The sequence below is a fragment of the Parasaccharibacter sp. TMW 2.1884 genome, assembly GCF_023337695.1.
Classification (GTDB): domain Bacteria; phylum Pseudomonadota; class Alphaproteobacteria; order Acetobacterales; family Acetobacteraceae; genus Bombella; species Bombella apis.
Genome location: NZ_QORR01000002.1, coordinates 112,891 through 170,561 on the forward strand (window position 1 = coordinate 112,891; position 57,671 = coordinate 170,561).

Annotated in this window: 50 protein-coding genes and 1 riboswitch (2 of these 51 only partly in view); of the genes, 28 read left to right on the top strand and 22 right to left on the bottom strand. The window is 59.4% G+C overall.

What is annotated here, in order from left to right; translation table 11 throughout:
* The 4 genes from DTI93_RS04800 to DTI93_RS04815 form a co-directional block, all read left to right on the top strand.
* Positions 1–662, top strand: the 3' portion of a protein-coding gene (locus DTI93_RS04800; protein ID WP_193599751.1) for a hypothetical protein. 358 nt of this gene lie to the left of the window's left edge; the window shows 662 of its 1,020 coding nt (coding positions 359–1,020); its start codon lies beyond the left edge, outside the window; its stop codon occupies positions 660–662.
* Positions 663–887: 225 nt separating this feature from the next.
* Positions 888–2,846, top strand: a complete 1,959-nt coding sequence (locus DTI93_RS04805) for a DnaJ domain-containing protein (RefSeq protein ID WP_249079821.1) — start codon at positions 888–890, stop codon at positions 2,844–2,846.
* 160 nt (positions 2,847–3,006) lie between these two features.
* Positions 3,007–3,942 (top strand): ribose-phosphate pyrophosphokinase, encoded by a 936-nt coding sequence (locus tag DTI93_RS04810; protein WP_043559073.1) that lies wholly within the window; start codon positions 3,007–3,009, stop codon positions 3,940–3,942.
* A gap of 89 nt (positions 3,943–4,031) precedes the next feature.
* On the top strand, positions 4,032–4,628 hold the full coding sequence (locus tag DTI93_RS04815) for a histidine phosphatase family protein (protein ID WP_043559071.1): 597 nt from the start codon (positions 4,032–4,034) through the stop codon (positions 4,626–4,628).
* An 85-nt stretch (positions 4,629–4,713) separates the two neighbouring features.
* On the opposite strand, the gene DTI93_RS04820 is transcribed toward DTI93_RS04815, so the two are convergent.
* The 4 genes from DTI93_RS04820 to DTI93_RS04835 all read right to left on the bottom strand — a co-directional run bounded on the left by DTI93_RS04820 (position 4,714) and on the right by DTI93_RS04835 (position 11,592).
* On the bottom strand, positions 4,714–6,273 hold the full coding sequence (locus DTI93_RS04820) for an efflux transporter outer membrane subunit (RefSeq protein WP_081562414.1): 1,560 nt from the start codon (positions 6,271–6,273) through the stop codon (positions 4,714–4,716).
* Between the two features lies 1 nt (position 6,274).
* Positions 6,275–9,367 (bottom strand): efflux RND transporter permease subunit, encoded by a 3,093-nt coding sequence (locus tag DTI93_RS04825; protein WP_249079824.1) that lies wholly within the window; start codon positions 9,365–9,367, stop codon positions 6,275–6,277.
* 16 nt (positions 9,368–9,383) lie between these two features.
* The gene (locus tag DTI93_RS04830) at positions 9,384–10,499 is read right to left on the bottom strand and encodes an efflux RND transporter periplasmic adaptor subunit (RefSeq protein ID WP_193599749.1); all 1,116 of its coding nucleotides are present in this window, start codon (positions 10,497–10,499) and stop codon (positions 9,384–9,386) included.
* A gap of 226 nt (positions 10,500–10,725) precedes the next feature.
* Entirely contained in the window at positions 10,726–11,592 is an 867-nt protein-coding gene (locus DTI93_RS04835) for an OmpW family protein (RefSeq protein WP_043559061.1), read from the bottom strand.
* A 264-nt stretch (positions 11,593–11,856) separates the two neighbouring features.
* Between DTI93_RS04835 and DTI93_RS04840 the strand changes: the two genes are divergently transcribed.
* The 8 genes from DTI93_RS04840 (at position 11,857) to DTI93_RS04875 (ending at position 19,660) form a co-directional block, all read left to right on the top strand.
* Positions 11,857–12,600 carry a Crp/Fnr family transcriptional regulator gene (locus tag DTI93_RS04840; RefSeq protein WP_227449734.1) on the top strand — a complete coding sequence of 248 codons (744 nt, stop codon included), beginning with the start codon at positions 11,857–11,859 and terminating at the stop codon, positions 12,598–12,600.
* Between the two features lie 98 nt (positions 12,601–12,698).
* The gene (locus DTI93_RS04845) at positions 12,699–13,223 is read left to right on the top strand and encodes a hypothetical protein (RefSeq protein ID WP_081562411.1); all 525 of its coding nucleotides are present in this window, start codon (positions 12,699–12,701) and stop codon (positions 13,221–13,223) included.
* Positions 13,224–13,333: 110 nt separating this feature from the next.
* Positions 13,334–13,485, top strand: a riboswitch (FMN riboswitch).
* Positions 13,486–13,577: 92 nt separating this feature from the next.
* On the top strand, positions 13,578–14,639 hold the full coding sequence (ribD, locus tag DTI93_RS04850; protein ID WP_249079826.1) for a bifunctional diaminohydroxyphosphoribosylaminopyrimidine deaminase/5-amino-6-(5-phosphoribosylamino)uracil reductase RibD: 1,062 nt from the start codon (positions 13,578–13,580) through the stop codon (positions 14,637–14,639).
* A gap of 4 nt (positions 14,640–14,643) precedes the next feature.
* Positions 14,644–15,294, top strand: a complete 651-nt coding sequence (locus DTI93_RS04855) for a riboflavin synthase (RefSeq protein ID WP_249079827.1) — start codon at positions 14,644–14,646, stop codon at positions 15,292–15,294.
* Between the two features lie 5 nt (positions 15,295–15,299).
* The gene (ribB, locus tag DTI93_RS04860; RefSeq protein ID WP_086431648.1) at positions 15,300–16,544 is read left to right on the top strand and encodes a 3,4-dihydroxy-2-butanone-4-phosphate synthase; all 1,245 of its coding nucleotides are present in this window, start codon (positions 15,300–15,302) and stop codon (positions 16,542–16,544) included.
* A gap of 3 nt (positions 16,545–16,547) precedes the next feature.
* Positions 16,548–17,018: a 6,7-dimethyl-8-ribityllumazine synthase gene (gene ribH, locus DTI93_RS04865; protein ID WP_043559053.1), complete on the top strand. Its 471-nt coding sequence runs from the start codon at positions 16,548–16,550 to the stop codon at positions 17,016–17,018.
* Positions 17,019–17,287: 269 nt separating this feature from the next.
* The gene (locus DTI93_RS04870) at positions 17,288–18,229 is read left to right on the top strand and encodes a glycosyltransferase family 2 protein (RefSeq protein WP_043559049.1); all 942 of its coding nucleotides are present in this window, start codon (positions 17,288–17,290) and stop codon (positions 18,227–18,229) included.
* Between the two features lie 18 nt (positions 18,230–18,247).
* A complete protein-coding gene (locus tag DTI93_RS04875; protein ID WP_248630740.1) occupies positions 18,248–19,660 on the top strand; it encodes a hypothetical protein in 1,413 nt (470 codons plus the stop codon).
* A 95-nt stretch (positions 19,661–19,755) separates the two neighbouring features.
* Here the strand turns inward: DTI93_RS04875 and DTI93_RS04880 are convergent, their stop codons facing one another.
* Positions 19,756–21,249, bottom strand: coding sequence for a glycosyltransferase family 39 protein (locus tag DTI93_RS04880; RefSeq protein ID WP_249079829.1), 1,494 nt, complete (start codon positions 21,247–21,249; stop codon positions 19,756–19,758).
* A gap of 285 nt (positions 21,250–21,534) precedes the next feature.
* Here DTI93_RS04880 and DTI93_RS04885 point away from each other — a divergent pair, with 285 nt between their 5' ends.
* The 6 genes from DTI93_RS04885 (at position 21,535) to rfbD (ending at position 28,173) form a co-directional block, all read left to right on the top strand.
* Positions 21,535–22,884 carry a glycosyltransferase family 39 protein gene (locus DTI93_RS04885; RefSeq protein ID WP_249079831.1) on the top strand — a complete coding sequence of 450 codons (1,350 nt, stop codon included), beginning with the start codon at positions 21,535–21,537 and terminating at the stop codon, positions 22,882–22,884.
* 136 nt (positions 22,885–23,020) lie between these two features.
* A complete protein-coding gene (locus DTI93_RS04890) occupies positions 23,021–24,433 on the top strand; it encodes a mannose-1-phosphate guanylyltransferase/mannose-6-phosphate isomerase (RefSeq protein WP_192848695.1) in 1,413 nt (470 codons plus the stop codon).
* A 190-nt stretch (positions 24,434–24,623) separates the two neighbouring features.
* Entirely contained in the window at positions 24,624–25,679 is a 1,056-nt protein-coding gene (gene rfbB, locus DTI93_RS04895) for a dTDP-glucose 4,6-dehydratase (protein ID WP_043559038.1), read from the top strand.
* Positions 25,676–26,599 (top strand): glucose-1-phosphate thymidylyltransferase RfbA, encoded by a 924-nt coding sequence (rfbA, locus tag DTI93_RS04900; RefSeq protein WP_227449732.1) that lies wholly within the window; start codon positions 25,676–25,678, stop codon positions 26,597–26,599. Before rfbB ends, rfbA begins: the two co-directional genes overlap by 4 nt.
* A 77-nt stretch (positions 26,600–26,676) precedes the next feature.
* Complete coding sequence (gene rfbC, locus DTI93_RS04905; RefSeq protein ID WP_081562405.1) at positions 26,677–27,237, top strand: dTDP-4-dehydrorhamnose 3,5-epimerase; 561 nt, start codon at positions 26,677–26,679, stop codon at positions 27,235–27,237.
* A gap of 45 nt (positions 27,238–27,282) precedes the next feature.
* Positions 27,283–28,173 (top strand): dTDP-4-dehydrorhamnose reductase, encoded by an 891-nt coding sequence (gene rfbD / locus DTI93_RS04910; protein ID WP_249079832.1) that lies wholly within the window; start codon positions 27,283–27,285, stop codon positions 28,171–28,173.
* Between the two features lie 79 nt (positions 28,174–28,252).
* On the opposite strand, the gene DTI93_RS04915 is transcribed toward rfbD, so the two are convergent.
* The 6 genes from DTI93_RS04915 to pqqA all read right to left on the bottom strand — a co-directional run bounded on the left by DTI93_RS04915 (position 28,253) and on the right by pqqA (position 32,570).
* The gene (locus DTI93_RS04915) at positions 28,253–29,050 is read right to left on the bottom strand and encodes a polyprenol monophosphomannose synthase (RefSeq protein ID WP_081563323.1); all 798 of its coding nucleotides are present in this window, start codon (positions 29,048–29,050) and stop codon (positions 28,253–28,255) included.
* A 167-nt stretch (positions 29,051–29,217) separates the two neighbouring features.
* Positions 29,218–30,324: a pyrroloquinoline quinone biosynthesis protein PqqE gene (gene pqqE, locus DTI93_RS04920; protein WP_249079898.1), complete on the bottom strand. Its 1,107-nt coding sequence runs from the start codon at positions 30,322–30,324 to the stop codon at positions 29,218–29,220.
* A gap of 20 nt (positions 30,325–30,344) precedes the next feature.
* On the bottom strand, positions 30,345–30,647 hold the full coding sequence (gene pqqD / locus DTI93_RS04925; protein WP_081562403.1) for a pyrroloquinoline quinone biosynthesis peptide chaperone PqqD: 303 nt from the start codon (positions 30,645–30,647) through the stop codon (positions 30,345–30,347).
* 29 nt (positions 30,648–30,676) lie between these two features.
* Positions 30,677–31,408: a pyrroloquinoline-quinone synthase PqqC gene (pqqC, locus tag DTI93_RS04930; protein ID WP_043559033.1), complete on the bottom strand. Its 732-nt coding sequence runs from the start codon at positions 31,406–31,408 to the stop codon at positions 30,677–30,679.
* Entirely contained in the window at positions 31,405–32,322 is a 918-nt protein-coding gene (gene pqqB / locus DTI93_RS04935; RefSeq protein ID WP_043559430.1) for a pyrroloquinoline quinone biosynthesis protein PqqB, read from the bottom strand. The genes pqqC and pqqB overlap by 4 nt, the downstream gene beginning before the upstream one ends.
* A 167-nt stretch (positions 32,323–32,489) precedes the next feature.
* Positions 32,490–32,570 carry a pyrroloquinoline quinone precursor peptide PqqA gene (gene pqqA / locus DTI93_RS04940; protein ID WP_043559425.1) on the bottom strand — a complete coding sequence of 27 codons (81 nt, stop codon included), beginning with the start codon at positions 32,568–32,570 and terminating at the stop codon, positions 32,490–32,492.
* 256 nt (positions 32,571–32,826) lie between these two features.
* Between pqqA and gmk the strand changes: the two genes are divergently transcribed.
* From gmk to hisD, 3 genes are read left to right on the top strand one after another with little or no spacing between them, the layout of a single operon-like run.
* On the top strand, positions 32,827–33,450 hold the full coding sequence (gene gmk, locus DTI93_RS04945; protein WP_043559423.1) for a guanylate kinase: 624 nt from the start codon (positions 32,827–32,829) through the stop codon (positions 33,448–33,450).
* 49 nt (positions 33,451–33,499) lie between these two features.
* On the top strand, positions 33,500–34,192 hold the full coding sequence (gene hisG, locus DTI93_RS04950; RefSeq protein WP_043559032.1) for an ATP phosphoribosyltransferase: 693 nt from the start codon (positions 33,500–33,502) through the stop codon (positions 34,190–34,192).
* On the top strand, positions 34,192–35,484 hold the full coding sequence (gene hisD / locus DTI93_RS04955; RefSeq protein ID WP_249079834.1) for a histidinol dehydrogenase: 1,293 nt from the start codon (positions 34,192–34,194) through the stop codon (positions 35,482–35,484). The genes hisG and hisD overlap by 1 nt, the downstream gene beginning before the upstream one ends.
* Before the next feature lie 82 nt (positions 35,485–35,566).
* Here the strand turns inward: hisD and DTI93_RS04960 are convergent, their stop codons facing one another.
* Positions 35,567–36,343 (bottom strand): alpha/beta fold hydrolase, encoded by a 777-nt coding sequence (locus DTI93_RS04960; RefSeq protein WP_249079836.1) that lies wholly within the window; start codon positions 36,341–36,343, stop codon positions 35,567–35,569.
* 235 nt (positions 36,344–36,578) lie between these two features.
* Here DTI93_RS04960 and DTI93_RS04965 point away from each other — a divergent pair, with 235 nt between their 5' ends.
* The 4 genes from DTI93_RS04965 (at position 36,579) to DTI93_RS04980 (ending at position 40,200) form a co-directional block, all read left to right on the top strand.
* Positions 36,579–37,868, top strand: a complete 1,290-nt coding sequence (locus tag DTI93_RS04965; protein WP_249079838.1) for an O-acetylhomoserine aminocarboxypropyltransferase/cysteine synthase family protein — start codon at positions 36,579–36,581, stop codon at positions 37,866–37,868.
* 97 nt (positions 37,869–37,965) lie between these two features.
* Positions 37,966–38,436: a RidA family protein gene (locus DTI93_RS04970; protein WP_086431576.1), complete on the top strand. Its 471-nt coding sequence runs from the start codon at positions 37,966–37,968 to the stop codon at positions 38,434–38,436.
* A 169-nt stretch (positions 38,437–38,605) separates the two neighbouring features.
* Entirely contained in the window at positions 38,606–38,854 is a 249-nt protein-coding gene (locus DTI93_RS04975; RefSeq protein ID WP_043559024.1) for a DUF3297 family protein, read from the top strand.
* A 56-nt stretch (positions 38,855–38,910) separates the two neighbouring features.
* Positions 38,911–40,200, top strand: a complete 1,290-nt coding sequence (locus tag DTI93_RS04980) for an Nramp family divalent metal transporter (protein ID WP_081563321.1) — start codon at positions 38,911–38,913, stop codon at positions 40,198–40,200.
* A 6-nt stretch (positions 40,201–40,206) separates the two neighbouring features.
* Here the strand turns inward: DTI93_RS04980 and DTI93_RS04985 are convergent, their stop codons facing one another.
* The 3 genes from DTI93_RS04985 to DTI93_RS04995 form a co-directional block, all read right to left on the bottom strand.
* A complete protein-coding gene (locus DTI93_RS04985) occupies positions 40,207–40,701 on the bottom strand; it encodes a flavin reductase (RefSeq protein WP_192848701.1) in 495 nt (164 codons plus the stop codon).
* A gap of 162 nt (positions 40,702–40,863) precedes the next feature.
* On the bottom strand, positions 40,864–42,582 hold the full coding sequence (locus DTI93_RS04990) for an alginate export family protein (RefSeq protein ID WP_081562396.1): 1,719 nt from the start codon (positions 42,580–42,582) through the stop codon (positions 40,864–40,866).
* A 418-nt stretch (positions 42,583–43,000) separates the two neighbouring features.
* The gene (locus tag DTI93_RS04995) at positions 43,001–45,589 is read right to left on the bottom strand and encodes an MMPL family transporter (protein ID WP_086431646.1); all 2,589 of its coding nucleotides are present in this window, start codon (positions 45,587–45,589) and stop codon (positions 43,001–43,003) included.
* A gap of 342 nt (positions 45,590–45,931) precedes the next feature.
* Between DTI93_RS04995 and DTI93_RS05000 the strand changes: the two genes are divergently transcribed.
* On the top strand, positions 45,932–46,543 hold the full coding sequence (locus DTI93_RS05000; protein WP_043559417.1) for a YigZ family protein: 612 nt from the start codon (positions 45,932–45,934) through the stop codon (positions 46,541–46,543).
* A 33-nt stretch (positions 46,544–46,576) separates the two neighbouring features.
* Here the strand turns inward: DTI93_RS05000 and DTI93_RS05005 are convergent, their stop codons facing one another.
* The 6 genes from DTI93_RS05005 to DTI93_RS05030 form a co-directional block, all read right to left on the bottom strand.
* Positions 46,577–47,569: an MIP/aquaporin family protein gene (locus DTI93_RS05005; protein WP_081562395.1), complete on the bottom strand. Its 993-nt coding sequence runs from the start codon at positions 47,567–47,569 to the stop codon at positions 46,577–46,579.
* Positions 47,570–47,652: 83 nt separating this feature from the next.
* On the bottom strand, positions 47,653–49,059 hold the full coding sequence (gene radA, locus DTI93_RS05010) for a DNA repair protein RadA (RefSeq protein ID WP_043559018.1): 1,407 nt from the start codon (positions 49,057–49,059) through the stop codon (positions 47,653–47,655).
* A gap of 1 nt (position 49,060) precedes the next feature.
* Positions 49,061–49,897 carry an ABC transporter ATP-binding protein gene (locus tag DTI93_RS05015; RefSeq protein ID WP_249079899.1) on the bottom strand — a complete coding sequence of 279 codons (837 nt, stop codon included), beginning with the start codon at positions 49,895–49,897 and terminating at the stop codon, positions 49,061–49,063.
* Complete coding sequence (locus DTI93_RS05020; RefSeq protein WP_408902099.1) at positions 49,897–50,682, bottom strand: MlaE family ABC transporter permease; 786 nt, start codon at positions 50,680–50,682, stop codon at positions 49,897–49,899. The genes DTI93_RS05015 and DTI93_RS05020 overlap by 1 nt, the downstream gene beginning before the upstream one ends.
* Positions 50,683–50,707: 25 nt before the next feature.
* Positions 50,708–51,844 (bottom strand): hypothetical protein, encoded by a 1,137-nt coding sequence (locus DTI93_RS05025; RefSeq protein ID WP_249079841.1) that lies wholly within the window; start codon positions 51,842–51,844, stop codon positions 50,708–50,710.
* A 147-nt stretch (positions 51,845–51,991) separates the two neighbouring features.
* Positions 51,992–53,338 (bottom strand): UDP-glucose/GDP-mannose dehydrogenase family protein, encoded by a 1,347-nt coding sequence (locus DTI93_RS05030; protein ID WP_193599748.1) that lies wholly within the window; start codon positions 53,336–53,338, stop codon positions 51,992–51,994.
* A gap of 127 nt (positions 53,339–53,465) precedes the next feature.
* Here DTI93_RS05030 and DTI93_RS05035 point away from each other — a divergent pair, with 127 nt between their 5' ends.
* Positions 53,466–55,259: a DUF262 domain-containing protein gene (locus DTI93_RS05035; RefSeq protein ID WP_249079844.1), complete on the top strand. Its 1,794-nt coding sequence runs from the start codon at positions 53,466–53,468 to the stop codon at positions 55,257–55,259.
* A gap of 9 nt (positions 55,260–55,268) precedes the next feature.
* Here the strand turns inward: DTI93_RS05035 and DTI93_RS05040 are convergent, their stop codons facing one another.
* A complete protein-coding gene (locus DTI93_RS05040; RefSeq protein ID WP_143539847.1) occupies positions 55,269–56,909 on the bottom strand; it encodes a hypothetical protein in 1,641 nt (546 codons plus the stop codon).
* A gap of 289 nt (positions 56,910–57,198) precedes the next feature.
* Between DTI93_RS05040 and pstS the strand changes: the two genes are divergently transcribed.
* A protein-coding gene (gene pstS / locus DTI93_RS05045) for a phosphate ABC transporter substrate-binding protein PstS (protein ID WP_408902101.1) crosses the window boundary here: on the top strand, positions 57,199–57,671 show its 5' end (the start). The gene runs 586 nt beyond the window's last position; the window shows 473 of its 1,059 coding nt (coding positions 1–473); the start codon lies at positions 57,199–57,201; the stop codon falls past the right edge of the window.

A 57,671-nucleotide genomic window follows, 5' to 3' on the forward strand; every position in this document is an offset into this window, starting at 1 on the left:
AGGTGAAGGCCCGTGGCTTTGGTGCCGTGATTGATGAGGAAGGCTGGCGCAGCGCCGACCCGGCGGCCCTGAACACGGTGGCCCTCCAGATGGCCCCGGAAATCGCCCGTGAGCTGACAGAGATACAGACCCGCATGATGATGGATGACCCGCAGAGTCTCATGCACCGTTCGGCCCGCATCTGTTTCGAGGGGGTACAGGGCGCCCCGGGTGATGGCAACAAGTCTCTGGCCGAGGCGTTCTACATGATGCTGCCGGACAGCCACAACAGTGTGCAGACCACACGCACTGGGGCGGATTACATCGTGAAAACCGTGGTCAGCATCAAGCCTTCACCGGATGCTCCTCCGCCGGGAGAGGGGCCGAAACAGCAGGTTACCATCGTCTGGCACGTGACAACCCCACAGGGCGTGGAGGCCGGGGCGGCCACGCAGGTTCATGATGTTCCCGCACATTCTCTGGATGGCCCATGGGCTGATGTGGCCGGCGCTGCGGCGCAGGAGGCTGCCGAAGCGGTGAAGACCATCGTTACCAACTATTCAGGCCGGTCTCGCAAGGCGGCGACGGCTCCGTCCGATATTGGCGGGGATGCGTCCCGTGAGAAGGATGGCATGAAAAAATTCGTTGCAGGGCCGGAGCCGGAGGGCAGTGCCCCCAGATGATGGCAGCCCGGCCTTTCTGGGAACAGACGGAACGGGGACATTCCCTGCCGCAGGGAGTGTCCCCGTTTCTCTGAAATCCCGCACAGGATAGACGTCTCCTCGAATGGACAGGGTGTATCAACCAACTTATACAGGTTGCAGATTGATATTTGCTGGCCTGTCATGCGTTCCATTTTTCTGAAATGTCTACTGGTTTCATGGGCCGTTGTGCATTGTCAGCCTGTATTGGCCGACGTTTATCATCCTGACTTTGACTGTAGCCGGATGGACAGGAACGAACCGGGACAGGTTCTTCTCTGTTCGGATTCTGATTCAGCCAGAAGTGAACTGGTTCTGGATCAGGCCTATTATGCCCTGCGCCATCAGAGTGCGGCCTACAGTCTTCCCCAGCTGAAGGCGGAGCTGATCCATGATCTTGCACCGTTGCAGGCGTGTTTTTCACCGGCGGGTGTGCAGGGGGAGAGCCAGGCCCAATGCTACCAGCGGGTTGTGGCGCAGGTTGCGGATAGATACCGCTCCCGCCTGACAGGTCGTGCGCATGAGGAAGCGACCCGTCCGATTGATGCCCATATTGCCCTGCAAAGAAAACTGCAGGCGCTCGGCTTTCTGCCGGCTGCCGTCGTGCCGGATGGCGTATATGGCGAGGCGACCCGGCGGGCCATCCTGCGCTGGCAGGAGCAGGCCGGGCAGTCCAGCCGGGACGGATTTCTGGGAGATGATGATGCCAGGGTGCTGATGCCGGACCTGGCTGTTGCTCCGGCCCCATCTGAGGCTTCTCCGTCCCCACCTGAACGTGCTGCACCCCGTCAGGCAGAGGCAGGCACAGTCGGCGGGGATGGACTGGTTGCGTCCGTCCTGCGGCAGAGTGGAACAGCCGGTGCGGCCGGGCCTCAGCCATCCCCGCCGTCTCCAGACAGTACGGCTCCCCAGCAGGAGGCTGCATCTCCCCAGACAGAGGATCATGAAACGGCAGGGGGACTTTTTTCCCTGCTGTCCGTGCCGTTCTGGTTGCTGGGGGCTGTCATTCATATGTGCGGGGCCGTTCTGGCGGGCGTCTGGCACGTGTTGATCTTCATCCTTCTTTTGCCCGTAAGGCTCGTCCGGTTGATCTGGAGCTTCATCACCTGGCTGTTCAGCTGGAAGGGGCTGCTTCTTTTGATTGTCGGTCTGATTGTGAATGGCCTCCGCTCTGCAGAAAAGAAGGATGATTCCGCCCAGTCGTCAGAGTTTCCGTCCAGGGAGGAAGAGGCGGCGCAGGAGCAGCAGGAGCGGGCACAGGCCTATCGCCGGGCCAGACAGTCCGGCTCCGCCCCACCGGAGGATGAGCCCTGGCATATCGTGCTGGAGGTTTCTGCAACGGCCTCTGCCGAGGAGATCACGGCCTCATACAGGCGGTTGATGAAGCAGCATCACCCGGACCGCTTTGCGCAGGAGGGAGGTGCTGCCTACGAGGCAGCCGTGGTAAAAAGCAAGAAGATCACCGAAGCCTACCGCTATGCCAAAACACTGAAACAGTTCTCGGAAAAGACAGGCCGGACGTCCCGGCAGAAACCGGAACCTGAGACGGATCCGCCACCTTCCGGCTTCGCCTCCAGCAGGGAGCAGGAAGCGTATCAGGCGGTCGGGATGATGTGGGCTGGCTGGATCAGTGAGCTGGCTCTTGCTGATGGTCAGCTTCTGCTGGACCATCTCGTGGCCCGGCGCCTGCGGGAGGCGTTCCGGTTTCTGTCTGCGCTGGTGCAGCCGATGGGTGGCGAGACCGCCCGGAACGTGCTGGAGGAGCTGGAGGCTGGCCGTTCATGGCAGGATTTCCGGCGTTGTTCGGTGCATGTGCACGGTCTGCTGCTTCAGGTGAACAGGGCAGAGACGGCCAGAAAGCGGCGGCGGCAGGAACAGCAGAGAGCCTGGGAGAGGGAAGAGGCAGAGCGGCGGCGTGAACAAGCCCGGCGGGACTGGCAGCGGGCCAGAAATGCGCCCCCCGCGGACAGGGCCTGGCATGTTGTGCTGGAGGTCTCCGAGGGGGCTTCCAATGAGGAGATCACCAGTGCCTACAGGCGGCTTGTCAAGCAGCACCATCCAGACCGTTTTGCCCATGTTGGTGGGGACGTCTATCAGGAGGCTGTCCGCCGGACGGCGGAAATCACACAGGCCTATCGTTATGTGCGGCAGTACCGGCGGTTCTGACCTGTGGGCGTGGACGGGAGAGCATACGGCATTTCATGGTAAACAGGTGGTAAATTAATCGTTCCGAAATAGGTCTGCTGGAAAATCATGACATTGATCGGGCGGGCTGATAGAAGGAGCTGAACCGCATCTTACCGTCCTTCTATGAAAAGTACCCGTCATGAAGATCGTTGCCTGCAACAGTAACCTGCCTCTGGCCCAGGCTGTGGCTGATGAGCTTGAAATCCCTTTGTGCAAGACATCCATTCGCCGCTTTGCGGATGGTGAGGTGTTTGTCGAGATTCAGGAAAACGTGCGTGGGGAGGACATGTTTGTCCTTCAGAGCACCTGCATGCCAACCAATGATCATCTGATGGAACTTCTTGTCGTGCTGGATGCCCTGCGGCGCGGCTCTGCACGCCGTGTCACGGCGGTGATGCCTTATTTTGGCTATGCCCGGCAGGACCGCAAGTCCGGTCCCCGCACGCCCATCAGTGCCAAGCTTGTCGCCAATCTGCTGACAGAAGCGGGTGCCAACCGCATCTTGACGATGGACCTGCATGCCATGCAGATTCAGGGTTTTTTCGATATTCCCACGGACAACCTCTACGCAGCACCGCTCTTTGTGCGGGACCTGATTTCCCGTCACCCGGACCCGGGAAAACTGATGATCGTTTCGCCGGATGTGGGTGGGGTGGTGCGGGCCCGTCAGCTGGCCCGCAGGCTGAATGTGGACCTGGCCATCATCGACAAGCGTCGTGAGCGCGCTGGTGTGTCTGAAGTGATGAATGTGATTGGCGATGTGTCCGGCCGTTTCTGCGTACTGGTGGATGACATCATCGATAGCGGCGGGTCTCTCTGCAATGCTGCTGAAGCCCTGATGAAGCACGGTGCTGCCGGGGTGGAGGCCTATGTGACGCATGGTGTGCTGACAGGCAATGCCTGCAAGCGGGTGCAGAGCAGCCCGCTTTCCATGCTGACCCTGACAGACAGCATCCCTGCGACGGATGAGCTGAAGGCAACGTCCAACATCCGGCAGATTCCTACGGCCAATCTGCTGGGCCGTGCCATCCGGGCCGTGGCGGATGAAAGCTCGGTCTCCACTCTTTTTGACTGAGATCTTTTTGATTGAGAGGTGCTTTGCGTGGCCAGGGGCATGAGACAGGTCCCGCCACGCTCTGACGGGATTTTGGGGAGGGTCAGGAAATGACACAGCTTCGGGCAGAACCGTACTGGTTTCTCCGTCATGGCGAAACGGACTGGAATGCACGCCATCTCTCCCAGGGGCGGACGGATATTCCCCTGAATGAGACCGGCCTGACACAGGCCCGCCTGGCAGGCCGCCAGCTGGCAGACCTGTTCGAGGCGGGGATGCGGCCCTTCACGCATATCGTAAGCTCTCCGCTCAAGCGGGCTTTCGTCACAGCCGAGCATGTGCGGGATGCGATCCGGGATCGGACGGGCCTTGATCTGCCGCTGATAAAGGATGCAGACCTTCAGGAGGTCAGCTTTGGTGTGCAGGAAGGCCAGCCGATGGGAGACTGGTACAATACATGGATCAACGGCACGTTTGTCCCGGAAAAGGGTGAGGATTTCCTCACGCTGAAGACCCGTGGTGTCCAGGCGCTCAACAGGGCGCAGGAGGCTGGAGAGGGAGCCCCCCTGATCGTGGCGCATGGGGCATTGTTCCGTGGGCTGCGGGCAGCCATGGGGCTGGAGATCAATGTCCGTCTGCCCAATGCCGTACCGCTGAAGGCCACGCCGGAGGAAGAAGGCTGGGTGCTGAAACTGCTTTCGGCCTGAGATTTCCCCCGCTGAAGAAAAGGCCGCTTCCGTCTCTGTCAGGAAGCGGCCTTTTTCATGTCTGGATGGTTTGGCGGCCGTCAGCTTACCACGGCACAAGCGTGGTGGAGAGGCGTTTGGCATCCTTCGGGCTGACACCGAGGTCATTGCGGTTCCACCATCCCCCGCCGAGAGCCTGGAACAGGCCGACCGTATCGGAAAGGCGGGTGACCTTGTCCTGTGCGACGGAAATCTGGTCCTGCGCCACGGCCATGCGGGCCTGTGCCACGTCAATCTGGCTGTTGTCCCCCAGCCTGTGCTGGGCTTCTGCAATGTGCAGGGCCTGTGTGGCGGCGTCCAACCCATTCTGGTCGGCCAGAAGTGTGCTGCCATCCAGCTCTACGGCATGGAGGCTGTCTGCCACATCGCTGACGGCAGACATGATGGCAGCCTTGTAATATTCCTTGGCCTGTTCGTAATTGGCTTTGGCCTCCCGCTGGGCATGAAGCAGTGACCCTCCCTGGAAAATGGGTTGGGTGACCGTGGCAGCCAGCATCCAGTTGCCCATTCCAGGCTTGAACATCTTGCTCATGCTGTCCACAGCCTCGCCCGGCAGGGCACTCAGCTGCACATTGGGGAGGCGGTTGGCAATGGCAATGCCGAGCTGCGCCCCGGCAGAGCGGATCTGCGCCTGTGCAGAGGCGATGTCAGGCCGTTGCAGGAGGAGCTGGGCCGGCAGGCTGACGGGCAGCTGATGCGGCAGGGTGAAGTCTTTCAGCTCGAAGATGGGCAGGTCCGCATTGGGGCTGAGGCCCACCAGAGTGGCCAGCTGGTCCCGGGTCTGGGCAAGCTGTGTCCGGAGAGGAGGTAGATCCGCCTGAAGTTGCGCCAGCGAATCCCGCAGCAGGAGCTGGCTCTGGCGGGACTGGTCCCCCAGGCCGACCTGATTCTGATTGATGCGGACCATGGCTGCCTGCTGGGCGATCAGAACTTCCTTGGCACGGATCTGCTCACGGAGACCCGCCTCGGTGATGGCCGTGTTGACGATGTTGGAGATCATCGTCAGCGTCGTGGCCTCCAGCTGGAAGCGCTGGATATCCGCCTGGGCTTTGGCGTTGCGAATGGCAAGGCGGGAGCCACCCCAGAGATCGGGCACATAGCCGATGTTCAGCTGGGCCGTGTGCAGGTTATAGAGCCATTCATTATTGTTCGGCACGGGCGAGAGTGCCTTGGAGGTCTTGTTGCGTGTCGGAATGAACTGGGCAGAAATGCTCGGATAGAGTGACGCACCCTCAACACGGCGCTGCTCCCATGCTGCCCGCAGGCCAGCCTGCATGGCTTTCAATGTCTGGTTGTTGGTCAGGGCCAGCTCCACCATCTGGTTCAGACGGGGATTCTGGAAGGCCTCCCACCATCTGCCGGGAACATCTGCCCCGGAGATGAACTGCTGGCGGTGGAGGAGGCTGTCGCTGCTTCTGTCCCGTCCAGCTTCAGACTGGGTGATGTTCTTCTGGCTGTATCCTGTCCTCTCTGGCAGGGGGGGAATGTCCTTGGAGGAAGGGCCGACAATGCAGCCCCCCAACCCGGCAGCCATGCCGCCAAGAAGAACACTGGCCAGCAATCGGGAGGAACGGCCCCTCATGCAGGGGGTGGAATGCTGTTTCATGTCAGGCCTCCTGCTCTTTCTGGCTGGTCCTGCGGCTGACCCATTCTTCCAGACGGCAGAAGCAGACTGGCAGGATGAAGAGGGTCAGCAGGGTGGCAATGCCCAGCCCACCGACAACGACCGTCGCCAGGCCACGCTGCACATCGGTTCCCACACCTGTGGCCAGAGCGGCGGGCAGCATCCCGACGCTGGCCACGGTTGCTGTCATCAGCACGGGGCGGAAGCGTTCGGTTGCTCCCAGCCGGGTGGCCTCCCGTATGTTGCCACCAGCACCAAGATGACGGTTGATGTTGGATACCATGATGATCCCGTTCTGGATGGCCACACCAAACAGGGCGATGAAGCCGACCGCCGTGGCAATGTTCAGTGTTTCGGCCCGTAGATGCAGGGCGATCAGCCCGCCCAGGGCGGCAAGTGGCACAATGCCGATGATGAGCAGCGCATGGCGGAACTTCTGGAACTCCGCATAGAGCAGCCCCAGCATGACGGCGAACATGACGCCCAGGGCTGCCACGAGGCGGACTTGGGCGTGCTGGGCCTCCTGGAAGGTTCCGGCCCATTCCAGACGGAACTTCTGGTGGTCGTAATGGACGTTCTGGTCGATGAGCTTCTGGGCATCGTCAAGGTAGAGGGACATGGGCCGGTTGCCATTATCCACCTGAAGGGTGATCTGCCGCTCGCCCATCTCATGGGCGATGCTGCTTTCACCCATCTGGAGACGGATATGGGCAATTTCAGCCAGAGGGATGGCACTGCCATCACCCGTAATCATGGGAATCTGGCCCAGCAGCTGGAGGTTGGAACGCTGCGTGTTGTCGATGCGCAGGGTCGCATTGTAGAAGCGGTCGCCCTCAATCACGCTGGTCAGCGGGGCATCGCCGATGGCGCTGTTGATGACATCCGTTACATCATTGATGCTGATGCCATAACGGGCGGCTTTCAGCCGGTCTGGTGTGATTGCAATCTGTGGAATCTTGGGTTCCTGGAAGATGTCGGCCTGCACGGTGCCGGGTACCTGCCAGAGCTGCTGGACGACCTGCTTGCCAAGGGTACGCAGGCCCGAGAGGTCGTCCCCATAGATGCGCATGACCAGCGGGCTGTGCGCTCCGCCAAGCTGATCGCTGAGATTGTCCTCGATCGGCTGGCTGATGGAGAAGGAAATGCCAGCGATCTTGTTCAGGCGGGCCCGGAGTTTCGTGATGAACTCGGCTTTGGTCTCGCCGTGGGCCCACTGGTTGTAGGGCGTCAGGCCAACGGGCATTTCGATGTGGGAGGGCGTCCATGGGTCCGTACCATCATCCGAGCGACCAAGCTGCGTTATGGCATAGGATGTCTCCGGGAACTCCCGTACCGCACGACGGATTTCCGAAGCCTTTTCCTGCCCTTTTTCCAGTGAGATGCCCGTTGGCATCTGCACCTGGAGCCACAGCGCCCCTTCATCAAGGTCAGGCAGGAACTCCCGGCCCGTCGTGACCCCAAGGGCAATGACGGTCACCAGTGCCAGTCCGGCACTGACGAAGGGGATGACAGGGTGATCAATCAGATGGCGGAGCAGGGCGTCATAATATTTGTGCAGCCAGTCCAGTGGCCTGTTGTGCCAGATGGGCCGTGGCTTGCGCAGGGCCAGGAAGGACATGGTGGGTGTCAGGGCCAGGGCGCAGAGCAGCGCTCCCAGCAGGGCGAAGCTGACTGTCCAGGCCATGGGGCGGAAGATTTTGGCCTCGCTGCCTTCAAAGGCGAAGAGGGGACTGTAGGCCACCACGATGATGATGGTGGAGGCGAAGATGGCCCGGCCCGCACGGCGGGTGATGGCAAGAATGTCCGGCTGGTTCAGCGGGAGGTTGGGGTGCTCCTCCCTGTGGCGGAGGATGACCTCGGTGATGACGATGGCTCCATCGACGATCACGCCAAAATCCACGGCTCCGAGGGAGAAAAGGTTGGCCGCCATGCCGCAGGCCCGCATGAGGATGAAGGCGAATGACAGCGCAAAGGGAATGGTCACCGCCGTGATGGCGGCACTGCGGGGCGAGCCCAGGAAGAAGGTCAGGATGACCAGCACGAGGCCGATCCCCTCAAGAATCGTTTCGCTGACCTTGTCCGTTGTGGATTTTACGAGGTTGTCACGGTCCAGATACGGAACAATGCGGATATGTTTGGGTTTGAGCTGTGTCTGGAGCTTGGCGACGGCAGAGTGCAGGTCATCCAGCACCTGTGAGGGATTGGCGCCCCGCAGCATGGTCACGACCCCTTCGATCGTATCCGGATTGCCGTTTTTCCCAAGCATCCCTTCCCGGACCTGATGGCCGAATTCGATCCGTCCCAGCTCGGAGAGGAAAATGGGAATACCATCATGATGGCCGATGACGGTGTTGCGCATGTCCTCCAGAGAGTGGATCTGCCCCACGCCACGGATAATGTAGGACTGCTCACCACGGGTGACGCGGCCACCACCAGCATTGGCATTGCTGTTGCGGATGGCGTTCATCACATCGCTGATGCTGATGCCAAAGCGGATGAGGGCGTTGGGGTCGAGGATCAGCTGATATTCCCGGGTGAAACCGCCGAAATTGTCGATGTTCACCACGCCGGGCACCCGCTGGAGGGCGGGAATGATCTCCCACCGCTGCACGTCGGAGATGGTCATGAGGTCCTGATCGTCGGACTCGACCGTGTAGCGGTAGATTTCTCCGCTGGCCCCGGAGATGGGGCCAAGGGAGGGCTGGGCACCGCCTGTCAGCTGGAGGCCGTCAAGCTGGCTCTGCACCAGCTGGCGGGCACGGTAGATGTCCTCTCCATCCTTGAAGATGAGCGTGATGAGCGAGAGGCCGAATGTCGTGCTGGAGCGGCTCTCCACAACACCGGGGACGGCTGCCAGTTCACGCTCGACAGGCGTGGTGACCTGATGTTCCATCTCCTCGGCAGCAAGACCGTTGACCTGCGTGGTGACCAGAACACTGGCCGGGCCGAGGTCCGGGTAGGCCTCCACGGGCAGCTGTTTCCACGCCAGCATTCCGGTGACGAACAGAGCTGCGGTAAGAAAAGCGACGGCCTTGCGGTGACCAAAGCACCATGTGATGAATTTCTCGATGAACATGACTGCTCAGCGGTCCTCAGTAATCATTGAGCAGGATGGCCCCATGCGTGATGATACGCTCACCAGCTTTCAGGCCGGAGAGAATGCGTACGGACTCTCCTTCCTCGTAGCTGATGGTGATGAAGCGGCGGCGGTAGGTGTTGGGGGCTGTCTCCACAAAGACGGAAACCTGGTCATTGTCCATCAGCAGGGCTGTTTTGGGCAGGAGGGGCTGGGCCTGCTGGGTGATGTTCAGCGTGGCGGTGGTGAACTGTCCGGGGCGCAGCGCCCCCTGGGTGTTGTTGCAGCGCAGATAGAGATTCAGGCGGCGGGTATCAGTATGGACGGTGCCGTCCAGCGAGGTGACGGGTCCATGGCATGTCTGGCCGGGGAAGGGGGCTTCCAGCGTCATGCTTGCACCGAGCATGGGCAGGAGGGATTCCGGCAGGCTGGCCTGGATCCAGACAGTGTCCAGATTGGCGACGTTCATCAGGGTTGCTGTCATGTCTGTCACATTCTGGCCGATGCCGGTGGATATGGCGGTGACGATGCCGGAGACAGGCGCTACCAGTGGTTGGTAGCCGGCATTGCCGTCTGTGCCGAGAGCCTGAAGGCGCAGATGGGCACGGGTGGCTTCGGCCTGGGCCTGTTCCAGATCATTTCTGGCAGACTGCATGTCTTTTACGGCATTGCCTCCCGCATTCAGTACGCCAACAGCACGGCGATAGGCCAGCCGGGTAAGGGTGAGGGTTGCCTGTGCTTTGCGGTCATCTGACCATGCCTGTGCCAGGTCACCGGAATACAGGATGGCAAGAACATCGCCTTTCTGTACATGCTGGCCTGTCTGCACATACAGGTTGGCCACCCGCCCGACGACCGGGGAATGGATGTCCACGCTCTGGCCGGGGGAGGCGATGATCTGTGCTGGAAGCTCTACCTGATGGGGGGAGAGGGTTTCCGCGACGGGCTCGACAGTCAGCTGGCCATCCAGCGGCCCTCCGGGCCTGATGCGCAGCAGGTCGCCGTTGTGAGTAACAGCGGGCGGTGGGGCAGTCTCTATGACCCGGTGGGGGACGAGAGACCACACACCCCAGAGAAGCAGAAGAACGATCAGGACGATGCCAGTAATAATCATGTTACGTGAGACACGCATTATTGGGATGTTCTCCGTTCTTCTGACTGCCAGGGCAAAATTCGTTCCCTTCTGACACATGCGCAGTGATTTGTCACGGTATTGTATCTGTACCGTAATATTCGAACTTTATGGATGATGGCTGTCGTGATGAGTAATTGCTGTCCAGTATTGCGACTATATGAAAAAGGGGCCGCAATTACTCTGCGGCCCCTTTCCCGAATGATCTGATGTTGTTGTGGAAAGATCAGAAGCGGTATTCGATACCGGCACCAACAACAGTTGGATGCACGTCATCATGAACACGGACCCGACCACCAGTAATGGGGTTGCCGCGCTGGCTCAGATGAACGCTCTGATTGAACAGAAGGATCTGTTTGATATCGAAGTTGAAGAACCAGTTGCCGACCAGCTGGTAATCAAACCCGAGGTTGAAGCTCGGCCCGACGTTGGTTTTCATGTGCATGGCATCAAACACGGCCCCGTTGAAGGCCCCACCCAGATTGGTGGCCTGATGCATGTTGTGGAAGATGGCCACCGTGATGCCAAGACCGGCATAGGGGTTGAAGCGCTTGTGCGGGCGGAAGTGGTAGGCGGCTGTCAGTGTCGGGGGGAGAATCCAGAAGCTGCCAGCATCCAGCTTGCCCAGGTTGCCGACATGGGCAGCGGCTTCATGACGGGTGGAAGAAGCAATGAGGTCCAGGGAGAGGTGGTCCGTCAGGAAATATTCAAGCGTCAGTTCCGGCATGACCTGGTTGGTCACGCTTACATTGTGGCGGAAGATGCTGCCACCAGCCAGAGCTGCCGCAGGTGAGCTGGCATTCAGCTTGACGCGGGAGCCGGTGTTGTTGGTGATTACGCCGAGAGCGGAGAGGCGGACAACGAAGTCCCCTTTGCCAAGGCCGATCTTGGTATTGGCACAGGTCTGGAAAATGCCGCAGCGATGGTCATCCGGAGCATGAAGATGCACGGAAGCATCCGGAGCAGCCTGCATGGTGCTGGATGCGGATACGGAGGTGTGGGCTCCTGGCGCTGCTGTCTGGGCAACGGCGAAGGAGACAGACCCAAGAGCAAACAGCGCAGCTGTGGCCATCCGGGTGAAGGTGCGGCTCATTTTTCCTAGAATCCTCGATGAGTTACAACGGCGTGGCGAAAATGGACAAAATGTAATTGTTCCTTCCCCGCCTATAAGAATGATCTGCCTCGAAAACAAGAAAAAATTTATAACTGTAATAGGGCATTAACTGAAAATATTCTAGAAATTGATCTATATCAAAAAATGGGGCTTTTCTTATCACTGTCATAAGGAAGGTTTCTTTTCCAAGGGGGGGGGTAACCCGCTAACTCTGACACCGGCTATAGTGAGACAGGAAAGATAATGGTGGAAACAGGTCGCAGCCTCATGGAGGCCGTTCGGGAACGGTGTGGTCGCTGCCCTGGCCGTTCGGTCAGTATCTGCAACGTCATTGAGGACCAGGACCTTCCTGCCCTTGTGGCGGAATCTTCCCGGGTGGTTGTTCAGGCGGGGCGCTGTTTCATACAGGAAGGCGCACCGGCGCACGATTTTTATGTGCTGACAGGCGGCCGGGCCAAGCTGTTCAGTCTCATGCCTGATGGGCGTCGGCAGATTGTCGGTTTTGCAGAAGTGGGAGATTTTCTGGGGCTGGCCTCCTCAGAGAGTTATGCCTTCACCGCAGAAGCTCTGGGAGAGGTGACACTCTGCCGGTTCCCCCATTCTGCCATCGACCGTCTCGTGGAGCGCTTCCCCCGTCTGCATGGTCGCCTCCAGCAGGAGGCTTCCAGCGAGCTGGTCAAGATGCAGGCGCGGCTCATGCTTCTGGGGCGCAAGACAGCCCGTGAGCGTCTGGCCAGTTTCCTTGTCGAACAGGCCAGCCCCTGCTGTGCCCATGCGCTGAAGGATGAGCACGGCCCGCTGACACTGCCCCTGCCCATGTCCCGGACAGACATTGCCGATTATCTGGGGTTGACGATCGAAACGGTGAGCCGGACGTTCAGCCTGTTCAGGAAAGAGGGGCTGATCAGCATCAGGGGGGCCAGTTCCGTCACGCTTCTGTCACCGGGGCTGCTGAGCGACATGGCTGGTGGCATAAAGCGGAGCTGAGCCTTCAGGAGTGTGGCATGGCCTTTTTTTAACTTTGGGGATGTAACCTCGTGGTGTAGTGAATGGACGCATCCGGTACTCATTCTAGGAGCTGCTTCATGAAGATCCGCACTCTGTTTACAGTTTCACTGCTTGCCTCGTCCTTTGCCCTGCTGCCGCAGGCTCATGCTTATGATCCGAATGATCCGCTGGCCATCCAGAGCAGCATGGACAGCGTGACGAAGTCCATCCAGAACGAAAACGCCAAGCTGCAGGCCCTGCAGGAGAAGTATGCTGGCGCTCCGGAGCGTGCCCGTGCCCGCATCCAGAAGCGCATGGATGCCCTCCAGTCCGACGTGAAGCAGCGTCAGGAGCGTCTGCAGAACCTTCAGGACAAGTACAAGAACCTTGCCGCTGACAAGAAGGCCGAGATCCAGAAGAACATTGATGATCGCAAGCAGCAGATCAAGGATGTGCGCGACAGGTACAGGAATGCGCCGGCTGAGGAGAAGCAGCGCCTCAAGGACCAGCTTGATGCCCAGAAGTCTCAGCTTGACGCCCAGAAGAAGAGCCTGAAGGAGATGCACGACAGCACGGTGCAGTCCGGCAAGGACTTCGTCCATTCCCTGAAGGGCGGTTTCTGATCTTCTACAGGATCGGTCCTGACAGGACAGGGTGATGAGAGAGGCCGCTCCCATTGGGGCGGCCTCTTGCTCTTTGGGGGGAGTACCTCCATATAGGGCGTGATTGAGATAGACGTTCTCGGGGCAGGGTGGAATTCCCTACCGGCGGTGTTGGTGGCTTTGGCTGCCTCAGCCCGCGAGCGCCCTGCATCCGTGCAGGGGACAAGCAGACCCGGTGTGAATCCGGGGCCGACGGTCAGAGTCCGGATGAGAGAGAACGTTCTTCCTGTCCATTGCGGGAGGGGGGATGCCGCCTTTCCGTGAGGGGGGAAGGCGTGACGTCGCCGCGAACGTCCCTGAGATGATTGGGGACTGATGATGACAGATGTGTCGAGTGGGACACGAAGAACGGACAGCCCGCCCCCGCCGCTGGAGAGCGTGCGGGCCGGTTTCCGGGAGGCCGTGAAGGCGGCCGTGCAGAAGATGGGGGCGACCGTTCCCAATCCGGCGGTGGGCTGCGCCCTGCTGGATGGTGAAGGGCACCTGCTCGCCGTGGGAGCACATCCCGCTGCGGGCCAGCCTCATGCCGAGGTCATGGCGCTGGAGCAGGCCCGGGAGAAAGGCGTGCTGGAGCAGGTCCGCACTGCCCTGGTGACGCTGGAACCCTGCAACCATCATGGCCGGACTCCTCCCTGTAGCGACCGGCTGAAGAACAGTCCCGTGCAGACCGTGTGGATCGGTGCCCGGGACCCCAACCCGCAGGCCAGAGGGGGAGCGGACCATCTGGCCGGGGGCCTCTCTCCGAAACAGGTGCATTTTCTGGCCGATGAACCCGGACTGCGCTCTCTGGCGCAGGACTGTGCCGCACTTCTCGCACCGTTTGCCTGCCGTGTGACGCAGGGCCGCCCGTGGCTGAGTGTGAAGCAGGCTCTGGACGGGCACGGCAGCATGATTCCTCCGGAAGGGCAGAAGACCTTCACCTCGTCCGCATCCCTGCGGCTGGCCCATCAGCTCCGGCGGGCCTGTGACGCCGTGGTGACGGGGATCGGGACCGTTCTGGCTGATGACCCGTCCTTTACCGTGCGGCATGTGTCCGATCACGCCGGGCGGGCACCCCGGCCCCTGATCGTGCTGGACCGGCAGGGCCGTCTTCCAGCCGCCTGGCGTCAGGCCCGGGAGGCGGACGGGTTCCATGTGGAACAGTGCCGTGACCTGTCATCCCTGCCTGCCCTTCTGGGGCAGATGGACATCAACTGGGCCCTGATCGAGGCCGGACCTGCCCTGCTGGCCAGCGTGCGGGAGGCGGGCTTGTGGGATGACTGGCTGACCATCCGTCATGAGGGGGCCGACAGGGACGACCAGCTTTCCATTACCCTGCGTGAAGAGAGTGCGGACAAGCGGAGCCCGATCCAGCTTCTGCGCCAATATGGGGACTAAGACCATGTTTTCAGGAATCATCGAACGTGTTGGCGACGTGCAGTCCGTGTCCCTGCGGGACAGGGCCATGGATGTACGGATCGCCACCCATTTTATCGATCTGACGGAAGGTGAAAGCATCGCCACCAATGGCGTGTGCCTGACCGTGACCCGTTTCACGCCCGAGGGTGTGGCGGATTTCCACCTGAGTGGCGAGACGCTGGCCCGGACGGCTCTGGGTGACCTCGTGGAGGGTGCCCGTGTGAATCTGGAACGGGCCGTCAGCCTCAATACACGGCTTTCCGGCCATATCGTGCAGGGGCATGTCGATGCGGTAGGCAGGCTGACCCATGTTGCCGAAGCTGGGGAATCACATCATCTGCGGATTTTCATGCCTGCTTCCCTGCGCCGCTATGTCATCGAGAAAGGGTCCATCACCATCAATGGTATCAGCCTGACGGTGAATGAGGTGCATGATGATGTGCGTCATGACGGGCAGGAAGGCTTTGAGATCAGCCTGATGATCATTCCCCATACATGGACCCATACGGACCTTTCCACGCTGGCCATCGGGGCGAAGGTGAATCTGGAAGTGGACATGATGGCCAAATATGTGGAGACGCTCCTGCGCCACACGCCGGAAGAGGAACTGCGTTACAGGGGAGATGCCCGGTGAGCAGCCTGTCTTCAAACCTGAAGGCCGCCATCGCCGCCGTGCGGGCTGGCCGTATGGTCGTGATGGTGGATGATGAGGATCGGGAGAATGAAGGTGATCTCATTCTGCCAGCCCAGTTTGCCACGCAGGAGACCATCAATTTCATGGCCCGTCAGGCCTGCGGGCTGATCTGCCTGTCCCTTGAGGCTGACCAGATAGACCGGCTTGGCCTGTCTCCCATGGTGGCGAAGAATCAGGACCCGCGGGGCACGGCCTTCACCGTGTCCATCGAGGCCGCCCACGGCGTGACGACGGGCATTTCCGCTGCCGAGCGTGCCCATACGATTCAGGTGGCATCTGCGCCGGATGCGACACCGGCGGACATCATCTCCCCCGGTCACATGTTCCCCCTGCGGGCCAACCCTGATGGCGTGATGGCCCGGGAGGGGCATACGGAAGGAGCTGTTGACCTCATGCGGCTGGCAGGTCTGCGTCCGGCTGGTGTGATCTGTGAGATCATGGCCGAGGATGGCACGATGATGCGTCTGCCGGAGCTGCGTCACTATGCCCGTCGGCACGGTCTGCCGCTCATCAGCATTGCCGAAATGCGCCGCTGGATTGCTGAACATGGGCGGGGTGATGTCGGAGCTCTGGACATGGCAGAAGCGCCATTGTCGGAGGAAGCCCAGCTTGCCGTGGCCGACCTGCCGACCGTGTGTGGTGGAGAGGATCTGCGTGTCCATGCCTTCCGTGGAGTTGATGGTGTGGAACATCTGGCCCTTGTGAAAGGGAAGCCTGACCAGACCGTGCCGCTGGTCCGCCTTCATTCGGAATGTGTGACGGGGGATGCGCTGGGGTCGCTGCGCTGCGACTGTGGCCCACAGCTGCGGGAAGCCCTGAAGCGGATTGCGGCGGCGGAATCAGGCGTGCTGCTCTATCTGCGGGGGCATGAGGGCCGGGGGATCGGTCTGGCCAACAAGATACGGGCCTATGAGCTTCAGGATCAGGGCATGGACACGGTTGATGCCAATGAGGCGCTTGGTCTGCCCGCTGATGCCCGCCGCTGGGATATGGCGGCCCATATGTTGGCCAGTCTCGGCGTGACCCGCCTGCGCCTGCTGACGAACAACCCGGAAAAAGAGCGTGGCCTGACGGAGGCCGGACTGGTGGTGGAAGCCGTGGAACGGCTTGTCGTGCCATCCAATCCGTTCAACCGCCATTATCTGGAAACGAAACGCACCCGTATGGGGCATATGCTGCAGGAGAGCTGAACCATGAGCAAACATATCGCTACGGCCCCGGAAGGCCTGAAACTCAATCCAGCGCCAAGACTGGCCCTGCTGGTCAGCCGCTTCAACCCTGATGTGACGGGCGGTCTGCGTGATGGTGCGCTGGAGTGGCTGAAGGAACGTGGCATTGATGAGACGGTGGATGTCTATGAGGCCCCCGGTGCGTTCGAGCTGCCCATCATGGCCCAGCACCTTGCCCGTAAGGGTATCTATGAGGGGGTGATCTGCCTCGGCTGTGTCATCAAGGGGGATACGGCTCATTTCGAGTTCATTTCCATGGGGGCCACTGTTGGCATCATGCAGGCCCAGCTGGCGAATGATGTGCCGATTTCTTTCGGTATTCTGACAACCTATACGGACGAACAGGCCATCGTGCGCTCCCGGGGGGATGAGCACAACAAGGGCCGTGAGGCCGCTGCGGCCTGCTTTGAGACGGTGGCCTTCCTGCGGAAGTGATCTGGCCCTCCTGTATGGCAAGAAACATTCCTGCCCTGTGGAGACAGGTCAGGAATGTTGCCGCCAGGTCATTGGTTGACGCGCTTCATGGGCCCGGAGGTGGCCTGATATTTGATGGAGAACAGCGAGGTATTTAACAATCGTGCAATAGAAGTCCCCATATAATGCTTCTGGCAGGATTGTTGCGTTTCTGTGCCCGACATCATAGACAGAGTGACTGATACCTGTATGGAATTTTATTGTCCTGAAATGTTCGGAAAGAGGTTTGCGTGGATTTTGAGACCATAAAGGTGGCCGTCCTCATCCCCTGTTACAATGAAGAAATGACAGTGGGGCATGTTGTGGAGAAATTCACGAGGCACATGCCGGGGGCGGAGATTTATGTCTATGACAACAATTCCACCGACCGGACAGTGGACGTTGCCCGGGCCGCAGGGGCAATTGTCCGGACAGAGCGGATGCAGGGGAAAGGGTACGTCGTCCGGCGGATGTTCTCCGACATTGATGCAGATTTCTACATCCTGATTGATGGTGATGAGACCTACGAGGCCGAGGCGGCCCCCAGGCTGCTGGAGCATGCGTATGAGCATGGTCTGGACATGGTCAATGGGGCTCGTGTCACGGACCGTCCGGCGGCGTATCGCATGGGTCATGTATTGGGCAACCGGATGCTGACGGGGCTGGTGACCATGATTTTCGGGCGCCGCCTTACGGACATGCTGTCCGGCTATCGGGTTTTCTCAAAGCGGTTCGTCAAGTCATTCCCGGCCTTGTCCCAGGGGTTCGAGACGGAAACCGAGTTTACCATTCATGCGCTGGAGCTGGGGTTGCCTGTCGGTGAGCTGAAGACGGCTTATGTCGAGCGGCCACCGGGCAGCGTGTCCAAACTGAGCACTTACAAGGACGGTATCAGGATACTCTGCACGATCGTCCAGATCGTGAAGCTGGAAAAGCCGTTTCTGCTGTTTTCCTCCATTGCGGCTGTCCTGTTTGTCCTGGGGCTTGGGTTGGGGATTCCTGTCGTTTCCTTCTATCTCCGGCAGGGTGTCGTCCCCCGCCTGCCAACAGCCCTGCTGGCCACGGCCCTGGTGCTGCTCTCTTTCCTGAGTTTTGTCTGTGGGTTGATCCTCGACACGATTGCCATTGCCCGGAAAGAGCAGAAGAGGCTGACCTATCTTTCCTATCCTGCCGTCTTTCCAGACAGGCGCTGAGCTGCCGGGAGCGCTGTGATGTTCTGCAAGAAAAATGTGACCACGGTCATATGGTGTGCCGCCATCGTGTGGAGCATCATGGGTATTCTGTCATGGTCCCATCTGCCGATAGAATACCGGCCCGGTGGGCTGCGGCTGACTTTCAACAGCATGATCGACCACATGCTGCATGGCCATTTTGATGTGGACCCGAAGACCGTGGAAGAGGAGGGCTTCCTCCGGAATGGGAAAGTGTATGCCTACTGGGGCATTTTCCCCTCCCTGCTGAGGTTGCCAGTCCTGCTGTTCCCCAATGGGCTGCATTGGGACATCACCCGCCTTTCATCCATCATGGCCCTGCTGATGATCCTGTTTTTCAATTACAGGACATGGCGTTTCGTGTCGGAGCGTTACCTTGGAGGTACGTCCTGGGTTTCGCTCTGTCTGGCCATTGCCCTTGCTTTTTCGGGTGAACAGGTCTGTTTTTTTGAACACAGCCTGTATCAGGAGGTCTGCTTCTGGGCTCTGGCCTTCGCTTCATGGTTTGTGTACTGCGCCATCCGTGTCCTCTGCGAGAAGGAGTACTGGCGATATGGTGGGGTCTGCATGGCCGTTGCGGCGGGCTGTGCGCTGTTGACCCGTGTTTCGATGGGGATCGGGCTGTATGTGGCGCTGCTCTGTTTTCTCATCATCCATTTTTACAGATGGTGCCGCAGCTTCAGGACGAAGGATGAGGGCGTCACGCTGCTGTCTCTCGTTGTGCCGACAGTCATCTCCGTTCTGGCCATCATCGTGACGGCATATGTGAATTACAGACGATGGGGCAATCCGCTTACCTTCGCCAATTATGACCTGTACCTCTACAATGTGGAGTTTCCCAGCCGCATCATGCGGACCAAAACTTATGGGCTGTTCAATCTTCAGAGGTTCTATCTGGGGATTGTCTATTTCTTTGTACCGGTGTGGATTTTCCAGAAGGCTGACGGGCATTACGTTCTTCAGGATAGTTTCACGCGGCTGATTGATGCGAATGAGCTGCCACCCAGCAGCTTCTTTCTGACAGATGGTTTCATGCTGCTCTGTGGTGCGCTGCTGATTGTCGGGCTGCTCCGCAAGGGCCGTGTGTTTCCCATCAATCGGGCAGCGCTTGCTTCTGTCGCCGTATCCTTGGCAATACCGGCTTTCCTGATGATGATTGCCATCAGCATGAATTACCGGTACCGGGCGGAATTCTACCCGGATATCGTTTTCCTCGGGACGCTTGGCTGTGTCTATCTGTACAACAACCTGAAGGATGTACGGGCTCTGAAAAAGATTCTGGTTGCCCTTCTGGTTGTCAGTGTTGTCTCATCCAATCTCAATATTTTCCTGTATGGGGAAAGTGAGCTCGGCCCTGCCTACCTGTACATCAAGGACGGCATTTTTTCTTATTATTACCATCGTGTTTTCTGAAAAGCAGGGAGTTCTCCTGCCTGAAGGTCAAAAAAAGGCGGCTTCTCCGGGAGAGGGAGAAGCCGCCTTTTGCAATCATGGCGCCTGCGGGAGGATCAACGGATCCTCCTGTAGATTATGAACCCGCTGAAGGCATAGCGTGGGGGATGTTCGTAGATCATCTCATAATGCTGTTTGAGCTCTCTTGTGAGAACAGCATAGGTATCCCGGTTGATGGACATGTCATGCTCGGTATCGTCGGCAGAGAGGAGAATGTAGAGGGGTTTCTGGGCCAGTATGGCTTCGGTCTCCTGCACAGGGTCGATGCCCAGAGCGTTCCGTTCCGTATCGGTGCTGAGATGGGCCGAAAAGGGGAAGCGTGTCAGATGGCAATAAGGGACACTGTCCAGCAGAATATCCGGCGTGTCGTAATTGAAGACACAGCCGACAGGGGATGAAAGACGGGAGACGGCCTGCCGCAGGGTGGAAAGATCGCTGGCACGGTTGATCTTCTTTTCCGTGTCGTAGGTGCGGATGCCCCCCCATACCAGCAGCAGCACGAGCCAGAGACGGCTGAAAGGGGAGGCCCAGAGTGGTGCTGCGGTTATGAAAAAGGCCGGATAAAGGGGCAGGGAATAGTGTTTGGTAAAGGTGTTGAAGAGGGCAAAACCGGCAAAGGCTGTCCACGCCCACCCGCCAAGGAAAAGGGAGAGAGGCTGGCAGTGGGCGGTCTGTTTTCTGAAGAGAAAGCGCAGGACTGTCGTGCCGAGCAGGATGCCCAGCATGACAAGGCACCAGTATACATTATGCAACCACTGGTGCAGAGAGGCAGCCGGGATGGTTTTTTTCAGGAAGATGGAGACGGTGTTGGCAAACCACCATTCCTGGAAGTGGCCGTCCAGCGCATAGAACAGCATGACAGCCAGTGTTGGCACGAGGGCAAGCCCACACCAGATGATGGCATGGCCCATGACCTGCTTCAGGGTACCGCCCTGCCGGTAGGTCAGTCCCATCAGGAACAGCCCGACATAGATGCCTTCAAAAACGACAGATGTTTTCAGCTGGAGAGCGATGCCAAACAGCAGCATGACTCCTGCTCCCGTCTGGAACAGGGTGAGGCGGGCCTGCCCGGCCATGAACCGTGCGACCAGCAGGATGGCCCAGACGACCAGCAGATTATAGAAGATGGGCGTCTGGCCGCCGCAGCCCTGTGAGTTGGCAATCCAGACCAGATAGAGACAGCCAGCACAGAGGGCCCCTCCGACCGGGGCGATGAGGCGGGCGACCTTCATGCACAGGATGGACGTCGCCCAGGCACTCAGCAGGGCAATGGCCTGATAGGCCCAGATGCGGTAAGGACCGAAAAGGTGGAAAAGTTCATAGAGCAGAAAGATGCCGATGGGTTTTCTGTCCCATATGTCGACATAGGGCAGTTCGCCATGCAGCATTCTGCCACCGACAAGCATATAGAATTCTTCATCAGCGAAGATGAAGGGATTCCCGAACACCATGAAACGGGTCAGGATTGCCATGACAAACAGTAGAGAGTACGCTACGTACTTGCTGTCCAGTGACCGGGCAAGGCGGTCCCGGAATGAATTATATGACATGCAGGTGGCCAGTTAAGTATAAGGACGATTTTCTTTAGAAGAAAACGAGAACGCATTCTATACGCAGGACGCATGGGGTCAAATATATTTGGCTGTTTCAGGCAGTAAATCGTTATATTTTTTTGTGCTACAGGGCCCTTTGTAAAGGAAGTGTTAGGAATAAGACGATGTTTTTTTCAGGGGTTGGATCCGTTCATGTCTAAAAAAGAGGACAGTTTTGTATGGCCCTGGTGTCTGGCCTGGGCAGTTCTGTTTCTTCTGACATGTCTCCGGACTGTACTTGTCATGTTCCATCATGTCCCGCTGGACGTCAATGAGGGGTGGAATGCCCAGCTGGCCAGCTGGACAGCCGGTGGAGATCACCAGCTTTATTCCTCGGACCGGGGTTTTGTTTTCAACAATTACCCGCCTCTTTCTTTTGTATTGATGGGCGGGCTGGTCCGGCTCGGGTTCGATGCCATCATTACAGGCCGCATCCTGTCCTGCCTGTCCGTTCTTGCATCGGCCGTGTTGATCGTCCGCATCATCCAGGTCGTGACAGGCAGACTTCCGGTGGCCCTGGCTACGGCATCCCTGTTCCTTGTCACGGCGAATACAGCCTTTCAGGGTTATTTCGGGATGAATGACCCACAATGGCTGGCCCAGGCCCTGATGTTGGGGGGGCTGTACGTGGCGGTCAGCCGGAATGTGGCTGACCTGACATGGCGGCGCCTGTTTCTCTGTGCTGTCCTGATCGTGCTGGGGGGCTTTACCAAGCATAATCTCGTGGCCTTGCCGCTGGCCCTGTCTGTCTGGCTGCTCTGCATCGACCTGAAAAAAGCCGTCCTCTGGGGCATGATGGCGGCCGGGCTGCTGCTGGTCGGGTTTGCCAGCTGCTACGAGGTTTACGGGGTCAGTTTTTTCCGGGATGTTTTTCTCCATCAGCGGGTCATCCGGTTGGGGCGGGTCATTCATGGCCTGCGGCAGCTGCCACTCATGGGGGGGATGCTTCTGGTCGGGCTTGGGCTCTTCTTCCGGCAATGGCGCTCCCTGAAATGGCAGGACCCGGCCTGTCTGGTGGGGTTGTTTCTGGCGTTCGGCTGTCTGTTCGGCTGTCTTGAATCGCTGGGCGAAGGTGTTGATTACAATTGCATGTTTGATGCCTTTGTGGCGGCGACCCTGTTGTGCGGGATCGGGCTGGCCCGTCTTCCAGAGGGGCCGGAGCAGAAGCAGCGCTTTGTCCGGGCCTGCTGCGTGATGAGCCTGCCCCTGCTGTTCCTGCTGCCGCTGTGGGGGGTGACTTCTTACAGGCAGGTCCAGACGGTCAGTCTGAAAGACCGTGAGTGGCAGACCTACATACAGGCGCTGAAGATGCACAGCACATCCCTGCTCTGTACGGATATGGCCCTGTGCTACTGGGCGAATAGCCGTGATGCCATTGATGGGTTCAATCTTTCACAGGCGCTGAAGAAAAATCAGGATATTGTGGCCCTGCGGAACGTGATCGCCCAGCACCGGTTTTCCCTTGTGCAGCTTTACGGTACCTCGGCCCATTACAGCAGCGGCAATCTCACTGTGGATGGCTGGCTGGCGAAGGCTGGCTATCGGCCAGTCATGGATAATGGTGAGCTGATTCTTCTCGGATACGTCCACTGAGGCAGGGAAGCTGCCAGAATTGTGACGGTAGCATGGCGGTGCTCTATCCGGTAGCCTCATGAACATGGTATCGTGGCGGCTCACATGATTTTTATGACCAGAGGCTGGATGACAGCCTGCGCTGGAAAGGTGTGCGATGATTGTTCCTGTTGTTCTCTCCGGTGGGTCCGGAACACGACTTTGGCCGGTCTCTCGCAAGAGCTATCCCAAGCAGTTCTGTGCTTTGCTGAGCGGGGACACGCCGTTTCAGGAAACTGTGCAGCGGACACGGGCGCTTGGGCTGGAGGCCGCCCCCATTGTGGTGGGGAATCGTGAGCATCGCTTCATCATGGCTGAGCAGCTGCGGCAGACAGGCATCGAGGCAGCGAGTATCATTCTTGAACCGGTTGCCCGCAATTCTGCTGCTGCCATGGCTGCTGCCGCTTTCTGGCAGGCCCGGCAGGACGAGGAGGCCATTCTCTGGTTCATGCCAGCCGATGCTGCCATAGAGGGGCAGGAAGCGCTGAAGCAGGCGCTGGAGCAGGCCTGTGAGGCCGCCCGGCAGGATTATATCGTGACCTTTGGCATCCGGCCGAACCGGGCAGAAACGGGCTATGGATACATCCAGCAGGGCCCCCTCCTGGATGGGCAGGAGAATGCCTATCACATTGCCCGTTTTCTGGAGAAGCCGGATGCCGAAAGGGCCAAGGTCCTTGCCAGTGATGGGCAGCATCTCTGGAACTCGGGAATGTTTGTGGCCCGTGCCCGTGTCTTCCTTGAGGAACTGAAAAAATACGAACCGGCCATTCATGAGGCCGTGTCCCGTGCAGTGCAGGAAACCAGCTGCGACCTTGGCTTTGTTCAGCTGGCCGGAGAAACTTTCTCCCGTGCCCCATCCATTTCCGTGGATTATGCCGTGGCGGAGCGGACGGATCGTGCCGCAGTCGTGCCGTCCAGTTTCTCCTGGATGGATGTCGGCAGCTGGGATGCCGTCTGGGAGCTGACCCCCAAAGATGAAAACGGTAATGCCGTACAGGGCAACGTGTTTCTGGACCGTGCCCGGAACTGTTACGTCAAGTCCGATGGCATCGTGGCGACCGTGACCGGTGTGGATGATCTCATCATCATCGTGACGGGGGATGCCGTCATGGTGTCACATCGGGAGCGGGCGCAGGACATCAAGCACATGGTGTCACGCCTGCGGGATGAGGGCCATACGGAGGCGGAACAGCATGTCCGCATGTACCGCCCATGGGGATTCTATGAGAGTCTCATCCAGGGGGACCGTTTCCAGGTGAAGAGGATCCATGTCAGTCCCGGGGAGAAATTGTCCCTCCAGAAGCACTTCCACCGTTCGGAGCACTGGGTTGTCGTGGCGGGTACGGCCCTCGTGACACGGGATGACGAGCAGATCACGGTGCGGGAGAATGAGAGCATCTATCTGCCGCTTGGCTGCGTACACAGGCTGGAGAATCCGGGTCGCATCCCTGTCACGCTGATCGAGGTGCAGTCCGGCCCTTATCTGGGAGAGGATGACATCGTCCGTCTGGATGACGTGTATCAGCGGTAGGTGCCATCATCGTTACTATTACTGGCAGGAGCCCGGACATGTGGCCCATGTATCGGGTGGACTTTCAGGAATGGAAACCGTTTTTTTGCCTGATATGTTTATTATGAACAGAGGGTAGCGGGAAAATTGTCGGCAGTGGGGGGGCTTTTGGGTAAAGTTCCCCCGACAGATTGATGGATGAGGAGGCATGATGAGGGTTGCGGTAACAGGTGGATGCGGCTTCATAGGGTCCGCTGTCGTGCGGCACCTCATGGAGGGGACCAGCCATCAGGTTCTCAATGTGGACTGCATGACCTATGCAGCCTCCGAGGAGACGGTGGCTGCCGTGGCGTCCGATCCACGCTACCGTCATGTGCGTATTTCCATCAATGACCAGCCAGCCGTGGAGAAGGCTCTGGCAGAGTTCCAGCCGGATGCCATCATGCATCTGGCAGCAGAGAGCCATGTTGACCGCTCCATCGAGGGGCCGGGTGCCTTCATTCAGACCAACATCGTGGGGACGTACTGTCTGCTGGATGTAGCCCGCCGGTACTGGATGGGGCTGGATGGGGCGAAGAAGGCTGGATTCCGGTTTCTTCACATCTCGACGGACGAGGTTTTCGGTCATCTGTCACCGGAGGATCCTCCTTTTACGGAGGAGACGGCCTACGATCCCCGCAGCCCGTATTCGGCCAGCAAGGCGGCTTCCGACCATTTGGTGCGGGCCTGGTACCATACCTATGGTTTTCCGGCCTTCGTGACGAACACGACCAACAATTACGGGCCCTGGCATTTCCCGGAAAAACTGATCCCGCTCATGATCATCAATGCGCTGGAGGGCAAGCCCCTGCCTGTTTACGGCAAGGGCGAGAATCTGCGGGACTGGCTCTTTGTGGAGGATCACGCCAGGGCACTGGTCCGGGCTGTGGAGCATGGCAGACCGGGTGAGACTTACGCCATCGGGGCCAGGCAGCCCCGTAGCAATCTGGAGGTTGTGCGCAGGATATGCGCCCTGCTGGATGAGCTGGAGCCGGACCCGGCCGGCCCGAGGGAGCGGCTGATCACTTTTGTCAGTGACAGGCCGGGGCATGACTTCCGGTATGAGATTGATCCCAGCCATGCCGAGCGCTGTCTCGACTGGGAGGCGGAGCACGATTTCGAGACAGGCCTGCGCAGGACTGTCCAGTGGTATCTGGATAACAGGGCATGGTGGCAGCGCCTGCGCCGCCAGCGGTACGATGGCCGGAGACTGGGAGCTGAGGCATGACGGGTATGCTGAAAGAAACGACTGACCAACCGCCAACAAAGGGTATCCTGCTGTCCGGTGGGTCCGGGACGCGCCTGTACCCGATGACGCTGGCTGTCTCCAAGCAGCTTCTGCCTGTCTATGACAAGCCGATGATCTATTATCCGCTGACGACCCTGATCCTGGCAGGGATACGGGATATCATGATCATCACCACGCCGGATGATCAGGCGCAGTTCCAGCGTCTGCTGGGCACGGGTGAGCAGTTTGGCGTGACTTTCACCTATCGTGTCCAGCCGAAGCCGGAGGGGATTGCACAGGCTTTTCATATTGCCGAAGACTGGATCAATGGTGCGCCTTGTGCCCTGATTCTGGGGGACAACCTCATTTTTGCTGATGGGCTGCGACATATGTTGCGGGATGCCACACAGCGGTCTCATGGTGCGACGGTATTCGCCTATCAGGTGCGGGACCCGGAGCGTTATGGCGTTGTGGCATTTGATGAGGCTGGGCGGGCGCTTGATATTATTGAAAAACCGGTCACACCTCCCTCCCAGTGGGCGGTGACAGGGCTGTATTTCTATGATGGGCGGGTGTGCGACTTTGCCCGTCGGGTGCGTCCCAGTGATCGTGGTGAACTGGAGATCACGGATCTGAACCGCATCTATCTGGAGGAAGGAACGCTGGAGGTGGACCGGCTGGCCCGTGGGTGTGCGTGGCTGGATGCTGGAACACCGGACAGCCTGATGCAGGCCGGTACGTTCGTGCAGGCCATCCAGTCCCGGCAGGGGCTGCTGGTTGGTTCACCAACGGAGGCAGCCTATCGCATGGGATTCATCTCCCATGCGCAGCTTCTGGAGACAGGCACCAGGATGAAGAAAACGCCGCTTGGGCAGATGCTGCTTTATGTGGCAGCAGAGAGTGGGCCGGTAGTGGTGTGAGGCTGCCTGCCCCGGTTCTGCCCGTCCGGGAGGCTCCTGTATCGGGCCATGAAACAGAGAGATGAGGAGATGACGAGATGAAGGTTGAGGCACTGTCCCTGCCCGGCATCGTGAAGGTGACGCCGGCCCGTTTTGGGGATAATCGAGGGTTCTTCTCCGAGACATACAATCAGAAGAGCATGGCTGCGGCTGGCATTCCTGATACGTTCGTGCAGGACAACCAGAGTCTGTCCCGTCAGAAGGGTGTGGTGCGTGGGCTGCACTGCCAGCTGGCCCCTCATGGGCAAGGCAAGCTGGTGCGGGTGACACGGGGGGCCATCTGGGACGTGGCGGTAGATGCACGCACTGGCTCACCGACTTACGGCCAGTGGGTCGGTGTTGAACTGTCGGCTGAAAACTGGTCCCAGCTCTGGCTGCCTGTCGGGTTCCTGCATGGTTTTGTCACGTTGGAGGAAAATACCGAGGTGCAGTACAAATGCACCGGTTTTTATGACAAGGCATCCGAGCGTTCCGTGCGCTGGGATTGCAGCCAGATCGGGATCGACTGGCCGGTGGCCCCGGGGGAGGCTGTTCTCTCGGAGAAAGACCTGGAAGCCCCTTCCTTCGAGGCTGCCAAGGGGTGGTTCGAGTACCGGTGAGTCCCGTGCGGGCTACGTGTTTTCTGGCATGAAAGGGTCTTCATCATGACGAAGCCTTCCATTCTTGTGATCGGCCGGACAGGCCAGCTTGCCACATCCTTGAGAGATCAGGGTGGGGAGCATGTCGTGACCGTTGGCCGCCCGGAGGTGGATTTTGCAGCCCCGGAGACATTGGCTGCGGCCATTGAGACATACCAGCCTGATATTATTGTCAATGCGGCGGCCTGGACGGCGGTCGATCTGGCTGAAACGGAACAGGAAGGGGCCCGGCAGGGCAACCATGCTGGCCCGGCCCGTCTGGCTGAGGAGGCTGCCCGCCGGGGGATTCCGTTCATTCACGTCTCGACGGATTATGTTTTTGATGGCCGGAAGGGAACGCCCTATCTGGAGAGTGATCCGATCAATCCTGTCACGGTTTATGGGCGGACCAAGGCTGATGGGGAGACGGCTGTTCTGAAAGCGCAGCCCCAGAGCATCATCCTGCGGACGGCATGGGTCTACTCCGCTCATGGCAAGAATTTCGTCAAGACGATGCTGAATGCGGGGGCAAAGAATCCCCACTTGCGTGTGGTGGGGGATCAGCGGGGAAACCCGACCTCGTCCGATGATCTGGCCGCTGTGATTCTGGGCATCATCGGGACGATCAGACAGACAGGCTGGCAGGATTCCTATGCTGGTATTTATCATGCCGCGGGCGCTGGTGAGGCCACATGGCATGAGCTTGCCTGCCACGCTCTGGAGGAAGCCGCCCGTCATGGCCAGCCCATGCCGAAGGTAGAGGCCATTACTACGGCAGACTGGCCCACACCGGCGGCCCGCCCGGCGGATTCCCGCCTGGACAATGGCAGGCTGGAGCGTGTTTTCGGGCAGAAAATGCCAGACTGGCGTGACAGTGTGGCCCGGACAGTCAGAACCCTGCTGAAGCCTGAGGCCTGAAGAGGCCCTGCCGAAGGGGATGAAAAAAGGCCGTTCCCAATGGGGCGGCCTTTTTTCATATCAGCGGTGGCGCTGTGAATCAGGCTGATCGTTTGCGGGACAGCAGGCGCCATCCAGCCCAGAAGAGCCCGGCACCCGCAAGAGCTGTCGTGCCATAGGTCAGCCGGGGGCGACGGCGGAAGCTGTGTTTGGTCAGCATCCGTGCAAAGGAGAGCATGACGCCAGAATCCAGCTTGCTTTCCCCATGGGCCCTGTCCCGGAAATTCATGGGAATTTCCTGAACCCGCAGAGGTTCAGGCCGGGCGATCATGATGTCCAGAAGGATTTTGAAGCCCGTGCCATCCAGCCGGGGGGCACGGTCCATGAAGACGGAACGCCGCATGGCAAAAAAGCCGCTCATCGGGTCTGTCAGGGGGACATTGAGAAGCTGGCGGGCTGTCCAGATGCCGGTATTGGAGAGAAAGCGGCGCCAGACGCTGGAAAGCCCCTCATTGCTGCCACCCGTGATGTGCCGGCTGGCAACGGCGATATCTGCCCGACCATCCCGCAGGGCGGCAATCATGTGGGGCAGACAGCCTTCATCATGCTGGAGATCGCCGTCCATGACAGCAATCAGGGGAGCAGACACGCTGAGGGCCCCTTCAATCACGGCGGAGGACAGCCCTCGCCGACCAATACGCAGCAGCCCCCGCACGTAGGGTTTCTTCTGGGCCAGCTGGCGGACAGCTTCCATCGTGCCATCGGGGGAGTTGTCATCCACGAAGACAACCTCCCATGTCATGCCACTCAGGACGGTCTCCAGAGCATCTACGACGGGGACAACGTTCTCGACCTCATTGTAGCATGGGATGATGATGCTGATCTCAGGGGCGGTCATAGCAGATTCCATGTGAGGGGGATGTCCACTAATAAGGGGGATGACAGGTGAGCGCAAGGTAATGACCCTGCCCGTGCGGGATGCCATAATATCTTGTTAATGGAACTGCTTCCCATTATTTCAGATGTGTAAATGAAGTTCTGGTGCTTCTGGAGACAGGGGGCTGTTCAGAAAGTCTTTTGGCCCATACGACGATAGATGAACGCCTGTTCGTCAGTCTGTTCTGCTTCTGCAATGGCGTCATCAATCAGGTGGCGATGGGGAGAGAGGGAGCAGACAGGGTCGGTCTGGGAGGCATCTCCGAGCAGGGCCAGTGCCTGGCAGCGGCATCCGCCCCAGTCAATTTCCTTGCGGGCGCAGGAGGCACAGGGCTCCGGCATCCAGTCAGTTCCCCGGAAGAGGGTGAAAGCCTGTGAGTGGTACCAGATATGGCTGAGTGAATGATCCCGCACATTGTCGAAGTGCAGGGAGGGGATTGTTTCCGCTGCATGGCAGGGCAGGACATGGCCGGAGGGTGAGACGTTGAGAAAGCGTTGCCCCCAGCCCCCCATGCAGGGTTTGGGGCGTTCGGCATAATAATCTGGCGTGACATAATCAATGGCCAGCCCGCCTTTTGCCATTTCGGCCTCGACATGGCGGCCCGCCTCTTCCAGCTGTGTGCGGGATGGTAGCAGGGCTGCCCGGTTTTTCAGGGCCCAGCCATAATACTGGGTATGGGCCATCTCGACACGCTGGGCATCAAGCTGGCGGGCGAGAGCAAACATGGCGGGAATGCGGGAAATGTTGGCCTTCTGCAGTACGAAGTTCAGCGTCAGGGGGATGCCGGCCTGCGTGATGAGGCGGGCTGCCTCCAGCTTGCGGGGCTGGACGCTTTTAAAATCGCTCAGCCGGTCCGCTTCTGGTCCATCGGTATCCTGAAAGGAGAGCTGCACATGGTCCAGCCCGCTTTCATCAAGCCGTTTCATGGTCTCAGGTGTGATGAGAACACCAGACGTGATCAGGTTGGTATAGAGGTTCAGCCTGTGGGCATGGGAGATGAGGGTGTAGAGGTCAGGGCGGGCCATGGGCTCCCCGCCAGAGAAATGGACCTGAAGGACGCCCATTCCGGCTGCCTCCTCCAGCACACGCAGCCAGTCTTCCGTGCCAAGTTCCTGTGCCTTGCGCTCCAGCTCCACAGGGTTGGAACAGTAGGGGCAGGAGAGCGGGCAGCGGTGTGTCAGCTCGGCCAGCAGGCTCATGGGAGCCGGGGGAGGCGTGGAGGTTCCGTTTGTCATGGGGCTGTCTGGTGTCCCGCTCACAGTCGGAGAATCCTCTTCTCCGTCAGCTCGGAGAGCAGGGCGAGCACATCCGTGGCAATCTGTTCCCTAGGGGCCTCGTAGCGTGCTGCCAGCCGGTCGATGACCGTACCGAGACGGGTCTGTCCATCCAGCTCCTGGAGGATGGCAACAGCAATGGGGTCTGCCAGCAGGGCCCGCTCGGGGGCCTGGATCACCCATTGCTCCCGCACCCTGTCATGCTGGAGGCGGTAACCCCGGCTGAAACCGGGACAGTCATCTTCAGTCACTCTGACAGGTGGCGTGGGCAATGGGGAGGACATGGACAGCTTTCAGACGGGCAGGAGAGGAATCAGGGTGTTTCAGGGACGAACGCACCGGGCGGAACATGGCCTTCCACATAGGCATGGTCCAGAGCATCAAGCAGCTGCCAGAGGATGGCGCATTTGAACTCCAGTGCACCGAGGACCTCCCGCTGCTGCTCCGGCGTGCGGGCATGTTCCTTGACGTAATTCAGCGCAAAGGTGGAATCCTGCGGGGCCTGTGTCAGGCGGGGTTTGAAGTAGGCCAGCGTATCTTCTGAGATGTAGGGATAGTTGCGGAGCATCCCCTCCATGCGTTCCCCGATGATGGTCGGTGAGAAGAGTTCTGTCAGGGAGGAGGCAATGGCCGCCAGGATGGAGCGGTCCCGCACGAAGGCCACGTAGGCATCCACGGCAAACAGCGTGGCAGGCAGCAGGCCCTTCAGGCTCGTCACATAGTCATCATCAAGCCCCAGGCCGTTGGTCAGCTTCAGCCAGCGGGCAATGCCGCCGGGGCTTTCGGCCGTACCGTCATGGTCTTCAATCCGGCGGCGCCATTCACGGCGCAGCTCTGTCGTGGGCAGGCGGGCGAGCAGGGTGGCATCCTTCCGGGGGATCTGGGCCTGATAATAATAGCGGTTCAGGGCCCATGCCTGTAGCTGACCCTTGGTCAGCCTGCCTTCATACATGGCTTTGTGAAGCGGGTGCTGGCGGTGATAGCGCTCCGCCCCGATAGCACGGAGGCGGGCTTCCAGCTCGTCAGGAGAAAGGAGAGTGTTCATGACGGTCCCTCGGTCTTGAGTCTCATCCCGTCTTCACCAATGACCCAGCCCGCCTGCTCGGCTGCCTGACGCTGGGGGCTGTCTTCCAGGAGGACAGGATTGGAATTGTTGATATGGACGAAGAATTTCTTCGGCCTTGTACAGGCAGCAAACTGTCGGAGCGGGCCGTCTGTTTCATTCATGGAGACATGCCCCATGCGGTGCCCGCTCTTGGGGCTGAGGCCCGTGCGGATCATCTCGTCATCCTGCCAGAGCGTCCCGTCAAAAAAGAGCAGGTCAGCCCGGCTGGCACGGTCCTTCAGGGCCTGCGTGATCTCGGCACAGCCGGGGACGAAGAGCATGGTCTTTTGTCCATCGGAGATGGAGAGACCCAGCGTGTCGTCAGGCTTTGTGCCTTCCGCCTCGGCATAAAGGGGCGCCTTGCCGGGAACGGTGAAAACTTCCAGCACAAGGCCAGATGGGGCTCCGTTCTTCAGGAGAAGTGGCACCGTCGTGCCTTCCGAAAGGGCGATGCGGGGAATGATGCTGCGGTCCAGCGCCTCAAAAATGGGATTGCGGTCCAGCTGGGCCAGGGTAGACGGGCTGCCCATCAGAGTGAAGGGTTCTCGTTCCCGCAGGGTCAGCAGGCCGGTAATCGCATCAATTTCCGCCCCTGCAAGAATGACCCCCTGGATCGGCGTCCCACGGGTACTGCCATGCTGCTGGAGGGCCGGGGTGGCGAGAATCTGCTGGCGCAGGTCCGGTGAGGCATTGAGCAGGAACCAGTGAACCCCATCACCGCTGACGGCCAGAGAGGCCTGCGTGCGAGGCTTGGCTTTTCTGCCCTCACGGGCTTGAAGGCAGCCCGGTGCAGCGGAGTTCCATTGCGGGAAACCGCCACCGGCACCGGCGCCCAGAATAATGACATCAAGCACGACAGAGACCACCTTTCCCCAGCAGTGCAGCAGCTGGTTGTGTCCGTATTATGCACCTGCGACGCTCTCAGGCTACGGACCTGCCCCGCCGATCCATCAGGTGCGGAAACAGGGAGGTCAGGCATGTCTGCCAACACCTCCCTGTCACGCATATGCCCGTGCGGAGATTACTTCTTCTCGCCGCAGACATAGGAGTTGATTTCGCCGCCCAGAGGGATCTCGGTTACTTTCGGTGTGTTCCATGCCATGATGGGACTCCTTTTTTATGGTCAATACAGGCCGTGTCCCGGACAGGAAACGAACCTGCTAAGGCAGGATAGAGCAGAAACAGCCGGAAATGCCAGAAGAAACATGAGAGGCAGCCCGGGCCTGACGGTATTCCGGCCATGCGGTGGGGTGACAGCGGGCCTCTGCTGGCAAAGGAGGTGTTTTTCTGGCAGGAACGGAGGCCGTGGATGGGCAGGCCATCCGGACGGCAGAACAGGGAAGCAGATGAGGCAGGGTATGGTTGAGCAGTCACGACGGGGCGTGTGTCTGGTAATTTCGGCACCATCAGGGGCGGGAAAATCCACCATAGCGCAGGCTCTCCGCAAGGCTGACCCGACCATCTTCACGTCCGTGTCCGTCACGACCCGCTCCCCCCGCCCCGGTGAGGAAGAGGGCGTTCATTATTACTTCCGTGATCTGGAAACATTCCGCCACATGGCGGCCAATGGTGAGCTGCTGGAGTGGGCAGAGGTATTCGGCCGTGGGTACGGAACTCCCCGTGCGCCGCTGGAGGAAGCTCTTGCCGCCGGGCGTGACGTGATTCTGGACATTGACTGGCAGGGCTGCCGCCTGATGCGCCGGGCCATGCCGGATGATGTGGTGGGGCTGTTCGTCCTGCCTCCCTCGCTGGAAGAGCTGGAGTCCCGCCTGCGTGGGCGGAACTCGGACAGTGAGGAGGAAATCGCCTCCCGCATGAAGGCCGCCATGAGCGAGATTTCGCACTGGCCGGAGTTTGACTACGTTCTGGTCAATGATGATCTGGACCGGGCTGTGGAAGAGGCACGGGCCGTGCTGTCGGCCAGCCGTCTGGCCCGTGCCCGCCGCCGGGATGTTGCCGCCCTCTGGCCAGTAGCGGGCTGAAAGCGGCTCTGATAAGCTGGCCCCGTATGTTGCAAGCAGGAGCTTACTGATGACTGATATGCAGGCGAAGACGCCGCTTATTCTGGCCCTCCCCAAGGGGCGGATCCTCAAGGCCCTACGTCCTGTCCTGCATCATACGGGGTTTGAACCGGCGCAGGACTGTCTCGATGAGAGCAGCCGCCGCCTCCGTTTTCCCACGTCCGAGCCGGGGCTGGATGTCGTGCGGGTCCGGTCCTTCGATGTGGCAACCTTCGTGGCCTATGGTGGGGCTGATATTGGTGTCTGCGGGGCGGATGTCCTGATGGAGTTCGATTATCCCGATCTCTATGCACCGCTGGACCTTGGCATTGGCGGGTGCCGCATCGCCGTGGCCCGCCCGAAGGGAAGCGGGGATGAAGAGCCGCCGGAAGGACGGTCCCGGCTGCGGGTGGCGACCAAATATCCGGCCATTGCCCGCCGCCATTTCGCTTCCCGCGCCATCAATGCCGAGATCGTGCATCTGCATGGGGCGATGGAGCTGGCCCCGGCGCTGGATATGGCCGACGTGATCGTGGACCTTGTGGATACAGGCTCCACCCTGCGGGCCAATGGGCTGGAAGAGGTGGAAACCATCGCCCATGTGACCAGCCGCCTGATCGTGAACCGCATCGCCCTGAAAACCCGCCCCGAGGAAGTCGGCAGCCTGATCGAACGGTTCCGGTCTGCCGTTGCCCAGTCTGCCCGGAAGGGAGAGTCCATCTGATGAAACGCCTGAATACGACATCACCGCAGTTCGCAACGGAGCTGAAGGCCGTTCTGGCCCGCCGTGGTGAGCAGAGCGGCTCCGTGGCGGAGCCGGTACGGGCCATTCTGGCCGATGTGCAGAAACGGGGCGATGAAGCTCTCTGTGACTATACGGAGCGGTTCGACCGGCTGGCCCTGACCTCCGACCAGCTGCGCATCAGTGAGGCGGAGATCAGGGAGACGGCAGACCGTGTTGCCCCGGAGACGAAGGAGGCCCTTGCCCTGGCGGCAGAGCGCATCCGGGCGTTTCATGAGGCCCAGCTGCCCAGGGACCTCGATTATACGGATGATGCCGGGCTGCGGCTGGGGATGCGCTGGACGGCACTGGATGCCGCCGGCCTCTACGTGCCCGGTGGCAAGGCGGCCTATCCGTCCTCCGTGCTGATGAACGCCCTTCCGGCTCATGTGGCTGGTGTCAGACGGCTGGCCATGTGCGTGCCGACACCGGATGGCGTGCTGAATCCGCTGGTCATGGAGGCGGCCCGGCTCTGTGGCGTGACGGAGATTTACCGCATTGGCGGGGCGCAGGCCGTGGGTGCCCTGGCCTATGGCACGCAGGGCATCGCTCCGGTGGACCGCATCGTGGGGCCGGGCAACGCCTTCGTGGCGGAAGCCAAGCGGCAGGTGTTCGGCCATGTGGGAATCGACAGCATTGCTGGTCCGTCCGAGGTCGTGGTGGTGGCGGATGGCAGCAATGATCCCCGTCTGGTGGCGATTGATCTTCTGGCACAGGCAGAACATGACGAGCAGGCGCAGTCCGTCCTGATCACGCAGGATGAAGCCTTTGCCGACAGGGTCATTGTGGCAGTGGAAGAAGAACTGAAAACACTCCCCCGGGCGAAGATCGCCCGCAGAAGCTGGGAGGATTGTGGGGCAGTCGTGATTGTCCGGTCGGAAGATGAGGCGGCCGAGGTGGTAAACGAATTTGCCCCTGAACATCTGGAGGTCCTGCTGGATGACCCGAGAGCCTTCAGCAGGAAGGTCCGTCACGCTGGGGCGATTTTCATGGGGCGGTTCTGCCCGGAGGCAGTCGGGGATTATGTCGGTGGTCCCAACCATGTCCTGCCGACCAGCCGCACAGCCCGTTTTGCCTCCGGCCTTTCCGTCTATGACTTCCTGAAGCGGACAACATCCATCGAGACGGATATGGAGGGGCTGAAGAAGGTCGGCCCCGCCGGTGTGATTCTTGCCCGGGAGGAAGGGCTGGACGCCCATGCCATGAGCCTGTCGGAACGTCTGAAGCAGGGGTGAGGCAGGAGACCCTGTCATGAAGAAAGGGCCGCCCCGGCATGGGAGCGGCCCTTCTTCGTTCCGGACTGGAGGGAGGTTGTGCTCAGCCCCGCAGGAACTCCAGCATCAGGCTGTTGAAGCTGGTCGGGTCTTCCACATGCAGCCAGTGCCCGGTGTTGGGAATGGTCTTGATGTCCGCCTGGGGGAAGTAACTCCGGATGACATCATGATGCTGCGGCTTGATGTAGGGAGAGTTTCCGCCCCGGATGAACAGGGCCGGACCGTCCCACGTCTTGCCCTTGAAGACATCCGGCCAGGACTGGATGACGGGGAAGCTGGCGACGATGTCCGTCACGCCGATGTTCCACCGGGCCGGGTTGCCGGGCGTGATGTGCTGGGCGATCAGCTCGCCAACGGAAGGGTCTTCTGTCAGGTCATGAAGGAACTTGCGGATTTCGGCATGGCTGTTCAGGGCCGGGAGCGGCGTGTGGTACAGCTGCTGCGCCAGATCGTGCTGACCGTGGATCATGATGTCCGGGGCAATGTCCGCTACCAGAAGTTTCTTGAAGCGCTCCGGTGCCGTCAGCGCAGTGGCCATGGCCGTCTTGCCGCCCATGGAGTGCCCCACGATGTAGGCGTCTTCAATGCCCAGGGCATCCATGCTTTCCAGCACGTCCTTGGCCATTTCCGGGTAGGAAATGGGCGCATGGGGGCTGTCGCCATGGCATCGGAGATCAAACGCAACCGTGTTGAAATAGGGACTCAAGGCTCTCTGGAGAATGCCGAGGTTGCGGGCCCGCCCAAAAACCCCATGAAGCATGACAACTGTCGGTGCATTGTCCACACCCGTCTCATTGCGAACAAGGGAAGCAAGTTGCATGACTGTAACTCTTTAACGGACTGAAAAAACAGGAAGAAGCGCTGCTTATAGAGTCATTCTGGATAAAATCAATCCTATATTACCTATGAGAGCTATTGCAGTTTCTTCATTTCTGTAAAGAAATGGTTCTGGCAGGAGCTGCGGCAGAGAAGGCATGGAGCGCGGTGCTGGACGGACGGGGGCATTCTCGGGCACGGTGGAGCCGATGTCATGATGCACGCAAGGAGACGCTCCAATGGCCCGGAAGATACAGCACCCTGAAACACTGGCCCTTCATGCAGGCTGGCGGGCAGACCCGGTAACGGGATCGGTCGTGCCACCCATCCATCAGACAACATCCTATCAGTTCGAGAGCAGCCAGCAGGCTGCGGATCGTTTTGCGCTGAAGGATGTGGGCATGATCTATTCCCGCCTGACCAATCCGACCGTGGATGTGTTTGAAAAACGCATGGCGGCGCTGGAGGGAGGTGCGGCCTCCGTAGCTGTGGCGTCCGGCCAGGCGGCGGCAACCGTGGCGATACAGACACTGGCAGAAGCAGGGGACAATATTGTCAGCGGGACGGACCTGTATGGCGGAACATGGAATCTGTTTGCCCATACGCTGAAGAACATGGGAGTGGAGGTCCGTTTCGTGGACCCCTCTGACCCGGCTGCTTTTGAGGCGGCCAGCGATGAGCGGACACGGGCCTGGTATCTGGAAACCCTGCCGAATCCCAAGCTGGTTGTGCCGCCCATGGCGGCCATTGCCAAGGCAGGGCGGGCGCAGGGGATTCCGCTGATTGTGGATAATACTGCAGCCCCTCTGCTGGCCCGCCCGCTGGAGCAGGGGGCTGCCATTACGGTTTATTCGGCCACCAAATATATTGGCGGGCATGGGACATCCATTGGCGGGCTGATCATTGATGGTGGCCAGTTTGACTGGGGGCAGCGTCATCCACTGCTGACACGGCCTGACCCCAGCTATCATGGTGCCATCTGGACGGAGGCCGCCCGCCCGCTGGGGCCGGTGGCCTATGCGCTGCGGGCCCGGGCCGTGCTGCTGCGGGATGGCGGGGCGGCTCTGTCGCCTTTCAATGCGTTCCAGCTCATTCAGGGTGTGGAGACGTTGCCCCTGCGGATGCCCCGCCATTGCGAGAATGCGTTGAAGGTGGTGCAGTTCCTGCAGGCGCGTCGTGATGTGGAGCGTGTGATCCATCCTGCCGTGCAGGAGGGGGAGGCCCGTCAGCGGGCCGAAGCCGTCCTGAAAGGAGGACTGGGTGGACTTGTCGGATTCGAGCTGCCCGGTGGCCGGGAAGCGGGTCAGCGTTTCATTGATGCGCTGGAGCTTTTCTATCATGTGGCGAATATTGGGGATGCCCGGAGTCTGGCCATCCATCCGGCGTCCACCACACATGCACAGCTGAGCGAGGCGGAACAGAAGGCGGCTGGTGTATCGCCGGGCTATGTCCGTCTGTCTGTCGGGCTGGAACATCCCGAGGATATTCTGGCTGATCTGGCTCAGGCACTGGATCGTGCAGCGGGATGAAGGGTGTTTCCCGTCTCTTCCTCTTGGCAAGGCTTTCTTTACGGCGCAGTGTGACGGTCAGCCCATTCAATGAAGTGATGAACAGGAAAGGAAGATCATCATGTCCACACCAGAAAGCCGCCTTGCTGCACTGAACATCGAATTGCCCGTGGCGGCAGCCCCGGTTGCCAATTATCTGCCGGTCGTGCGGACGGGGAACCTGCTGGTCGTGTCGGGGCAGCTGCCGCTGGTGGATGGCAAGCTGCTGATTACCGGCAAACTGGGGGCCGAGGTCTCCAATCAGGCGGGGACGGCCTGTGCCCGGGCCTGTTTCATCAACATTCTGGCCCAGCTGAACACGGCCCTGAATGGTGATCTGTCCCGGGTGCGCCGTGTCGTGCGTCTTGGGGGCTTCATGGCCTGCACGCCGGACTTTACCGATCATGCTGCCGTGATGAACGGGGCGTCTGATCTGGCAGCGGAGGTTTTCGCCGGGGAAGTCGGGCAGCATGCCCGCTCCACCGTCGGGGTGCCCAGCCTGCCGCTGAATGCGCCGGTTGAGGTTGAAGCGATGTTTGAAGTCGTCTGATTGTCCGGTTGTCAGATATGAGGACGGGCCGTCCATCCCTGAGGGGGTGGCGGCCCGTATCACATTGGGGGGTTCTTTTTGGCTGGTTGCCTGTTATGGAGGAGGATCATCATCACCAGAAGCGTGCCGTGGTGGTGTGGCAATACTCTGTAAAAGGATGAATTGACGGATGAGTGATACAGTTCCTGATCGTCTCTCGATCTACCCGGACAGCCCGTACTTCAATGAGGAGATTCTGCTCCGTGGTATTGGGGTCCGCTTCAGGGGAGAAGAGAAGACCAATGTTGAGGAATATTGCATCAGTGAAGGCTGGATCCGCGTGTCCGTCGGGCGGACGCTGGACCGTCGTGGTCGGCCCATGACACTGAAGCTGACTGGCCCGGTTGAGGTGTGGTTCAAGGACAAGGCCGATGCCTGAGCCAGGCAGGTGCGGATGACGGGAGGGGCGGAACCGTGAAAGAGGCTGATGCTGCCATGCCTGTGGGGGATGCCGGACACGGTGCCGTCACAGTGCCGGAAAGGGCGAGCTTCTGGTTCCGCCGGTTTCTGGCGTTCGTGGGGCCGGGCTACATGGTGGCCGTGGGGTACATGGACCCCGGCAACTGGGCGACCGACCTCCAGGGCGGGGCCCAGTTCGGTTATCGGCTGCTGTCCGTCATTCTGCTGGCCAACATCATGGCCGTCCTGCTTCAGGCCCTTGCCGCCCGGCTGGGGATCGTCACGGGGAAAGACCTTGCACAGGCCTGCCGGGACTGGCTGCCCCGGGGGCTGAGCCTGCCTCTCTGGCTGACCTGTGAACTGGCCATCATCGCCTGTGATCTGGCGGAGGTCATCGGCACGGCTGTGGCCCTGAATCTGCTGTTCGGCATCTCCATCATGGCCGGAACGCTGATTTCCGTGCTGGACGTGTTCATTGTCCTGCTGCTCATGCGGCGGGGCATGAGAGCGTTGGAAGCTTTCGTCATCACCCTGCTGGGGATCATTGCTGTCTGTTTTGGTGTGCAGCTTGTCGCAGCGGCCCCGCCTGTTGGAGCGGTGCTGAAAGGGTTTCTCCCCTCGTCAGAGGTTTTTACCAATCCGGGTATGCTCTATGTGGCCATAGGCATCATCGGGGCGACTGTCATGCCCCACAACCTTTATCTTCATTCTTCGCTGGTCAAAAGCCGTACCTATACCCGCACGGATGAAGGGCGGGAGGATGCGCTGCGCTGGGCTACATGGGACAGTACACTGGCCCTGACGCTTGCCCTCTTCATCAATGCAGCCATCCTGATCGTGGCAGCAGCGGCGTTCCATGGCACGGGGCATCAGGACGTGGCGGAGATCAGCGATGCGTGGAAGCTCCTCTCCCCCGTGCTGGGGTTCGGGCTGGCCTCCACACTGTTTGCCGTAGCCCTGCTTGCTGCGGGTACCAACTCCACCGTGACGGGGACGCTGGCCGGGCAGATTGTCATGGAAGGCTTCCTGCATCTTCGTCTGCCCTACTGGGCACGGCGTCTGCTGACCCGGGGGCTGGCTGTTCTGCCCGTCATTGTCGTGATCGCCATTTTCGGGCAGGGCAAGGTGGGTGACCTGCTGGTGTTCAGTCAGGTCGTGCTGTCCATGCAGCTGCCTTTCGCCATGGTTCCGCTGGTCTGGTTCGTGTCCAGCCGGAAGCATATGGGGCGATTCCATCTTTCCCCTCTTCTGGCTGTGCTGTCCTGGCTGGTTGTGCTGGTGATTGTCGGACTGAACATCAAGCTGCTGGGAGATGCCCTTTTCTGAAGCGTGTCAGCAGGGTGTGCATTTCGGGGGCAGATAATGGAAGCTGCGGTCGAACCATGTCAGACCGTGACCAGCTCCGTCTTTGACGGTGATGGTATGCACACGGCAGATCAGCACGTCATGTGTGCCGATGCTGTGGGTATCGTCTATCGTACAGTCGAGCGTGGCAAGGGCACCATCCAGAAGCGGTGAGCCAAGCGGACCAGTCTGCCATGTTCCGTAACCGAAACGGTCTGTAGAAGAAAGGGTGCTGTTGGCGAAAGCGCAGGCAAGAGTGTCATGCCCCTTGCCGAGAATGCTGATGCCCAGCCTGCCATTTTCCAGAAAGGCCCTATGGGACTGGTTGCTGCGGTTCAGGCAGACCAGAACGGTGGGAGGCGTGTCCGTCACGCTGGTAATGGCAGAGACAGTCAGCCCATGTCGGCCTGCTGGACCATCAGTCGTGACAAGAACGACAGGGGAGCCAAGGCGGCTCATGGCGTTGCGAAAGACAGCCTGCATGGCGGACCCTTCTGGTAGTGATAAAACAGGACCAATGAAGGACTGATTATGGACTCATTGTCACAGGGATGCAAATGCCATTCCCGAGAGGTGGGAACGCAGATCGCCCCTGCGTGGCATCACGGCAGGGGCGATCTGGGAAAGGGCGTGTGACGCCGGTGCTCAGTAGGTCAGTGTCAGGGAGGACTGATAGTAGGTTGCGTCGCGGGCACCAACCTGATGCATGGCATGGGAGGTGAGGAAGCGGACGACGTGGTGATCCCATGTCAGATGCGGGCCGAGACGCAGGCTGGCGGCCATCTGCGGGGCAATGCCGACAAAGGAATCATGATTGTAGGAGTTGAACATGCCGGAGGTGAACTGCCGCTGGAAGATGTTGCGGCCATAGATGGAGTAGGTGTCGTCCCCTGCACTGTAACGCCAGTAGATGGGCAGCTTCAGCTGGAAGGTTAGGTAACTGGTAGGTGAGAAGCTGGCCTTGGGGGCGAAGTCGATCAGGTTCTGGCCGGTCAGGTAGTTGGTCGGGTCCAGGTAGTTGGTGTTCACGCCGAACGGCTCGATGTAGGTGTTCACGCTGCCGGTCGTTCCACGGGCACCACCGCCGGAATAGGCATCACCCTGCACACCAATGGTTGGATGCCACATGACATGGCGGAAGTGGTAATCCACCGTACCGTTCATGGACCAGGCATTCACGTTGCGGTTCATGCGGTCATAATGGTTGGCCCTGTTGTAGGACTGGTAGAACGTGCCCTGCTGGTAGGCCCCGCCGAAAGAGAAGCTGATGGGACCGGCCTCACCATGCCAGCGCAGGCCGAAATTGTTGCGCTTCGTGTGGCCGAGGGCGGAGGCGTTGTACATCACGGTCTGCTGGGCAGGGCCGCCATTTATTTCATAACCGTAATAGAAAAGGTTGATGAAAGAATAGCCCTTCTCGCCGAGAAAGTGGAAATCAGGCGGAGCGATGGTGACATTGGCCCCGTACAGCCGTGTCTTGTAATCCAGCGTGTCGTGGAAGAGGGAATTGCCGCCACGGAAGCTGTCCGTATGGTTGTTTTTTGTGTTGATGAAGTAGAAGCCGTCAAAACGGACCCGGTTCCAGTGTTCATAGATGCGGAAACCATCCCAGCTGAGCGGCACGTTCAGCACGTCACGGTTGCCGATCATGTAATCCGGGGCATCCAGGAACTGCTGGCGACCGAAAATGAAGCCGCCATGCCCCCCCGCAGCCTTCCCGCTGAGTTCTACAAAAGCCTGTTGCAGGTCCAGGTTTTTGCGGAACGTACCGTCATAGCTGTATCCACGCCACCCGCCAGCATCGGCATTGATGAGCTGGCCGAAGAAGCGCACGTGCTGGCCGAGATGCAGGTCGGCACTCCAGAGGTTGCGGACGGCAAAGCGGCCTGAATTGAAGGGCCGTGCCTTCATGGAGGTGGTGGGGTCGATGGCCGCACCGAAAACGGGGCGTTTGTCATACCAGTTGTTGAGGCGTGTTTCCCCAGCAAGGCTGAGCCAGATGGACCCGCTGTCATTCAGCTTCATGTGTTTGTAGGAATCGAAGGGATCGCCCCTGTCGCAGATGCCTTTCCCGGGGGCACTGATGCTGTCCATCCCGGCGGGTGTGCCATACTGGGAGACCGGGCCGAAGCCCGTCTCGCTGCCATCGCCCCGTGCCCAGACGCCGTAGGGGTTGGGGGTGGTTTTTCCGTCATCCTTGGGGCAACCACCGGGAGCCGTGTGCATGATGCGGTCCAGAATGCTGCGCTGTTGTGGTGCATCCAGTGTGGAGGTTTCAGCATGAGCGGAGGAAAAAGCAGTGCCGAAACCTGTTGCCAGAAGTGTGGTACATAGGATGGTGCGGGAGAGGGAGAAATGTCTCATTGTCTTCTGTCAGGCTCGTCTGTGAATTGCTGAGCGGAAGAAGACGGGAAAAAATGCTCCTCAACATTGATTTAAGGCAAGAATGTGCAAAAGGTTCTTACAGAATAAACCTTTTACAATAACATGAAAAACCTTTCAGACGGAAAAAACGGACCTGCTCCATCCGTGGTTTTTTCTTGAGATTATCATTATAAAACAGTGGATTATTCTTTGATGTTGATCAGATGTCCTGCCCTGAAAAAGAAGGGTAGGGGGAAATTTTATTACCTATTTATTTATAGGATTTCCTTTTCTCTGTGATTTTCATATAAGATGCACTTGACTTTTTTCACGGAACGGTGAGCCCCTGACATCTGCCAGCATGGGCAGGTGTCAGGGATGATCCAGCAGAAGGTGAGGATGTTCACCTTTCAGCCGGTCAGTCTTTTGTCGTTCGGTGGCGTGGCAGCAGGGCCGGGATGAACAGAAGGGTGCAGACCAGCGTACAGCCAAGAGAGAGCAGCAGCAGCCGGCCCATGCTGGCTGTCCCCGGATGGGCTGAAGCTGCCAGTGAGCCGAAGGCGGAGCCGGTTGTCAGGGCAGAAAACAGCACGGCCCGGGCTGTTGGGGATGAAAGCTGGTTCTGAAGGCCCGCACGCCAGTTCATGACAAAATAGATGTTGAAGGAAACACCAACGCCCAGCAGCAGCGGCAGGGCGATGATGTTGGCGTAATTGAGCTGCTCCGGCACCGTGATGATCAGAATGACGGTCAGCAGGGAGGAAAGCAGCAGCGGAAGCAGGACAAGCAGCGTATCCAGCAGGCGGCGCAGCGTGGCGAAGAGGATCAGCGCGATGGCCACGATGGCACACAGGGCCGCCGTGATGAAGGCGTGTGTGATGGTCTGCGCACTGGCGATGATCTCCAGCGCAGGGCCGCAGATGTCCGGGGTTACGCTTTCCAGCTCATGCACGAAATGGTGGAGTGTTTTCGTTTCGGACATGCGCCCATTGGGGTGGATGATCAGCCGGTAAGCCCCTGTGGAGGCAATATAGTCGCTGCGTATGTCTTTGGGGATGGTATCAAGGGTGATGGGGGACGGGGCGAGCAGCGCCTTCAGCTGGCTCAGCTCTCCCGGCAGGAAACGTGTCAGGGCTTCATTGGTGGCCATCAGCGTGGCATCGGGTGCTGTGGAGAGGTGTTCCAGCGCTGCATGAAGGGCTTTCAGGGAAGGGGAAAGCCTGTCATCCAGCCCATCAAAATCATGTGCCGCTTTGAGAGCTGCTGCCCGGAGGTCCGCTGCCGAGGGGGGCGGTGCCGGATGGGCAACGGAAAGCGTGGGCAGCAGGATGTCGGCAGCTTCATGAATCAGCTGGAGTTTCGTTTCCTGATCGTCCGGGACCAGAGCTCCCAGCCAGAGAACATCATGCACGCTGTCCAGCTTGCCAAGAGCGGCGGCCAGCCGGCCTGCCGTTGCCGTGTCGGGGACAAGCACCTGGGCATTGTAGGGTGTGGTGAGAGGGTTCTCCTCAAGCAGGCTCAGGGCCTTCATGCCTTCCGTATTGGGATTTTTGGTATGGAGCGGGTCGGCATCGAACATGAGGGATGGCGCCAGCCCGGCTCCGATGAGCCCCAGCACGGCAAAGATGGCCAGCACGGGCAGGCGGAAACGGTGCAGGGCCCTGTCCAGTGGTTCAAGACAGGTGAATCCCCGGAGGTTGTCCCCCGGCATGGCCCGGAAGAATCGCAGCAGGGCAGGCAGCAGCGTCAGCGTGCAGATGAAAGCGATCACCATGCCGCCACCGGCAATCAGCCCCAGCTGGGCCACGCCGACAAAATTGGTGGGCGTGAAGGCAAGAAAGCCCGCTGCGGTGGCCAGAGAGGCAACAAATATTTGGCCGCCACTTTCCAGGCCTGTGCGGTCCAGTGCGGCGAGGGGGGAGAGAGGCCGCCCCTGTTCATCCTTCTGGCAGCGGAAACGCACGCCGAACTGGATGGCAAAATCCACGGCAATGCCGACAAACAGGATGGCAAAGGCCACGGAGATCATGTTGAGGGTACCAACGGCCAGTGTGGCAAAGCCGGTTGTCAGCAGCAGTCCGATGATGAGCGTGAGGAGGATGGGAATGACCACCCGCAGCGAGCGGACGGCCAGCAGGAGCCAGAGCGTGACAAGGGCGAGGGAGATGAACAGCCCGATGATCATGCCCTGGGCCACGGTGGAGAATTCCTCATCACTCAGCTTGGCTTCTCCGGTGATGAGCGCATGGGCCCGACCAGCCTTTACAGTAGGCAGGCTGTCCAGTGCGGTCCGCATGGCCGCCGTAGCGGCTTCGGACGGTTCGAAGGAGGTGAAGTCAGGTTTCGGGTGGGTGACGACAAACTGGTAATGGCTGCCTAGGTCGCTCAGGCCACCGGCCAGCAGCTTTTCCCATGAAAGAGGAACAGCATGGCCAGCAAGACCATCGTTGAGGGTCCGTGTCAGGCCATCAAGAGCGGTATTGAAACTGGCAGGGATGGGCTGATTGCTGCGTATGGCCGTGGCCATGAGGCTGAATGTGCCAAACAGCCCACGGGCCGAGGGGTCTGCTGCCAACATGCCAAGGAAGGGCTGTGCAGCAATGGTGGAATCCATCAGCGGTTCCAGCTGCTTCGTATCGATGAAGAGGAAGGCATTCCGGGTGTAGAAAGGGTTGGCATCCGGCTGGTCCACCCGGTCGAAATGGGTCGTGTCCCGGGAAAGGACAGCCGTAAGGGCATTGGCGGTTTCCCGGCCTTCTTCCGGCGTGGCAGCGCTGATGATGGCGACGAGGGTGTTCTTCTCGCCGGGGAAGAGGCTCTCTATCTGACGGTTTTTCTGCTTCCATGGCAGCGTGTCGGCAAACAGCCTGTCCGTCTCTGTCGTGATGCCCAGCTGGGTCATGCTCAGCCAGGCTGATCCCACGCAGAGGAGCATGAAGATGGTCAGGACAAGGGTGACATGACGGCCGCAGAACGCATTGAGGCGGCTTGTCAGAGTGGAAAGCATGGGGAAATCTGACCTCTTTGTGACCGTGCAGGCACCCTGCATATAACAGAAAGGCCGGGGCCAGAAGGCGTCTCGGCCGGACCGGAAGGAACCTGGCAGGGCAGCCGGGAGGCCCCTGCCGGGACGCATGACGGATGGCGTTTTCTAGCCATTCGGGGCGGAGGGACCGTCCCTGCGGATACCATGCGCACAGGAACTACTAGCCTGAAGGGGGGCTTTTTTCTATCCCCTGCATGAGGTGGCGAGGGAATGAAGGGGAGGGCTCATGGCTGCCCGGTCCGTGGTGGTGTTCTTGTGCCCGTGCAGGCTTTCTGGCTGACAGCAGGAGTATTCTGCGGCAGAATGGGCGGCATGACCTGGACATTGGACGGCATTGCCGAGCATGAAAGCATCATCCGCCATAGCGTGTTCCGGACTCTGGCCGCCCCTGTGGAGGACGAGGCAGGAGCGATGGCCTTTCTGGCAGAGGTGGCCGTGCCGGATGCCACCCATAACTGCTGGGCCTTCCGTGTGGGAGGGCGGTATCGTGTCAGTGACGATGGCGAGCCATCCGGTACGGCGGGCCGTCCGATTCTTTCAGCCATAGAAGGGCAGGACTTTGACGGGGTCATGGTGGTCGTGACCCGCTGGTTTGGAGGCATCAAGCTGGGGGCCGGTGGTCTGGTCCGGGCCTATGGCGGTGCGGCAGCGGCCTGCCTGCGGGAGGCCGCCAGGATCGAGCGGGTGGAGCGTATCCGCCTTGGCTTTCATTGCCCCTTTCCCGTTTTTGCTGAGGTGGAAGCCAAACTGCCGGGCTGGAATGTGGAAACACGGCGCTGCGATTTTGGAGCGGCTGGTGCCACGATGGAGCTGGCTGTCCCCGTGCAGGAGCGCATGGCCGTGGAGGCCTGGTTGCGGGACCTGACACGGGGGCAGGAACCCGTCCGGGTGCTGGACGGGGAACCGGAAGGGTAAGAGACGGGGCTTCTGCTTTCGCTCCCGTTTCTGTCAGTTTTTCTTTCTGTCCTGCCGTTTTAGCTCTTCCGGTGAGGGGCCGGTGGCTTCAGGTGCCGTGTAGCGGGGAACACGCCCGTGATGGCCGAAATTGACGATCCGGGCCTCTTTCAGCCCATGCATGGAGAAGAGCATGCGGGCAAGCTGGAGTGCCAGCGCAGAGCCAATGAAGGGGCCGACAAGATAGATCCACACACCATGCAGGTTATGGGCCAGCGTATCGGGGGCCAGTGTCCGCATGAAATTCGTGCTGTTGCCGGAGAACCCGGCGATCAACGGGTTGGTGACGGCAAAATAGAAGGCGCAGATCCATGTCGTCAGATGCTGTAATTTCGGGCGTGAGGCCGTGAAATAGATGATCATGATCAGTCCCGCCGTGGCGATGGCTTCCATCAGGGCGGCAAGGCCGAGGCCGTAATTGCTGGAAGGGAATGTTCCGGCATAATTGATCTGGCTGACCATGGGCTGCCAGAAAGGCAGCAGCAGGCTGATCCCCAGGCAGGAAATGAGTGTCCCGCTGAAGGCCCCGACAAGTTGTGCCCCGAGATAACCCAGCGCATCTGGCCAACGGATTTTCTTCGTCAGGAAGAAGGCCAGCGTCACGGAGGGGTTGAGATGTGCACCGCTGACCTTGCCGAAGGGGGACAGTGTGGCGACTGTCCCTGCCAGCCCGAAGAACAGGCCGATCAGGACAGAGCGGATGATGGGATGCGGGGCCAGCATGGCCGCAAAGGGGGACCGGTCTGACGCCAGGATGGTGGTCGTGCTGATGCCGATGGTCAGCATGATGGCCGTGGCGATGGCCTCCATGGCATACAGTTTCCAGTGGAGGGGCTGGTCAGGGTGAGGTTTGCCAGCCAAGGGGCGGTCCACCAGTTCCCGGTGGGAAAACCGGATATGAGGCAGGTGGATATGGGGAAAGCGGACGTGGTGGGCGGCAAAACGCTTTTTATCGTCCGGCTGCGGAGGGGGAGAAGAGATGGTCATGCGGCCTCTCTTGTGAACAGATGGAGGAACTACCCATCATGTTTCAGAATTGCTGGCGGGCCGGTCAAGACAATAAAGATGATTTAATCTTTTCCAGCCGGGGAAAAGCGGCGGACGAGGTCGCTCAGATGTCCCGTTTCAGCAATGGTGAGGGCGTGAGGGGCTTTGGGGCGGGCGTTGGCGGTGCCTACATGGCGGGGGATGACTGCCTGCCGGAAGCCCAGCTTGGCAATTTCTTTCAGCCTGATGCCTGTCTGGCTGACCTGCCGGACTTCTCCGGAAAGACCGATCTCGCCAAAATAGGCTTCATCAGGGGCAGTGGGCTGGCCCGTGGCGGCGGAGATCAGGGCTGCGGCTACGGCAAGGTCGGCAGCCGGTTCGGTGACCTTCAGCCCGCCGGTGATGTTGAGGTGGACATCCAGGCTGCCCAGTTTCAGTCCGCAGCGCGCCTCCAGCACGGCCAGAACCATGTTCAGTCGGGAGCTGTCCCAGCCCAGTACGGCACGGCGGGCGGCTCCATCACCACTTTTGGCAGAAAGCAGGACCTGCACCTCCAGCAGGATGGGGCGTGTTCCCTCCAGCCCGGCAAAAACGGCAGAACCGGCAATATTGCCATGCCGTTCGGCCAGAAACAGGGCGGAAGGGTTGGGTACTTCCCGCAGGCCGGTATCGGTCATGGCGAAGACGCCGATCTCGTCTGTGGCTCCGAAACGGTTCTTGGCTGCCCGGAGAATGCGGAATTGATGGCCCCGGTCACCTTCAAAATACAGCACGGCATCGACCATATGTTCCAGCACACGGGGACCGGCAAGGGCTCCTTCTTTCGTGACATGGCCGATGAGAATGAGGACAAACCCCAGTGTCTTGGCCAGACGGATCAGCTCGAAGGCACAGCTGCGGACCTGCGAGACCGAGCCGGGGGCACTGGCCACGCCTTCCAGCCACATGGTCTGGATGGAGTCGATGACGACGACCTGAAAAGCCCGTCTTTCTTCCAGCGAGGCCGTGATGTCATTGACATTGATGGAGGCGGCCAGCTCCAGCTGGTCCAGCGCCTTGGGGTCACGGTCCAGTTCCAGCCGCCGTGCCCGCAGGCGGATCTGGTCGATGGCCTCTTCCCCGGAGACATAGAGGACATTGTGCTGCGCTCTGGCGAGAGCGCAGGTCATCTGGAGCATGAGGGTGGATTTGCCGATGCCCGGGTCTCCGCCCACCAGCACGACCGAGCCGGGCACAAGCCCGCTGCCCAGCACCCGGTTCAGCTCCGCCATGTTCGTGTCCAGCCGGGCCGGAGGGGTGGCCTTGCCATCCAGCCGTGTCGTTTTCAGGCCCGCACCTTTTCGTGTGGTGGCGCTACGGCTGGGGGTGGCGGTTCTGGTTTCTTCCTCCAGAGTGTTCCACTCGCCGCACTGTTCGCAGCGGCCTGTCCATTTGGGGTATTGGGCCTGGCAGTTCTGGCAGACGAACAGGCTGGCAGGTTTCCGGGCCATGTCAGCGTTTTTCCGCAGGGTTGGCCATCATGCCACTGGTGGGGATCGGGCCGTCCAGCCGCCCGTGGGTGAATTGATCGACAATCGGATTGCCACTGTGCATCAGCGTATTGGCCGGCCCCTGCCAGATGATCTTCCCCCCGTAGAGCATGGCGGCATGGTCGCCGATGCGGGTGACGGAGGTCATGTCATGGGTGATGGTCAGCGCCGTGGCCCCCCGCTGGGTGACGCAGCTGCTGATGAGACCATCGATTACGGCGGACATGATGGGGTCCAGCCCGGTCGTGGGTTCATCGAAGAAGAGGATGTCCGGTTGTCCGGCCAGGGCACGGGCCAGTCCGACACGTTTCTGCATGCCGCCGGAGAGCTCCGCCGGGTTGAGGGGAGCCACATGCGGTCCCAGCCCGACCTGTTCCAGCAGGCGCAGGGCTTCCTTCTCCTGTGTGGCCCGATCACGGCGCCGGCCATGGCTCTTGGCAGTGAGGCCGAAGAGGATGTTGTCCATCACGCTCATGCTGTCAAACAGCGCAGCATTCTGGAACAGCATTCCGATCCGTTTCAGCAGGGTTTCACGTCGGCTGCGCGAGGCACCGATGATGTTCTCGCCATCAATCTCGATGGTGCCTTCATCAGGCTCGATCAATCCCAGGATGCAGCGTAACAGCAGGGATTTTCCGTTGCCGGATCCTCCGATGATGACTGTGGATTTCCCGGCTGGCACATCCAGATCAATCCCGTTGAGGATTGTCCGGTCTCCGAAGGATTTTCTCAGGCCACGGATGCGGAGGCGGGGCTGGCCAGACGGTGCTGCCGTCTGGGAAGAGGAGGAAGACGTCATCATGCGGTAAAGAAGAGATCCGTCAGCAGGTAGTCAAAGGCGAGAATCAGGATGGAGGAGGCGACGACGGTTGCTGTCGCCGCCCGGCCGACACCCTCGGCTCCACCCCGGCTGTTGTAGCCTTCGTAACAGCCCAGCAGGGTGATGAGAAATCCAAAGACAGCCGCTTTCAGCAGTCCGACCAGTACGTCATGGCTGTGCAGGGAGGCATGGGTGGCATGAATGTAGAGTGCGGGGCTGAAGCCAAGCTTCCCCACTGCAACGATGAAGCCCCCGGCAACGCCCAGGATGTCGGCGATCAGGACGAGGAACGGCAGGGCCAGGATACCTGCCACCAGGCGGGGCGTGACGAGATATTTGATTGGATCGGTTGCCAGTGTGTTCAGGGCGTCAATCTGGTCTGTGACCCTCATGGAGCCGATCTGTGCCGCAATGGCTGCCCCGATGCGGCCAGCCACCATGAGGCCTGCCAGAACTGGCCCCAGCTCTTTCGTGATGGACATGACCACGATGCCACCAACGGCATTCTGGGCATGGTACTGGCTGAAGCCGCTATAGGACTGCAAAGCGATGACGGCACCGGAAAATATGGCTGTCAGGGCCACGACAGGTAGCGAGAGAAAGCCGATCTCGACCAGGCAGGACAGAATGACCTGCCCGTAAACGGGCAGGCGGAAAATGCCTCCCAGCCCCCGCAGGGCGAACAGGCTGAGGGCCCCGGCATGGTGCAGGCCTCCCAGTATGCCACGGCCAAGAAAGATGAAGGGAAGGGATAGAACTCTCACACGGTCTGCCTTTGTTCTCTGCCGGTCACTGCGATGGTGTGTTCTGCGGCCCTGCCGGGGTGCCTGCCTGCGGCGCCTGTGGGGCAGGCTGGGATGTAGCTGATGCCGGTGGTGCGGGAGTGGGGGCCTGTGGAACGGGGCTGGACGCAGGGGGTGTTGCTGCCGGTGTGGCGGGGGGCGCAACAGCGGGCACTGCGGGCCGGACGGGTGTCCCCGCCGTCTGTCCGGCTGCTGTTCCAGCAGGAGGGGTGGATGTTCCGGCAGCCTGCTTCGGTACATGGGGAACGGCAGGATTGTTCAGCCCCTGTGCCTGGCCATCCGGCTGGGGGGGCTGGGCGGCAGGTGCCGGTCCTGCGGTCTGTTTTGCCGGGGTGGCCTCTGGCGGGCTGGCGTGGGTGATGTGCTTTGTTCCCCCATCCTGCACGGTGCCTGTCACCTTGCTGAGCGTGACGCTGGCAGCATCGCTGGTGGTGATGCTGGCATTGTTGACCGTGGCCATGATGGAGGCATCTGCCTGCTGGGAGGCATTCAGTGTCAGGCTGTCAATCTGCCCTTCGGTAATGGAAAGATGGCTGCTGTCGGACATCTGGGCCGAAAAGGCGGAGAGAAGGGCGGTATCCACCTCAAGGTGGCTCCCCCCTGTGGCATTGAGCTGTGCTGCACGGTTCAGCTGGTGGATGTGGGCCTGTGTCGTGCCGGAGATGGACATGTCCAGCGATTCCACACGGTCCACCTGAAGGGATGCATCATCCAGATTGCTTTCCAGCGTGGTGAGTGTGCCACTGATGGTGATGTGGGCCTGTGGGCTGTCATGCAATGTCAGCGCCGTGTCGCTGGAGAGGTGCAGGGTCAGCCGTCCGCCTTTTGGGCAGTTGTGCAGGGCGAGGCGGATATGGCTTTCCGTCCCGTCCCGGGTTGTCTGGATATCCGGGGTGAGGCCGGTAGCCTCTTCGACCACCACGCTGTCTTTCAGGGCGGCATCAGCCCGGATATGGACCTGCGCACAGGGCACGCTGAGGTCCAGCTCGTCCGCATGGAGGGGAGTGCGCACATCGGCTGCCAGAGCGCTGCTGGCCATCAGGGTTCCACCCAGCATGGCACCAAGGCACATGCCGCGCCCGAGCAACAGGGAAAGACAGGTCTGGACGTTACGCATGTTCACTCAGGAACTCCCGGCTACAAGAGATGGCAGGATTGTACCGCCTGCGGAAACGGACAGGGCGCAGGCCCTGTCAGCCTGCCCCCGTTCATGATTCCGTTATTGATGGCTACCATTATAGGCAGCCTGACCGCATGAGGATAGCCCGCTTTATGGGCAGGTATGTGGCGGCAGGGGGGCGCTGCCCAGACAGTGATAATGGAAGCCGGCTTCCAGCCATTCATCTTTCCGCCATATCTGCCGGTAGTCCAGCACGAGCCTGCCACGCATCCGGGGGGCGAGCTGGTCCGGGGTGAGAGCGGCAAAGGTGGGCCATTCTGTCAGGACCAGCAGCATGTCAGCCCCCTCGGCGGCCTGAAGAGGGGTGGCGGTGTAGGTGATGCCTTTTGGCAGCAGGGTGCAGGCTGTCTCCATGCCCTGCGGGTCATGGGCCCGCAGCGTGGCACCGGCCTCGTGCAGCAGGGGGAGGATGGTCAGGGCTGGGGCCTGCCGCATGTCGTCCGTATGGGCCTTGAAGGTGAGCCCCAGTACGGCGATGGTACAGCGTGTGATGTCACCCCCGGCCAGAGCAAGGATGCGCTCGGCAAGGCGGCGTTTGCGGGCCTCATTGGCTGCGATGGTGGTTTCGATGAGCTGCGTGGGGGTTCCGGCCTGTCGTGCGGAGGTTGCCAGAGCCTGCGTATCCTTGGGGAAGCAGGAACCACCATAGCCTGGCCCGGGTGTGAGAAAATGGGGGCCGATGCGGGGGTCCATCCCCATGCCACGGGTTACGTCGGCAATCTGGCCGCCTGTGGCTTCGCAGAGATCGGCCATTTCATTGGCGAAAGTGACCTTCATGGCGAGGAAGGCATTGGCGGCGTATTTTGTCAGTTCCGCACTTTCCAGCCCCATGAAGAGCAGGCGGCCCTCTGGCCCGGACAGGGGGGCGTAAAGTGTTTCCAGCAGGGTGCGGGCGGTGGAGGGGGCCCCCAGCTGTTCTTCCAGCCCGATGATGACGCGGTCCGGCTGCATGAAGTCGGCAATGGCGTGGCCTTCCCGCAGGAATTCGGGATTGGAGGCGATGTGAAAGGTCAGGTCGGGCCGGGCCTGCCGCACGATGGCAGCGACCTGCCGCCCTGTCCCGACCGGGACGGTGGATTTCGTGACGATCAGCAGGCCGTCAGGGGCATGGGTGGCAATGGCCCGTGCGGCGGCATGGACGTAACTCAGGTCAGCATGGCCGCTGCCCCGGCGGGTGGGTGTTCCCACAGCGATGAAGACGGCCCGGCTTTTCTGGAGGGCGGTGGCCAGATCACCAGAAAAGGCCAGCCGTCCCGCCTGCCGCTGTGCGGCAACCAGCTCTTCAAGCCCGGGTTCATAGATGGGCATGGTTCCGGTTTTCAGGCGGTCCAGCCGTGCAGGATCATGCTCGATGACAGTTACATTCGCCCCGAAGGCCGCCAGGCAGGCCCCTGATACCAGCCCGACGTAACCGCCGCCAATCATGGTGATGTGCATGGGGTCTCCTGATGATGAGGGGGGGCAAGTATATCAATAAAGTTCGATCAGCAAATTCAGGTTTGATAAATTCAATCAACTATGTTTTTTAATTTTTATTAAAAAACATAGTTCGTGGGTGGGGTTTATGGCGGCGATTGAATCAAGAGACGTAAGTGTAAAAGAATTGTTTCGGGATTTCTATATTGTCCCCAGTTATCAGCGTGAATACGTCTGGAAAAAAGTTCAGGTGAGGCAGCTTTTGGAGGACATACGCGCTGAACAGCAGGAAGGAACAAGTTCTGAATATTTTATTGGATCGTTGGTCGTTTGTCCAAGCCAGGTTAGAAAAGGTGCCGATGATCTGATAGATGGTCAACAGAGGGTTACGACGCTTTTTATTATTCTCTGTGCTATTAGAGATAGATTGTCTCTTCTTGGTGAAGATAGTCTTGAGGGTATTAAAAAGAGTATCGTTGATGTTGATACAGACCAAGATGGGAATGATTGTCTTCGATCTCACCTTGAGCCGCAGTACAAAGATGCAGGAAATGCTTTTAACGACTTGATAGAGGGAAATCCAATAAAGAAATCTGAGACGAGGTCCATAAAAAATATTTCTGTTGCTTACAGTACTGCGAAGCAGTTTTTGTTGGATGATCTGGAAGATTCTCGGGATGAGATCAGAAAATTTTTTGGATATCTGATGAAAAATGTCAAATTAATCAAGATATATACGGATAGTTTTGGACGAGCTTTAAAGATATTTGAAACGATCAATGATCGTGGCATTGGTTTGAATGCCATGGATCTGTTGAAGAATCTCCTGTTTATGAGTGCAGATGAACGTGAATTTGAATATTTGAAGGAGTGTTGGAAGTCTATTGTAGATGATTTGTATAAAATCAATGAGAAGCCATTACGTTTTCTGAGATATTTTATTTTTTCAACATGGGGCGTGCCTAGGCTTGCAAAGGATGAATTATACGAATGGCTCATAAATAATGATGAAAAAATCGGTTTAAAGAATAGCCCGGTTGCTTTTACAGAACGGTTAAGGGAGGCCTTGGAGGCTTATGCTGGTTTCCTGAATAAGAAAGATCGTTATGGGAAAGATAGCTATACTCTGGAAAATATATCCTTTTTGTATAGAAAGCACACGTCTGCGAGGCAGTATCTCGTTCTTCTTCTTGCAGGGCGTCATCTTTCATCTGAGATTTTTTCGGTTCTTTGTCGGGATATTGAGTCGTTCTTGTTCGTATGTATCCTTGTTAAGGAAGAAATTCGAACGTTTGAGGCCTTGTTTGCTAGGTGGTCTCTTCGCCTTACCAAGGTGAAAAGCATGGAAGACTATAGAAATTTTGCAAAAGAAACGTTTCAGGCGCAAAAAAGGAAGCATGCAAACAAGTTTTATGCCACTTTCAAAGGTATGGATGACAGGTCTCTTCCCAAATATCAGTTTGATTACGTTCTGGGGAAATTGACTCAGCATGTCGATAAGAATGCGTATGGAGGTAATCATCCTCTCTCATATTATTGTAATTCGAAAGAAGTTCATCTGGAACATATTTTGCCTAAAAACTCAAATGGGGATGTATTTAAAGAGTTTGGACTTGGAGTGGATGATCCAAGGTTAATTTCGTCCATAGGAAATCTGGCTCTTGTTGAGAAATCAATCAATATGTCGCTGGGTAATAAGCCATTTTCCCAGAAGAGGCGTATTTATCCTAAATCCCGCTATCTTTTGACGAGGATTATTTCTGAAAGACCAGATATAGGTGATACGGCTATTGATCGGGCTGTGTTGCACATGCACCCATTTGACAAATGGGATAAGAATTCCATTCATCAGCGTGCTGAATGGCTGGCGGATCTTGCTTGTGCTGTTTGGGACGTTCCTATTGATGATTACGGTAAAGGGCTGGAGATGGAAGGGCGGTAACGGCCCTTCTCAATTGAAGGGCTGGTAGCGGAGGGACATCAGGACCATGTCGGCGTCGCTTTTGGGTTTGCCCCCCACGCCGGAGAAGGCCTGCACATGGGTGTGGGAATACTGCCCCCCCACCAGCAGGGTGCCATAATCACCCTTGGCGGCCGTGTACCAGAACCCCCCGGTTGCCTGCGCCACTGTGCGGATGTTGCCGGAGGCAGCACAGTTGGTGGCGAGTTCTGTAAAGCAGCCCCGCATGTCGAAACCACGGTTGCCATAGCCGTAATGGCTGCCATCTTCATCAAAGGAACGGCGGCTGAGGACAGTTTCTGCCCCGGCATAGGAATAGAGTTTCAGGGTCTTGAGAGGGTTGCCATAGAGGCCGAGCAGCAGGTTGGCTTCCGGCAGAGGCGTGACGGCACCGTTACGCCCGTAGGTATAATCCGGCATGTTGGACGTGCCGTAGCGGCCCAGGCCCGTGCCGACAAGGCCGGAGGCTTGGAAATACAGTTTCCTGTTGATGAGGGGCAGGACCATGCCGCCCCCGCCTCCACCGGCGATGCGGGTATGGTTGCTTCCTCCTCCCAGCGTGCTGGTCCGGTCCCGGAAGAAGCGCATGACGCCAGTAAGTTCGTAATGGCCCCAGCCGGGGTCGGCAGCGATCTTGGCGATGAGGTCCGGTGCTGGGTCGGTCGTGTAGTAGGTGGAAGGGTTGTTGACGTTCGTGCCGGTCAGCCGGTCGGTCGTGGTGCAGTGTCTGGCAGCGTTGGAGCAGGGAGATACACCAGCCGGGACGGCACTGGGGTTTTCGATGGACAGGCCGGCAGCGTAACGTTCCTCCTTGCCGAAGGTTTTGACAGCACGGAACTGGGCGTTGCGTGTCCAGTTGAAGCCGGGGACGTATTGGGCCTCGATGACCATGGGGGTCTGTTCGTCACGGGCCAGCAGGCCCTTGTTGTAGAGCGTGATGAGAGACCAGCTCTGCCCACCAAGCAGGTACCAGCCATCTTCGTGGTTCTTCAGTTCACCATAAACGACACGGGCACGCAGGACGTAGGAGTTCGACTGGCGGGAGTTGGATGATGAGCCGGAACCCTGGAAATCCGTCTCCACATAGGCATCGGCTACCAGTTTCCGGGTCAGCATCCCTTCTGCCAGCAGGGCCAGCCGGCTCTGCCGCTCTGTCTGGTGGAATTCGCTCATGTGGGAGGCAGGCTGGTTATGCCATGGAATGCCGTTATAGGCACTGGCAATATCGGCAGCACTGTTGCGGGAGCGCCAGACGCCTGCGGCCTCCAGATATCCCCCCAGAGTCAGGCGGATACCGCCAATCTGGAGCTGCCCCCGGCGCAGCGGGCTGTAAAGGTCTGGATGGGCGGGTGGAATGGCTGTCAGCTCGCCATAGGGGGTACTGGCCGTGCGGGAAGGGGTCAGGATGGCATTGTCACCAAGGCCGAATACATCGTCATGCCTGGTCCGGGAGGACGCCAGATGCCCCGCCGCGGCTGCCGGGCCAAGCAGCCTTTCCCGGGGGGCATAAGGGTCGGCCTCAATCAGTTCTCTCTGGCGGGCCAGTTCAGCACGGACACGCCGATTCTCGGCAGCCTGTTTCTGCTTCATGGCTTCGAGCTGGGCCTGCATGGCGTGTATCTGTTTTTCCATCAGGGCAATTGCATCATTGGTGCCGGCGGCATGGGCAGATGATGCGAAGTGTGATGCACTGTATGACAGAAATATTACTGTCATAAAACTGTAATGAAAGGGATTTATATTACATTTTTTTGTCAGTTTCACGAAAATCTCCCGCAGTCATCACATGCCTTCATGTCTATTTACTCATTTTTTTGTGTCAAAAAAGACTTTTCTTTGTCTTGTGGTATATTTTTATTGTCTGAAGCGTCGGCGAAGCTATAACGGCAGACAGGTGATCATTGCGTGTGCCGAGGGATTTATGCGTCCGACAGATAAACGTCTTCTCCGCTGGAAGAACTGCGGCAGGGCCTTCATGCTGGTGCTGTCCATTTCGTCAGCCCTGGCCGGGGTGGCCCGTGCGGAGGATGTGGAGATAACGGGCGCAGGGTCCAGCTTTGCTGCCCCCGTCTATCAGAGCTGGAGCGTTCCGGCGGGGGAGCAGGCAGGGCTTCAGGTCAATTATCAGACGGTCGGTTCCAGCGCCGGGCAGGATCAGGTCGTGGAACGTACGGTGGATTTTGGAGCATCCGACAAGCCGATGAGCCCGAACCGTCTGGCAGAGACGCATCTCTACCAGTTTCCGACCGTCATGAGTGGTGTGGTGCTGGTGGTCAATCTGCCCGGTGTTCCCGCCGGGGCATTGCGGCTGGACGGTCCGACACTGGCAGCCCTGTATGATGGTCGCATCACGGATTGGGACGACCCCCGCATCCAGGCTCTCAATCCCGGGGT

Coding starts and splice junctions, on each gene's coding strand:
- DTI93_RS04810 (WP_043559073.1), top strand. CDS start 3,007: ATGAAGATCGTTGCCTGCAACAGTAACCTGCCTCTGGCCCAGGCTGTG.
- DTI93_RS04815 (WP_043559071.1), top strand. CDS start 4,032: ATGACACAGCTTCGGGCAGAACCGTACTGGTTTCTCCGTCATGGCGAA.
- DTI93_RS04820 (WP_081562414.1), bottom strand. CDS start 6,273: ATGAAACAGCATTCCACCCCCTGCATGAGGGGCCGTTCCTCCCGATTG.
- DTI93_RS04825 (WP_249079824.1), bottom strand. CDS start 9,367: ATGTTCATCGAGAAATTCATCACATGGTGCTTTGGTCACCGCAAGGCC.
- DTI93_RS04830 (WP_193599749.1), bottom strand. CDS start 10,499: ATGCGTGTCTCACGTAACATGATTATTACTGGCATCGTCCTGATCGTT.
- DTI93_RS04835 (WP_043559061.1), bottom strand. CDS start 11,592: ATGAGCCGCACCTTCACCCGGATGGCCACAGCTGCGCTGTTTGCTCTT.
- DTI93_RS04840 (WP_227449734.1), top strand. CDS start 11,857: ATGGTGGAAACAGGTCGCAGCCTCATGGAGGCCGTTCGGGAACGGTGT.
- DTI93_RS04845 (WP_081562411.1), top strand. CDS start 12,699: ATGAAGATCCGCACTCTGTTTACAGTTTCACTGCTTGCCTCGTCCTTT.
- ribD (WP_249079826.1), top strand. CDS start 13,578: ATGATGACAGATGTGTCGAGTGGGACACGAAGAACGGACAGCCCGCCC.
- DTI93_RS04855 (WP_249079827.1), top strand. CDS start 14,644: ATGTTTTCAGGAATCATCGAACGTGTTGGCGACGTGCAGTCCGTGTCC.
- ribH (WP_043559053.1), top strand. CDS start 16,548: ATGAGCAAACATATCGCTACGGCCCCGGAAGGCCTGAAACTCAATCCA.
- DTI93_RS04875 (WP_248630740.1), top strand. CDS start 18,248: ATGTTCTGCAAGAAAAATGTGACCACGGTCATATGGTGTGCCGCCATC.
- DTI93_RS04880 (WP_249079829.1), bottom strand. CDS start 21,249: ATGTCATATAATTCATTCCGGGACCGCCTTGCCCGGTCACTGGACAGC.
- DTI93_RS04885 (WP_249079831.1), top strand. CDS start 21,535: ATGTTCCATCATGTCCCGCTGGACGTCAATGAGGGGTGGAATGCCCAG.
- DTI93_RS04890 (WP_192848695.1), top strand. CDS start 23,021: ATGATTGTTCCTGTTGTTCTCTCCGGTGGGTCCGGAACACGACTTTGG.
- rfbB (WP_043559038.1), top strand. CDS start 24,624: ATGAGGGTTGCGGTAACAGGTGGATGCGGCTTCATAGGGTCCGCTGTC.
- rfbA (WP_227449732.1), top strand. CDS start 25,676: ATGACGGGTATGCTGAAAGAAACGACTGACCAACCGCCAACAAAGGGT.
- rfbC (WP_081562405.1), top strand. CDS start 26,677: ATGAAGGTTGAGGCACTGTCCCTGCCCGGCATCGTGAAGGTGACGCCG.
- rfbD (WP_249079832.1), top strand. CDS start 27,283: ATGACGAAGCCTTCCATTCTTGTGATCGGCCGGACAGGCCAGCTTGCC.
- DTI93_RS04915 (WP_081563323.1), bottom strand. CDS start 29,050: ATGACCGCCCCTGAGATCAGCATCATCATCCCATGCTACAATGAGGTC.
- pqqE (WP_249079898.1), bottom strand. CDS start 30,324: ATGACAAACGGAACCTCCACGCCTCCCCCGGCTCCCATGAGCCTGCTG.
- pqqD (WP_081562403.1), bottom strand. CDS start 30,647: ATGTCCTCCCCATTGCCCACGCCACCTGTCAGAGTGACTGAAGATGAC.
- pqqC (WP_043559033.1), bottom strand. CDS start 31,408: ATGAACACTCTCCTTTCTCCTGACGAGCTGGAAGCCCGCCTCCGTGCT.
- pqqA (WP_043559425.1), bottom strand. CDS start 32,570: ATGGCATGGAACACACCGAAAGTAACCGAGATCCCTCTGGGCGGCGAA.
- gmk (WP_043559423.1), top strand. CDS start 32,827: ATGGTTGAGCAGTCACGACGGGGCGTGTGTCTGGTAATTTCGGCACCA.
- hisG (WP_043559032.1), top strand. CDS start 33,500: ATGACTGATATGCAGGCGAAGACGCCGCTTATTCTGGCCCTCCCCAAG.
- hisD (WP_249079834.1), top strand. CDS start 34,192: ATGAAACGCCTGAATACGACATCACCGCAGTTCGCAACGGAGCTGAAG.
- DTI93_RS04960 (WP_249079836.1), bottom strand. CDS start 36,343: ATGCAACTTGCTTCCCTTGTTCGCAATGAGACGGGTGTGGACAATGCA.
- DTI93_RS04965 (WP_249079838.1), top strand. CDS start 36,579: ATGGCCCGGAAGATACAGCACCCTGAAACACTGGCCCTTCATGCAGGC.
- DTI93_RS04975 (WP_043559024.1), top strand. CDS start 38,606: ATGAGTGATACAGTTCCTGATCGTCTCTCGATCTACCCGGACAGCCCG.
- DTI93_RS04980 (WP_081563321.1), top strand. CDS start 38,911: ATGCCTGTGGGGGATGCCGGACACGGTGCCGTCACAGTGCCGGAAAGG.
- DTI93_RS04985 (WP_192848701.1), bottom strand. CDS start 40,701: ATGCAGGCTGTCTTTCGCAACGCCATGAGCCGCCTTGGCTCCCCTGTC.
- DTI93_RS04990 (WP_081562396.1), bottom strand. CDS start 42,582: ATGAGACATTTCTCCCTCTCCCGCACCATCCTATGTACCACACTTCTG.
- DTI93_RS04995 (WP_086431646.1), bottom strand. CDS start 45,589: ATGCTTTCCACTCTGACAAGCCGCCTCAATGCGTTCTGCGGCCGTCAT.
- DTI93_RS05000 (WP_043559417.1), top strand. CDS start 45,932: ATGGGCGGCATGACCTGGACATTGGACGGCATTGCCGAGCATGAAAGC.
- DTI93_RS05005 (WP_081562395.1), bottom strand. CDS start 47,569: ATGACCATCTCTTCTCCCCCTCCGCAGCCGGACGATAAAAAGCGTTTT.
- radA (WP_043559018.1), bottom strand. CDS start 49,059: ATGGCCCGGAAACCTGCCAGCCTGTTCGTCTGCCAGAACTGCCAGGCC.
- DTI93_RS05015 (WP_249079899.1), bottom strand. CDS start 49,897: ATGACGTCTTCCTCCTCTTCCCAGACGGCAGCACCGTCTGGCCAGCCC.
- DTI93_RS05030 (WP_193599748.1), bottom strand. CDS start 53,338: ATGCACATCACCATGATTGGCGGCGGTTACGTCGGGCTGGTATCAGGG.
- DTI93_RS05035 (WP_249079844.1), top strand. CDS start 53,466: ATGGCGGCGATTGAATCAAGAGACGTAAGTGTAAAAGAATTGTTTCGG.
- DTI93_RS05040 (WP_143539847.1), bottom strand. CDS start 56,909: ATGGAAAAACAGATACACGCCATGCAGGCCCAGCTCGAAGCCATGAAG.